The following is a 54954-nucleotide window of genomic DNA, read 5'->3' as shown; positions in this document are numbered from 1 at the left end:
AGGGTCGTTGTAGACTACGACGTTGATAGGATGCAGGTGTACAGGCAGCGATGTCATAGCCGAGCATTACTAATTGCCCGTCCACTTTTTGCCTTCCGTGTATGGAGGTATATACGTTCAGCAATATATGGACACTTTACTTTTTTCTCATCATGTCTGCCTTATTCAGGTGACTACAGCACCGGGGTTCCACCTCTTCCCATTCCGAACAGAGAAGTTAAGCCCGGTCACGCCGATGGTACTGCGTAACAGTGGGAGAGTAGGTAGTCGCCGTTTTCAGAAGAAGCCTCCGTGTCTGATAAGGATACGGAGGCTTTGTTCGTTTATATACCTCCGGAACTGCTCCCCTTAATCCCTGTCATGCGTTGTTGCATACGTATTTTTCTGCTTCTTTTGTCATTCTTTTGTTATCATTACAGAACAAAGTTGGTGTAAAATGAGTTTTTTTGGAAGAGCAAGAACTTTTCTTCCTTTCTTTCTATTCAATATCAAATGGATTTTTGTAAATTTGGCGTGAATCTAATAGGAAGGGAAAAAATCACGCAATTAATATTGTAATATAAATCATATAATAACTCCTGCAAATATGGAAAACAAGATTCAAGAGCTGACCGATAAGATCTACCGCGAAGGCGTAGAGAAAGGAAACGAAGAGGCACAGAAACTTATCGCAAAAGCTCAGGAAGAAGCCAAGAGAATTATAGAGGATGCTCACAAGGAAGCGGATTCTATCGTGGCTACCGCTCATAAGTCTGCCGATGAACTGGCAGAGAATACAAAATCTGAATTAAAGTTGTTTGCCGGTCAGGCTGTGAATGCTCTGAAGTCCGAAATCGCTACGTTGGTGACGGACAACATTGTGAATGCCGATGTAAAGGCATTTGCTGCAAACAAGGATTATCTTAATGCCTTCATCGTTGCATTGGCGTCCAAATGGAGTGTGAACGAACCAATCGTTATCTCTACTGCCGATGCGGAAGGCTTGACAAAATATTTCGCAGCGAAGGCGAAAGACCTGCTGGACAAGGGTGTGAAGATTGAGCAAGTGAATGGCATCAAAACCTTGTTCTCCGTATCGCCTGCCGATGGTTCGTACAAGGTGAACTTTGGCGAAGAAGAATTTATGAATTACTTCAAGGAATTCCTGCGTCCGCAATTAGTGGAAATGCTGTTCTAAAAACTCCCACAGGATTATGAGTAAATACTATTACTTGGTAGCCGGTTTGCCTGAACTTACTCTGGAAGACAGTAAACTGAGCTATACAGTAGCCGATTTCAAGACGGAACTATATCCTGCCTTGTCGGAAGATGATAAAAAGTTGATAGATTTGTTTTATCTGAAATTCGATAATGCGAATGTCTTGAAACTATTGAAGGATAAGGATGCTGCCATCGACCCGCGCGGAAACTATTCGTCGGAGGAACTGGTGGAATATATCTCACAACTGAAGGATGGCGACGAAGTCTCTGACAGTGTATTCCCATCTTATCTCTCTACGTTCATTTCCGAATACTTCAGCCTGCCTGCCGAGGACGGTTTCTTGTATGAAGACCGCCTGGCAGCGCTCTATTACGCCTATGCTATGGAATCCAGGAATCAGTTTGTGTCTTCCTGGTTTGGCTTCAACCTCACTCTCAATAATATATTGGTGGCGCTCACAGCACGTAAGTTCAAGCTGGACATTGCTCCGCTGATTGTGGGTGATACGGAAGTGTGCGAGGCTCTGCGTACTTCCAATGCCCGTGACTTCGGTCTGGGTACTGAGGTGGATTATCTGGAGCAGCTGGTGAAAATCAGTGAGACGGAGGAACTGGTGGACCGGGAAAAGAAACTGGACCAGCTTCGCTGGGACTGGATGGAGGAGGCCACATTCTTCGATTACTTTACCGTGGAACGTCTGTTTGTCTTCCTGCTACAGCTGGAGATGATAGAACGGTGGATTTCGTTGGATAAAGAGAAGGGTAACCAACTGTTCCGCAGCATTATCGCTGCCTTGAAAGACGAGGTGCAGATACCCGCAGAATTCAGATAAAATAAACAACTAAAAATATATGGCAACAAAAGGAACTGTTAGTGGTGTAATAGCCAACATGGTGACCCTCGTCGTCGACGGACCGGTAGCGCAGAATGAGATTTGTTATATCTCGACCGGAGGAGACAAGTTGATGGCGGAGGTGATTAAGGTAGTAGGTACCCAGGTCTACGTGCAGGTATTTGAGAGTACCCGCGGACTGAAAGTGGGGGCCGAAGCTGAGTTTACCGGACATATGCTCGAAGTAACACTGGGGCCCGGTATGCTTTCGAAGAACTACGACGGTCTGCAAAACGACCTCGATAAGATGGACGGTGTTTTCTTGAAACGCGGGCAATATACCTATCCGCTGGATAAAGGAAGCAAATGGCATTTTGTGCCTTTGGCAAAGGTGGGCGACCAAGTGGAAGCCGCTGCCTGGCTGGGACAAGTGGACGAAAACTTCCAACCTCTGAAAATCATGGTGCCTTTTGAACAGAAAGGTGTGTGCACCGTGAAATCCATTGCAAAGGAAGGTGATTACAGTATTGAGGATACCATTGCAGTGCTGACGGATAGCGAAGGTAATGACATCCGGGTGAACATGATACAGAAATGGCCCGTGAAGCGCGCCATGACCAACTATAAGGAAAAACCGCGTCCTTTCAAATTGCTGGAAACCGGTGTGCGTGTAATCGACACCGTAAACCCGATTGTGGAAGGTGGTACGGGTTTTATCCCCGGTCCGTTCGGTACTGGAAAAACGGTGCTTCAGCATGCCATTTCAAAACAAGCGGAAGCGGACATCGTAATCATCGCTGCCTGCGGTGAGCGTGCCAACGAGGTTGTGGAAATCTTTACAGAATTCCCCGAATTGGTTGACCCGCATACGGGACGGAAGCTGATGGAACGTACGATTATCATTGCCAATACTTCGAACATGCCGGTGGCTGCCCGTGAGGCATCTGTCTACACGGCTATGACGATTGCAGAATACTACCGAAGCATGGGATTGAAGGTACTGCTGATGGCGGACTCCACTTCACGTTGGGCGCAGGCATTGCGCGAGATGTCCAACCGTATGGAGGAGTTGCCCGGTCCCGATGCCTTCCCGATGGACTTGTCCTCCATCATCTCCAACTTCTACGGCCGTGCGGGTTATGTGAAGCTGAACAATGGCGAGTCCGGTTCCATTACTTTCATCGGTACGGTATCGCCTGCCGGTGGTAACTTGAAGGAGCCGGTAACCGAGAATACGAAGAAGGTGGCACGCTGCTTCTATGCCCTTGAGCAAGACCGTGCCGACAAGAAGCGTTATCCTGCCGTAAACCCGATTGACTCGTATTCCAAATATATAGAATACCCTGAATTTGAAGAGTATATCACCAAGCACATCAACGGTGAGTGGATTGGCAAGGTGAATGAAATCAAGACCCGTTTGCAGCGTGGTAAGGAGATTGCCGAGCAAATCAACATCTTGGGTGACGACGGTGTGCCCGTAGAATATCACGTGACTTTCTGGAAATCGGAATTGATTGACTTCGTTATTCTGCAGCAGGATGCCTTTGATGAAATTGATGCCGTGACCCCGATGGAGCGTCAGGAGGAGATTCTGAATATGGTAATAGAAATCTGTCATACTGAATTTGAGTTCGACAACTTCAACGAAGTAATGGATTACTTCAAGAAAATGATTAACATCTGTAAGCAGATGAACTACTCGAAGTTTAAGTCGGAAGAATACGACAAGTTCCATAAGCAGTTGCAGGAACTGGTTGAGGAACGTAAAGCCTAAGGATGTACTATGTGACTATTTACAATTTACTATTTGCCTTGCGGATGCAGGTGTACGGAGGTTGTAGATAGGAAAATAGTAGAATAGGATGGCAGAGATTTAAATAGTAAATAGTAAATTGCTAAATTGTAAATAAATAGATGGCAACAAAAGCATTTCAAAAAATATATACCAAGATTACTCAGATTACGAAAGCTACGTGTTCGCTGAAGGCAACCGGAGTGGGGTATGACGAGTTGGCGACCGTAAACGGCAAGCTGGCCCAGGTGGTGAAGATTGCCGGCGACGAAGTGACTTTGCAGGTGTTTGAGGGTACGGAAGGTATTCCCACCAATGCAGAGGTAGTATTCTTGGGCAAGGCTCCTACAATCAAAGTGAGCGAGCAGCTTGCCGGACGCTTCTTCAACGCCTTTGGCGACCCCATCGACGGTGGTCCGGCCATTGAAGGCGAGGAGGTGGAAATTGGCGGTCCATCCGTGAATCCGGTGCGCCGTAAGCAGCCCTCGGAACTGATTGCAACCGGTATTGCAGGTATCGACTTGAACAATACGCTGGTGTCCGGACAGAAGATTCCGTTCTTTGCCGACCCCGACCAGCCCTTCAACCAGGTGATGGCGAATGTGGCTCTGCGTGCGGAGACCGACAAGATTATCCTTGGCGGTATGGGTATGACGAACGATGACTACCTCTACTTCAAGAACGTATTCTCCAATGCCGGTGCGCTCGACCGTATCGTCAGCTTTATGAATACCACCGAGAATCCTCCGGTAGAGCGTCTGCTGATTCCGGATATGGCACTGACGGCGGCCGAGTATTTTGCTGTAAACAATAATGAAAAGGTGCTGGTGCTGCTGACGGATATGACTTCCTACGCCGATGCGCTCGCCATCGTGTCCAACCGTATGGACCAGATTCCTTCGAAGGACTCCATGCCGGGTTCCCTTTATTCGGACTTGGCGAAGATATACGAAAAGGCGGTGCAGTTCCCAAGCGGCGGTTCCATCACGATTATTGCGGTGACGACTCTGTCCGGTGGCGACATTACGCATGCCGTGCCCGACAATACGGGTTATATCACGGAAGGCCAGTTGTTCCTCCGTCGTGACAGCGACATCGGTAAGGTTATCGTTGACCCGTTCCGTTCCTTGTCCCGTCTGAAACAGCTTGTTACGGGCAAAAAGACACGTAAGGACCATCCGCAGGTGATGAATGCCGCTGTACGTCTGTACGCCGATGCCGCCAACGCCAAAACCAAGCTTGAAAACGGTTTCGACCTGACGAACTACGACGAACGTACCCTTGCCTTTGCCAAGGACTACTCCAACCAGCTACTGGCCATCGATGTCAACCTCGATACCACAGAGATGCTCGATGTGGCATGGAGTCTGTTCGGCAAGTATTTCCGTCCGGAAGAGGTGAATATCAAGAAAGAGCTTGTGGACCAGTTCTGGCCGAAAGCAAACTAAATAAATGTACGATTAGACGATTTACGGTTTACGATTGATATTACTGAAATTGTAAATCTGTAAATTGAGAAATTGAGTAGCTTCAGTCGTCTAATCGTAAATCGTTAAATCGTAAATAAAATGGCTATTAAGTTTCAATATAACAAAACCTCGCTTCAGCAACTCGAAAAGCAACTGAAGGTGCGCGTGCGTACACTCCCCATTATTAAGAATAAGGAGAGTGCCCTGCGTATGGAAGTGAAGCGCTGCAAGGGAGACGCTGCCGCGTTGGACGCGAGGTTGGAAAAGGAAATCCAAGCTTACGAAGCCATGTTCGCCCTTTGGAATGAGTTCGACGCTTCATTGATAAAGGTCAGCGATGTTCATCTCGGTGTAAAGAAGATTGCCGGTGTACGGGTGCCGTTGCTCGAGAATGTAGATTTCGAGATACGCCCTTACAGCTTGTTCAATGCGCCCAAATGGTATGCAGACGGGCTGCATTTGCTTAAGTCACTGGCACATACTGCCATCGAGCGTGAATTTACTGTTGCCAAGTTGAACTTGTTGGAACATGCGCGTAAAAAGACCACCCAGAAGGTGAATCTTTTTGAGAAAGTACAGATTCCGGGTTATCAGGATGCTCTGCGCAAAATCAAGCGGTTTATGGAAGACGAGGAGAACCTTTCCAAGTCATCGCAGAAAATCATGAAATCCCATCAGGAGAAAAGGAAGGAGGCAGAGGCATGATTACGAAAATGAAGAAGCTCACGTTCCTTGTGTATCATAAGGAGTACGAAGCATTTCTGGCACAAATCCGGGAACTGGGCGTGGTGCACGTTGTGGAAAGGCAGTGCGGCGAGATGGACGACACCTTGCAGCAATTCATGCAGAAGCGTACGCTCTACAAGAATATGCTTCAGAGCATGCACACCCTGGCAGACAAACAGCCGGAAGAAAAGGTGCATAAAGAGTTGTCGGCCGATGCTCTGGTGAAATTCTACGAGGACTTGCAGGCGCGGATACAAGACTTGAACCAGCAGATTCCCGCCATCGACAAGGATGTGGCGCAGATGGAAGTCTGGGGCGATTTCGATTGGAGAGCCATCCGCAAGCTGGAAGATGCTGGTTGGTTCGTGCAGTTCTATACCTGCCCGGAGAAAGACTATAACGAAGCGTGGGCAGAGGACTACAATGCCATCGTGGTGAAAGAGAACGGCGGACATCTTTATTTCGTGACCGTCACTCCCCAACCGGTAGAACTGGATGTGGAACCGCTCCGTCTGCCTTCACTCAGCCTCTCCGAACTGAGCCGGAAGAAAGCCGATACGGAAGAGGCCCTTGTGCAGGCACATGCCGGATTGAAAGAATTCTGCAAAGCGAATTACTGCACGTTGGAGAAGTACAACCTACAGCTCCAGGAAGAGATAGACCTGCTGAAAGTCAAGCTGAACAGCGAACATATGGCAGAAGGTGCCGTAGTGTTGATGGAAGGCTGGATTCCCGAAGACTGCGAGGCGGATGTGAGGAAACTTCTCGATGAAAGCGGCACTTATTATGAGATAAGGGCTGCCAAGCGCGAGGACAATGCTCCCATCAAGCTGAAAAACAACGCCTATACACGCATGTACGAAGTGCTTACCAAAATGTACGGTATGCCCGAATATGCCGAGTTCGACCCGACACCGATACTTGCGCCATTCTTCTCGCTCTTCTTTGCTTTCTGTATGGGAGATGCGGGCTACGGTCTGGTACTAATTGCACTCGGGTTCATTTTGAAAAGGAAGATGTCCAAGTCCATGAAAGGCATGATGAACCTGGTGATTACGTTGGGTATATTTACGTCCGTCATCGGTGCCATATTGGGAACCTTCTTCGGTGTAAGCCTCTTTGACCTGGAGATACCCGCCAAACTGAAGGAATTCATGATTGTGGGTAAGATAGGTGAGACTACCTATGACAAGCAAATGCTGCTGGCGTTGATTATCGGTGCGGTGCACATCTGCATTGCCATGACGGTGAAGGCCGTGGGACAGACCGTTCGTTTCGGCTTCAAGGAGTCGCTCAGTGCTTGGGGATGGCTGTTGCTGGTGGTGGGATTTATCTGCACCGGCGGACTTTCCTTCTTCAAAATAATTTCGGAAGACGTGTCTACGTGGGCATTTATCGTGATTGGCGGTGTTTCTGCCATCGGTATCTACCTGCTGAACAATATCCACCGGAATGTATTTGTCAACATCGGTGCCGGAGTATGGGATACCTATAACATGGCAACCGGATTGATGGGCGATATACTTTCCTACATCCGTCTCTATGCCCTCGGCTTGGCAGGCGGTATGCTTGGAGGCGTGTTCAACCAGCTTGCCTTCATGGTGAACGATGCTGCAGGTCCGGCCCTGGGATGGCTGTTCTGCGGTCTGATACTGATATTCGGGCATACGCTGAACATTGCCATGTCTTGTCTGAGTGCCTTTGTACACCCGCTCCGTCTGACATTTGTGGAATACTTCAAGAATTCCGGTTACGAAGGTAAGGGCGAAGCCTATAAACCTTTTACAGTAGTAAAGAAATAAACAAATTAAAAAACAAATAAAAATAGAAACATTATGAATGAAATTTTAGGTTATCTCGGTCTGGGCCTGATGTTGGCCCTTGCAGGAATTGGCAGTTGCTTCGGTACAACTATCGCCGGTAGTGCGGCAGAAGGTGCGTTGAAGAAAGACCCTTCCAAGTCAGCAAGTTATATGATTTTGTCGGCCCTTCCGGCTACGCAGGGACTTTACGGCTTCGTGGCTTTCCTGATGTCCATGGGCAGGGATTTTGCTACGGACGGCCCTTTGATGCTGGGCATCGGACTGGGTGTGGGGCTGGTATGCCTGTTCTCCGCTATCCGTCAGGGACAGATTTGTGCTAGCGGTATTGTGGGTATTTCCCAGGGACACGACGTACAGACCAATACAATGATTTACGCCGCGCTTCCTGAATTCTACGCTATTTTGGCGCTGGTAGCTGCATTGATGGTATAATCCGGATTATAAGAAAATAAACCCCAGGGATTTACAATTGAAATCCCTGGGGTTTTTTGTTTAAATTCCTGGGGCTTCAACTGAAAACTCCAGGAATTCTTTTTTGAAACTTCGGGAATTTTAGACGAAAAATGCATGGATGGGCGAGCCAATGGGGCTTTTGTGGCTAAACTATGACATTCCGCAAACGATTGTTTATGCATATTTAATCAGTTTTTTCGATTAAAAGGCTATTTTTCAAAGAATAATCCGTACTTTTGCAGCCGTAATTAAGATAAAGAGATTATAACATAATATGACTAAAGAACTACTTACCCCCGATTACATCTTCGAAGCGAGTTGGGAAGTGTGTAATAAAGTAGGCGGTATCTATACAGTTTTGTCTACAAGGGCAAATACTTTACAGACTAAATTTCGCGATAGATTATTCTTTATAGGGCCGGATTTCTGGCAGGGAAAAGAGAACCCTTTGTTCATTGAGTCTGATAACCTTTGTGCAGCGTGGAAAAAACATGCAGCGTTGAAAGACAATCTTTCCGTCCGCGTAGGTCGCTGGAACATTCCGGGAGAACCTATTGTTATATTGGTTGATTTCCAACCGTTCTTTGCAGAAAAAAATGAGATTTATACAGAAATGTGGAACCGCTATCAGGTGGATTCACTGCATGGATATGGTGATTATGACGAAGCATCCATGTTTGCTTTCGCTACCGGCAAGGTGATAGAGAGCTTCTATCGCTATAATTTGACGGAAACGGACAAAGTGGTGTTCCAGGCACACGAGTGGATGACCGGCATGGCCGCCCTCTATCTTCAGTCTGCCGTTCCCGAGATAGGGACTATCTTCACCACCCATGCCACGTCCATCGGCCGCTCCATAGCTGGCAACAACAAGCCGCTTTACGATTATCTTTTCGCCTACAACGGCGACCAGATGGCGGAGGAGCTGAACATGCAGTCCAAACATTCCATTGAAAAGCAGACGGCCCACTATGTGGACTGTTTCACCACTGTGAGCGAAATCACAAACAACGAATGCAGGGAATTGCTTGACAAGCCTGCGGATGTTGTGCTGATGAACGGTTTTGAAGATGATTTTGTACCGAAAGGCGCCACCTTTACCGGCAAGCGCAAACGTGCCCGTTCCACCATGCTGCGTGTGGCAAACTGCCTGCTGGGTGAGGACTTGGGCGACGATACGCTGATTATCGGTACCAGCGGACGCTATGAGTTCAAAAATAAGGGTATCGATGTGTTCCTGGAATCATTGAACCGGCTGAACCGCGATAAAGATTTAAAGAAGAAAGTATTGGCGTTTGTCAACGTGCCCAGCTGGGTGGGAGACCCCCGCGAGGACTTGCAGAAGCGCTTGAAGAGCAAAGATAAGTTCACCGAACCGTTGCAGTGTCCTTTCATCACCCACTGGCTGCACAATATGACGCACGACCAGGTGCTGGATATGCTGAAATACCTCGGTATGGGCAATCGTCCCGAAGATAAGGTGAAAGTAATTTTTGTACCTTGCTATCAGGATGGTCACGATGGCATCCTCAACAAGCATTATTATGACTTGATTTTAGGCGAGGACCTCAGTGTCTATCCGTCCTATTATGAACCGTGGGGATATACCCCGCTGGAGAGCGTGGCTTTCCGGGTGCCTACCATCACCACCGACCTTGCCGGTTTCGGACTTTGGGTGAACAGTCTGAAAAACCAGCATGGCATAAACGACGGAGTGGAAGTGCTGCACCGTTCGGACTATAACTATTCCGAAGTGGCAGACGGCATCAAGGACACCGTAGCCTTGTTCTCTACCAAGACGGAAGCCGAAATCAAGGAAATACGCAAGCGTGCAGGCCAGGTGGCAGAGCAGGCTTTGTGGAAGCACTTTATACAATATTATTACGAGGCTTACGACATTGCACTGCGCAATGCCATGAAGCGTCAACTAAAATAAAAGAATTATTAATCAATTAGTTATCATACAATGAAGATTAAAGTTAGTAATGTAAACACTCCTAACTGGAAAGATGTGAATGTGAAATCGCACATTCCCGCCGAACTGGAGAAACTGTCTGAACTGGCACATAACATCTGGTGGGCATGGAATTATGAAGCCACCGAACTGTTCAGAGACCTTGACCCTGCTCTCTGGAAAGAAGTAGGACAGAACCCCGTACTTCTGCTGGAACGTATGAGTTATGCTAAACTCGAGGCACTCGCAAATGACAAAGTTATTCTGCGCAGAATGGATGACGTATACTCCAAGTTCCGCACATACATGGATGTGAAGCCTGACAGCAAGCGCCCGTCCGTGGCTTATTTCAGTATGGAGTATGGTTTGAGCCATGTACTTAAGATATATTCCGGCGGTCTGGGTGTACTTGCCGGTGACTACCTGAAAGAAGCTTCCGATAGCAACGCCGACTTGTGTGCAATCGGTTTCCTGTACCGCTACGGTTACTTTACACAAACATTGTCTATGGACGGCCAGCAGATTGCCAATTACGAGGCACAGAACTTTGGCCAGTTGCCCATCGACCGTGTATTGGATGAGAAGGGCGAGCAGATGGTAGTGGATGTTCCTTATCTGGACTACTACGTGCATGCTTATGTGTGGAGAGTGAACGTTGGACGTATCTCTCTCTATCTACTTGATACTGACAATGAAATGAACAGCGAGTTCGACCGTTCCATCACTCACCAGCTGTATGGCGGTGACTGGGAAAACCGCTTGAAGCAGGAAATCCTGCTCGGTATCGGTGGTATTCTGACGCTGAAGAAGCTGGGCATCAAGAAAGATATCTATCACTGCAACGAAGGACATGCTGCTTTAATCAACGTACAGCGCATCTGTGACTACGTGGCCGAAGGTCTGACTTACGACCAGGCTATCGAGCTGGTACGTGCTTCTTCTCTCTATACTGTACATACTCCGGTTCCTGCCGGTCACGACTACTTCGACGAAGGCCTTTTCGGCAAGTACATGGGCGGCTATCCTTCAAGAATGGGTATCAGCTGGGACGACCTGATGGACCTCGGACGTAACAATCCGGGCGACAAGGGTGAACGTTTCTGTATGTCTGTATTCGCTTGCAACACTTCTCAGGAGGTGAACGGTGTGAGCTGGCTGCACGGAAAGGTTTCCCAGGAGATGTTCGCTTCCATCTGGAAGGGTTACTTCCCCGAAGAAAGCCATGTGGGCTACGTTACCAACGGTGTACACTTCCCCACTTGGAGCGCTACGGAGTGGAAACATCTCTATGCTGCGCATTTTGATGAGAACTTCCTCTACGACCAGTCCAACCCCAAGATTTGGGAGGCTATCTATAACGTGTCCGACGAAGAAATCTGGAAGACGCGCATGGTGATGAAGAACAAACTGATTGACTATGTTCGCAAGCAATACCGTGAAACTTGGTTGAAGAACCAGGGTGACCCTTCACGCATCGTTTCCCTGCTGGACAAAATCAATCCGAACGCTCTGCTGATAGGTTTCGGACGCCGTTTCGCTACCTACAAGCGTGCACACTTGCTGTTCACCGACCTCGACCGTCTGGCCAAGATTGTGAACAACCCCGACTATCCGGTACAGTTCCTCTTTACCGGTAAGGCTCACCCGCACGATGGTGCCGGCCAGGGCTTGATTAAGAGAATCATTGAGATTTCCCGTCGTCCGGAGTTCCTGGGCAAGATTATCTTCCTGGAAAATTATGACATGCAGTTGGCACGTCGCCTCGTTTCAGGTGTGGATATCTGGCTGAACACTCCGACACGTCCGCTCGAAGCATCCGGTACTTCCGGCGAAAAGGCGTTGATGAACGGTGTTGTAAACTTCTCCGTACTCGACGGCTGGTGGTTGGAAGGCTATCGTGAAGGTGCCGGTTGGGCATTGACCGAAAAGCGTACTTACCAGAACCAGGAACATCAGGACCAGCTCGATGCCGCTACTATCTACAGCATTCTTGAGCAAGAAATTCTGCCGTTGTTCTATGCACGCAACAAGAAGGGATATTCTGAAGGTTGGGTGAAGACTATCAAGAACTCCATCGCACAGATTGCTCCCCACTATACAATGAAGCGTCAGCTGGACGACTATTACGACAAGTTCTACATCAAGGAGGCCAAACGTTTCAAGATGCTGGCTGCCGACGGTTGTGCCAAGGCTAAGGAAATAGCTGCTTGGAAGGAAGAAGTTGCCGAGAAGTGGGACAGCATTGAAGTGGTGTCTTGCGAAAAGACCGAAGACCTGGTGAAAGGCTCCATCGAGAGCGGTAAGGAATACACCATTACTTACGTTATCGACGAGAAGGGCTTGAACGATGCTATCGGTCTGGAACTGGTGACTACTTATACGGCTCAGGATGGCAAACAGCATGTTTACTCCGTAGAACCGTTCAATGTAGTGAAGAAAGAAGGTAACCTTTATACTTTCCAAGCTAAGCACAAGATGGAAAATGCGGGTAGCTTCAAGGTTTCTTACCGTATGTTCCCGAAGAATGCAGACCTGCCTCACCGTCAGGACTTCTGCTACGTTCGCTGGTTCGTATAAGAGCATAAAAAAGATAATGTGCCTGCGGATATGGCGGAACACATTATCTGTTCAGATAAAAGATATCATCTGCATGATGCAGGCAGACCATCCGTTTAAAGTAAACGGATGGTCTGTTTCTTTTCTAGAGCTTGCTTTTTATTTCGGCTGTCCAGGCGTCAATGCGTTCGGCGGTTTTGTTACTTTCGTTCACTTCGTCGAGGGGAAGTCCTACGAATGCACCGTCTACCACGGCGATGGAAGAGGAGAAGGAATACCCGTCCGTGCTGACTTTGTTGCCCAAGAAGGTACATCCGCTATCCTTCAGGTCCTCGTAGAGTACTCCGATGCCGTCGCAGAATGTGTCGCAGTAGGATTCGGAGTCACCGCAACCGAATAGGGCTACGAACTTCATGGAAAGGTCGGCGCTCTTCAGTACTTTTACACCGTCATACCAGTCGTCCTGCAGTTCGCCGTCTCCCCAAGTGGAGGTACCTAGAACCAGCACTTCATATTCCTTGATTTTATCGGCGGTCATCTTGTCAACACTATGTACGTCGGTGGAGGAAACTCTCAACTTTTCGGCTATCTGGTTAGCCAACTCTTCGCAGGTTCCGGTACTGGAACCATAAAAAACACCAGTCTTTTTCATTGTAAATAAAGTGATTAAATTGTTTGCTGCAAAGTAAAGGCTTTGCCGGAGAACGTGAAATACCTACATGTAGGGCTTTTAGTGTTGTGCCGCTCCCCATTTCGGGTTAGCTTGTGGCGTGGTTTATAGAGGTCGCGGCTACCTACTAATTGGGATGGCAGACTCTCTTTTTGATGAAAAGTAGGTATTGCCGGATTGTTAAAAATGAAGGACATTTGTACCGGTAATAATAGACAAGTGTTTATGGTTAGATTCGTACATTCCACTCATTCGCAATTCCATCCTTCCGTGGCTGGTAAGTGGCTGGTGTGGGGGACTTTGATGATGCTTCTTGCGGGGGTGGCTATCATTGTTTTTTCGGTATTCTCGCATGATGCACTCGATGCGTGCTGTAATTGCATAATCTGTACTTTCAACCGTGTCCCGAAGGAAGGGGAATATTTGTATAACTGCTACCTGCCGGTCATCAGCATGGTGTGGGTGGCGTTTCTGGTACTTTTGGTATATGTGGTCCGCTATTGCATGAACAAGAGGAGGTAGCCGGGTGTTCTATAGGTAAAACTGAAAGGAGACTATATGAAAAAGATTGTTTTGCTTCGCCACGGCGAGAGTGCATGGAATAAGGAAAACCGCTTCACGGGGTGGACGGATGTTGATTTGACAGAGAAAGGCGTTGCTGAAGCTGTAAGGGCGGGTGAGCTGCTGGCAGAAAAGGGATTCCGTTTCAAGAAGGCGTATACTTCCTATCTGAAGCGTGCCGTGAAGACACTGGATTGTGTGCTGGACCGCCTCGACCAGGACTGGATTCCGGTGGAGAAATCGTGGAGGTTGAATGAGAAACACTACGGCCAGTTGCAAGGGCTGAACAAGGCAGAGACGGCTGCCAAGTACGGTGACGAGCAGGTGTTGGTATGGCGCCGGAGCTTTGATGTGGCTCCGCATGCATTGGCCGAGGATGACCCGCGTAATCCGCGTTTTGAGGACCGTTATCAAGAAGTGCCCGATGCCGAACTGCCCCGTACGGAGTCGTTGAAAGATACGATTGAGCGTATCATGCCTTACTGGAAATGTGTCATCTTCCCGAATCTGAAGACGGCCGACGAATTGCTGGTAGTGGCTCATGGCAATAGCCTGCGGGGTATTATCAAGCATCTGAAGCATATTTCGGACGATGAAATTGTGCATCTGAACCTGCCTACGGCGGTGCCCTACGTCTTTGAGTTTGACGATGAGCTGAACTTGACGAAAGACTATTTCTTGGGTGATCCCGAGGAGATAAAGAAATTGATGGAGGCTGTGGCCAATCAGGGAAAGAAGAAATGATTTTGGCGCGCGGAAGCGCGCTATTTCTTTATCCTCTCATTCCATGGAGCAGCGTCATGCTGAGCAGTACCCCGACCACTATACAGATGAGGATAAGGAACCAGTTCATGAGCCGTGCACCCAGCTTGGTTTCCTTGTGCAAGTTCTGTTCAAAGTAGTTCTTGAAGAACAGATAGATGGCAGGCACGGTGGCGCTTGCCAGTAGCAGGTCTTCGGGAATCTTGTAGATGTAGACTTTGGAAAAGGCGATGAGCGCCCAGTGGCAAAGGAACAGAATGACGAGCAGGTTGACCCTGCGCGAGAAAGCCAGCAGCAGCCCGATGGTGAAAACTGCTACCGAGCAGGGCATCACGGTGGTGGTCATCATGGGAAATTCCATTCCGCGTGCCCACGAAAGGAGCGGGTAGAGGAAAGGCATTGCATAGAGTACCCCCACCAGTACCTTGTATTTCGGGTTGCGCTCGAACGGAGTGTAGCCGGTAAACAAATCCCATAGCCACAACACTGCAATCACTCCCCAGAAGATGGCGAGTATATGGTGGTGTCCGCGCGCTCCGCAATACATCATGTAGTACACGATGGATATCCACCCGTTCAGAAATACCATGTAGATTTTCATGGAGCGTTTTGCCCATAAGGTCGGTTTCCGGTAGAGTTGCGTGGTGAGCAGGATACCTGCTGCGGTGATGAGGAGCTGTGTCCACCAGGTGGCCTCGTTGTATTGTGCGATAGTATTCCAGAATATTTCCATTTGTGTCCATTAAAAAAACGGCTGCAAAGGTAGAGTTTTCTGCCGAAAGAATGAAATCGTTTTCTACATTTTGCCTATCTTTGTGCCTCCAAAAAATAGGTAAAAAGATTCATGGATAAGACTTTGACTGAACAAGAGATTGCCCTGCTGCGCAGGAAACTCGATTTATTGCTTCGTACCGGACAGCTGCTGGTGGAGAGTGCGGCTGATACGAACCGTGTTGTTCGTAACCTGAACCGTGTTGCCGCCTATCTGGGGCTGCCGGAAGAAAAGCTCCACATCGACGTAAGTTATACCATGCTGGTGGTGAATGTGAGCGACGGCCTGCATTCGTTCTCCAAATTCCAGAAATGTGAAAAGCATGGCATCAACATGACTGCCATTTCCGAAATCAGCAAACTGTCCTGGCGGGCTATTGAGAATGACTATTCCCTCGACCAGTATGAGGAGGAACTGGAAAGAATCAAAAACAAGAAGCGGAACTATGTGCCATACGTTGTTGCCATCGGTGCCGGCTTTGCCTGCGGAGGTTTCTGTAAACTGTTCGGTGGTGACTGGATGGCGTTTCTGTTTACCTCTATCTGCGCTTTTGCCGGCTTCCGCGTCCGTGCCCGTTGCATGGAGTTCGGCATCAATCACTATATGAGTATTGCCATTGCCGCATTGATTTCTACCTGTCTGGCCTATGTGTCTTCGTTTGCCGGGCTCTCGGAAACTCCCTATCATCCGTTGTTGGCGTGTGCACTGTTCATCGTTCCGGGGGTGCCGCTGATAAACTTTGTGGATGATATGATTGACAATTATATCCAGGTGGGCATTGTGCGGGCTGTGAATACGGTGCTGATGGTCTGTGCAATGGCCTTCGGCATTGTAATAGCCATGCGCCTGCTGACGGTGGAGGATGTCGTGATTGACAAGAAGTTCAGCGAATTGAGTATGGTGCCTCATGACAGTTATCTGGTGTATGCCATTGCGGCGGCGATAGCTGCCATGGGATTTTCCATGATATTCAACATACAGCGGCGCTTGTTGTGGGTTGTTGCGGTGGGCGGTATCATTGCCGTTTGTACGCGTAACTTTGTCAATTTCGAATTGGGTTACGGACCGGTGATAGGTTCGTTCATGGGCAGCATGGTTGTCAGCCTGATAGCCGTGAAGGCAGTGCATTGGTTCCATGTTCCCAATCATGTGCTGACGATTCCTTCTGTCATCCCTATGATTCCGGGAGTGCTGATGTATCGTGCACTTTTCGGGCTTATCAATATGCACGGTGTGGTAGGCGAGGTGACGGCGGTTGTTTCCAACGGCATCACGGCTTCACTGATTATTCTCTGCATAGCGCTGGGAGTGGCGGTGCCCAATATCTTTGCCCGCCGGTATATTGCCAAGGATAGGCAGCGCTTTCTTCAGGAGGAGCTGCAGAAGCGCAGGGAAAGAGGGAAATTTATAGAATGGTGATATAGGTGGAGGGTGTCAAAAAACTCTTAACACTTTCTTTTAGGCGCGGATTACGCGGATTTCACGGATTTTGTTTATTGAATCCGTGTTATTCCGTGTAATTTGCGCCTGATATTATAACATTATAAAAGTGCTCATATATTTTTGAAAACTTTTCTTCTTTTTTAAATGCCCTTTTTCGGATTATAGTGGTAAATGACGGTTTCGCCTTTTTGCAGGGATGTTTGTACGTCAATCAGACGCTGGTTGCGGCTTCCCCGGAAATAGAGTTCCTCATCCCTCAGTTCTTTCTTGAATTTGCCGTCCACCAGTACGTCGATGTACTTCAGCAGTTGGGCTTGGCGCGGGTTGCGCAGTAGCTTTTCGAAAGTATAGCCCGTATAGCACCAGATGTTTTTCCGGCTCCGCTCCTTGATGGCATGTGCCAGTTGGGTGAATCCTTCCGGCTGGAACATCGGGTCTCCACCACTGAAGGTGACGTCTGCAAAGTTGTCGGCAAGGACTTTTTCCAGAATCTCTTCCGTACTCATCCAGTGCCCGCGGTTGATGTCCCACGACTCCGGATTGTGGCAACCGGGACAACCGTTGGGGCATCCGGCAGCATAAATGGCGGTCCGGAAGCCCGGACCGTCTACTGTGGTATCTTCTAAAATGTCGAGAATAGAAAGCATGAGTAGGGAATTTTTAATTATGAACGACCCTGTCGTTCAACTCTGCCAGCTTGGCATTGTTCCAGCGGTCGGTTGTCCCCACCAGGTAGCCGGTGATGCGTTGCAGCTTGTCGATATGCTTGCTGCCGCACTTCGGGCATTCTTCCAGGTTTGGGGTGGAGTTTTCGTGGCCGCACTCCAGACAGCGGTTACGGTTGTGGTTTACCGAACCGTAGCCGATGTTGTATTGGTCCATCATGTCCACTACACGCATAATGACTTCCGGATTGTGGGTGGCGTCACCGTCTATCTCCACATAGAAGATGTGTCCGCCGCGGGTCAGTTCATGATAAGGAGCCTCCACTTCCGCTTTGTGGCGGGCGCTGCATTTGTAGTATACGGGCACGTGGTTGGAGTTGGTGTAGTAGTCACGGTCTGTGATGCCCGGCAGCGTGCCGAACTTTTTACGGTCGATGCGGGTGAACTTGCCCGACAGCCCTTCGGCAGGAGTGGCAAGCACGCTGTAGTTGTGCTGGTATTGCTCCGAGAACTGGTTGGCACGGTCGCGCATGTAGGTCACGATTTTCAGTCCCAGCTCCTGGGCTTCGCCAGATTCGCCGTGATGTTTTCCGAGCAATGCCACGAGACATTCTGCCAACCCGATGAAACCGATTCCCAGTGTTCCCTGGTTGATGACGGAAGCAATCGTATCGTTCGGTTTCAGCTTCTCGCTGCCTATCCACAAGGCAGACATCAGTAGCGGGAACTGCTTGGCGAAGGCGGTCTTTTGAAACTCCATGCGCTCGTGCAGCTGGCGTGCGGTCACTTCGAGCATACTATCCAGCTTGGCAAAGAACCGGGCGATGCGCTGTTCCTTGTCTTCGATGTTCATGCACTCAATGCCCAGACGGACGATGTTGATGGTAGAGAAAGAGATGTTGCCGCGTCCGATGGAGGTCTTCGGTCCGAAACGGTTTTCGAATACACGGGTGCGGCATCCCATGGTGGCAACTTCATGCTGGTAGCGTTTCGGGTCATCGGCTTTCCAGTCCTCGCTTTGGTTGAAGGTGGCGTCCAGGTTCAGGAAGTTCGGGAAGAAACGCCGTGCCGTCACCTTGCAGGCCAGTTGGTAGAGGTCGTAGTTGCGGTCTTCAGGCAGGTAGCTCACACCCCGTTTCTTTTTCCATATCTGGATGGGGAAGATGGCGGTTTCTCCGTTTCCTACCCCTTGATAGGTGCTTTTCAGCAGCTCGCGGATGATGCAGCGCCCCTCGGCAGAGGTGTCTGTGCCGTAGTTGATGGAGCTGAACACCACTTGGTTGCCGCCGCGTGAGTGGATGGTGTTCATGTTATGGATAAACGCCTCCATGGACTGGTGCACGCGCGATACGGTCTTGTTGACAGCATGCTGCACGATGCGGTCCTCGTCCGTCAGTCCGTCCAACGGCTGCAGCAGATAGTCGGCCAGTTCCTTCTGATAGAGATGGGAATAGTCTTTTCCATTCAGTTCTTCCAGGTTCTTGACTTCCTCGATGAAGCTGTTGCGCACGTAGGGGGCAAGGTAGAAATCGAATGCAGGGATGGCTTGTCCGCCGTGCATCTCGTTCTGGGCTGTTTCCAGCGAGATGCATCCCAGGATACTGGCAGTCTCGATGCGTTTGGCCGGGCGCGATTCGCCGTGTCCGGCAGAGAAGCCGTATTTCAGAATATGGTCCAGCGGATGTTGCACGCATGTCAGGCTCTTGGTGGGATAATAATCCTTGTCATGGATGTGCAGATAGTTCTGGGTGACGGCATCCAGAACTTCTTCACTCAGCAGATAGTCGTCCACAAAAGGCTTGGTGGTTTCGCTGGCAAACTTCATCATCATGCCCGCCGGGGTATCGGCATTCATGTTGGCATTTTCGCGTGTGATGTCGTTGGACTTGATGTTAATGATTTCCAGGAACATGTCGCGCGTCTTTGCTTTGCGGGCAATGCTTCGCTGGTTGCGGTAAGCGATGTATTTCTGGGCAACGTCCTTGCGGCTGCTCTTCATCAGCTCCACTTCCACCAAATCCTGGATGGCTTCCACCGTCATCTGCGAATCTCCCTTGAAAGAGATGCGGTCCGTAATCTGGTGTATCAGTTGCAGGTCTTCCCCCTTGTCTGTATGCAACATGGCTTTGCGGATGGCCGTTGCTATTTTTTCTTCGTTGAATCCGACGACGCGCCCGTCGCGCTTGAGTACTGTCTGTATCATAACCTTTTATGCTTAAATGTGACTGTCTTTTTTAGTTTAATTGCGGAAACAAAGATATTATAGTTATTGATAGGTTTTGCTTTTTGGAAAACTTTTTGTGGTTTAAAAAGTGTTAATCTATTGATTATTAATGATGTAATTGTTTAAAGTGGAAAACTTCTAATGAAAAATAACTTTTAAAGTTATTCATTACTGATTATTATTGCATGCATAAGCATCATCTGATTTCGAAGTGTCAAATGAAGATAAATCTTTTGGGCAGATTGTGAATCTTCGATTTTTTTAGTTATATTTGCAACGAATTGGTTTATTTAAGGTTTTTAGTCCTTGATAATACTTCTTGTTGCCATTCGATTGTATTGCTTTGCTGCTCATGGTATTGGGGCAAAAGTATCATTATTATAATAATCAAAGAAAGGATGAACATGGCAAATGTATTTCCTCCGTTTAAAATTGATATAGCTGGGGCTTTTTGTGTACCTCGTGCATTGAAGGATGTCCGCGAGCAATATCAGAACGGGCAGGTGAGCCGGCAGATATTGCAGGCTGTTGAAGATGCGGAAGTGCGCAGTCTGGTGGAACGGCTGGAGCTGGGAGGCATGAAGGTTGTTTCCGATGGTGGTTTCCGAAGTCGCGATTTTTTGGAAAGCTGGGAGGGTATTTGTTCCAAAGACGGCCGGCCTTTCTCCGAAGGCTCTCCTTTGGAGATTACAGGACGGCTCAGTTTGCTACGGCATCCTATTCTGGAAGAATTCGCATTTCTTGATTCCATTGTGGACGGAGGGGTGATGAAAAAACAGCATATCCCTTCGCCGGCAGAGGTTATGACCCAGATTATTCAACGTGTGGAGCGGACTCAGATAGAAACCGTTTACTCCGACATCCGGCTTTTGACGGATGATATTGCTTCCTGCTACAAATTTTTGCTTACCAAACTTTATGATGCAGGCTGCCGCTACGTCCAGTTCGACGGGGTACATTCGGTGATAATGGAAGATACCATCCGGCTCAACAACCGGGTTTTGCGTGAGCGTCCTGCAGGGATGTATGTTGCATTCCATGCACCGACGGACATGCTGGTGCAACTGCATGGGGCCGATGCTTATTTCCTGAATTACGACTGTGGCGCGTGCGACCGTAACCGTCTGCTCTGGTTCATACACGAGAAGGAAGCGGTGTTCGGTTTCGTGCTGTCCCATTATCCTCAGGAGGACGAGTTGGATGAATTGCAGGCAAAAACCGAAAGTGTATTGAACTATATTCCTTTGAAACGTTTCACTTTATGTCTGCCGGATGCCAATGCGCTTCTTTCGCCTTCGGAGGCCGATGAGGAGAAACAGTGGGAAACCGTAAGGTTGGGGATGGAAATGGCTGCGCGTATCTTCTCTTGAAAAACGCCGCATTCCATCATTCCGAATGCCACACTTCAGCAAGGGAAATGCCACACTTCAGCAAGGGAAATGCCACATTTCACAGAGGTAAATGCCATTGATTGGGCCTCGTGAAGTGTGGCATTTCGATTGACGAAGTGTGGCACTCCTTTTTTAGTTTCCGGTGTGTCCGGTTTTATTATTTGACAGCTTCGGCTATCTTTTCCTGAAGCTCGTCACCGTGCAGTCCGCGTGCAAGGATAGTTCCTTCACCGTCAATCAACACAGTGTGGGGGATGCTGCTTACGGCATAAAGCTGTGCGCCTTCGCAGTTCCAGTATTTCAGGTCGGACATTTGCGGCCACGTGATGTTCAGCTTCTTGATGGCTTCTTTCCATGCGTCAGCACTCTGGTCCAGAGATACGCCTACAATCTCGAAGTTCTTGTTCTTATATTTGGCGTAAGCTTCCACCAGGTTGGGCATCTCGCGACGGCAGGGGCCGCACCAGCTTGCCCAGAAGTCAACAAGGACAACTTTGCCCTTGCCTACGTAGTCGGACAGTTTTACCGTTTTTCCTTCCGGCGTCTGCATCTCGAAGTCTGTAAACTTCTGGCCTACGGCAGTGGCTTTCATCTTTTCAACGTTGTTCTTTATCTTGACGATGGCTTCGTCGTTGTCGTAAGCTGCAGGGATTTGGGGCATCAGCGGGTCGAGGTCTGCCACATCCATGTAGTAGTAGTTCTGCTTCAGCAGGAGTACACCCACCGGGTTGGTGATGTTCTTGTTGATGCCGGCTTTGATGGCGGATATCATGCTGTTTTCCAGATTTTCCATCTCTTTGCCTTTAGCCTCGCGTTGTTCGTCGGTCAGTGTGGTGTCCGACATGGATTCGTAGATGCTCATCATTTGTTTGTTCAGACCGTTGATTTGGGCTCTGATTTCCTGGTAGGCATCATTGTTGGCAGTACCGGTGGCAGAGTTGTTTTCCTGCGACAAGTTGATTTTAATCTTGCCGTTTTCCAGGAAGAAGTCGATGGCTGCGCCGTCTTTTCCTTCGGCTTTGTAGGAGATGTAGCGGTTGACAGCAGTATCTTGTGTACCCTTGAAGGTAAATGTTCCATCTTTGATGACAGCAGAGTCCAATTTTACGAATTGGCGTCCTTCCACGGTTTCCAGATATACGGTGTCGCCGTCGGCTGCACCCTCTACAGTTCCGGTTACGGTGTAACCGTTGTTTCCACTGTTACAAGCTGTAAATACAGCGGCTACAGCGAGCAGATAAGTAAACTTTTTCATTGTTTGTTTTTTTAATGAATGATTATAGCTGCAAATATAGTAATAAAAAATCCCCTCCGATATGAACCGGAGAGGATTTTTATAGTTTTAATCCCATTTTTAGCGATAACGCTGTGCTTACTATTATTCGGCAGCAGCTTCTTCAGCAGCAGGGGCTTCTTCGGCAGGAGCCTCTTCGGCCGGTGCTTCGGCAGCGGCTTTTGCAGCAGCTTCAGCAGCTTTCTTTTCAGCCAGTGCTTTTGCTTTTTCTTCGTTTATCTTCTTTTCAGCTTCCAGACGTGCTTTTGCTTCAGCTTTCTTAGCTTCGTCTTCCTTAGCCTTCAGAGCAGCCAAACCGCTTTGTTTGTTGTTCTTCCAGGCTTCGAACTTAGCATCAGCTTCAGCTTCGCCGAATGCGCCTTTCGCTACACCGCCCAGCAAGTGCTTCTTCATGTAAACACCTTCGCGAGAGAGGATGTTACGAACTGTGTCAGTAGGTTGTGCACCCTTCAACACCCAGTCAAGTGCGCGGTCGAACTTCAAATCTACTGTGGCAGGATTGGTGTTAGGATTGTAAGTACCAATCTTCTCAATAAATTTACCATCACGTGGTGCTCTTACGTCTGCAATAACGATAGAGTAGAAAGCGTAGCTTTTACGTCCATGTCTTTGCAATCTGATTTTTGTTGCCATTTAATTAAAATGTTTTTAGTTAATGATTTGAATTATGCTACTATCTCGTAATAGCGAGTGCAAAGGTAAGAAAAGATTTTGAGTTTTGAGTTATGAGTTATGAGTTATTTGTTGGCACGAGGGGTGTTTTTTTTAAAATGTTCACACAACGTCACCCATAACTCATCACTTGTCACTCATCCTTCTCCCGAGTATTTCCTGGGGTATCTCAGCAGAATGGCGAGTATGGCGCATGTTCCCATGCAGAAGGGGTAATACAGGTTTCCGATGATGCTGATGGGTGAAATGCCGGCAAGTCCGGAGGCTATCAGCATTTGCGCTCCGTAGGGGATGATTCCTTGCACGAGGCATGAGAAGGTGTCCAGTATGCTGGCTGTTTTCCGGCGGTCCAGGTGGAAGCGGAGGGCGATGTCCTTGGCTATGGGGCCGGTGGTGATGATGGCAATGGTGTTGTTGGCGGTGCAGAGATTGGCGATGCCGACCAGGACGGCGATGCTGAATTCGGCTCCCCGCTTGCCGCTGACGTGGCGGGTCAGCCGGGAGATGATGAAGTCGATGCCGCCGTTGTAGCGGATGGTCTCGAGCATGCCTCCGGCCAGCAGGGTGATGATGATGAGCTCGCCCATGCCGGTGATGCCCGTTCCCATGGCTCCGAACCAGTCGAAGAAGGCGGTGCCGGTATAGATACCGATAATTCCAGTAGAGAGGATGCCCAGCAGCAGTACAAGCATGACGTTGACACCTGCTACGGCCGTGCCCAGCACGATGAGGTAGGGGATTACCTTTATCCACTCGATGGTCTGCACTTGGGGTGGGGCGGAGACGGACAGTCCTTGAAAGATGTAGAGACCCAGCACGACAAGAGCTGCGGGGACTACAATCATGAAGTTGACGCGGAACTTGTCCCTCATCACGCAGTCCTGCGTCTTGGTCGATGCAATGGTGGTGTCGGATATGAAGGAAAGATTGTCTCCGAAGAACGAGCCTCCCACCACGATGGCGACCATGTAGGGCAGGTCGATGCCCGTCTTTTCCGCCAGTCCCACGGCTACGGGAGTCAGTGCGACGATAGTTCCTACGCTTGTTCCTATCGAGAGGGAGATGAAGCAGGCGGCAATGAAGATGCCCGCCAGCAGCAGGTTGTCCGGCAGTATATGTAAGGTCAGATTTACGGTCGCATCAATGGCGCCCATCTGCTTGGCGCTTTGGGCGAATGCTCCTGCAAGGATGAATATCCATACCATCAGCATGATGTTCTTGTTACTGGCGCCCACGGAAAACTGATAGATGCGCTGTTCCAGATTCAGGCCGCGCGTGATGGCGATGGCATAGCAGGACGAGGTGAGGAAGGCTACCGTGATGGGGACTTTATAGAAGTCGTTCACCAGGAGCGAGGTCACCAGGTAGAGGCAAAGGAACACCGCCAATGGGCTGAGTGCCCACCAGCCGCCTTTGGTTTTAGGGGTTGTATCGGTTGTTGCTGACATAGTTGTATTGTTTGGTTGAGATTAATGTTTCACCACAGATTTCTATCTTTCAATCAATTCCATGTTAATCGGTGTAATCTGTGGTGAAATCAATTTCGCCGCAAAGGTAACAAAAACAAAGGGCGGCACAAAATGGTTTTGTCCCGCCCTCCATCTATCAGCCCTTAATTTTCAATTTACAAAGTTACTCCGGTCTTGAAGATGGCTATTTCCTTGTAGCCTTTCTTTTCGTTGTTCACGAATTCACCGCTTGCTACTTTGATGATATACTCGATGAAGCGTTCGCAGGTTTTCTCCATCGGTTCGTTCTCGACGATAACTCCGGCGTTGAAGTCTATCCAGCCCGGCTTGTTCTTTGCCAAAGTGGAGTTGGTGGAAATCTTCATGGTCGGCACATAGGTTCCGAAGGGCGTTCCGCGTCCTGTGGTGAACAGCACCATGTGGCATCCGCAAGAGGCAAGGGCAGTGGCGGCTACAAGGTCGTTTCCTGGAGCAGACAGTAGGTTCAGTCCCTTTACTTTCAGGCGTTCGCCATACGGAAGTACCCCTTCCACGTAGCTCGTGCCACATTTCTGTGTGCATCCCAAGGCTTTGTCCTCCAATGTCGAGATGCCTCCCGCCTTATTTCCCGGAGACGGGTTTTCACCTACCGGTTCACCGTGTGAGAGGAAATATTCCTTGAAGTCATTAATCAGCTTCACCGTGTCCTCAAACAGCTCTTTGGTGCGGCAGCGGTTCATCAGTATGGTTTCTGCGCCGAACATTTCCGGCACTTCCGTCAGTACGCTGGTGCCGCCTTGCGCTACGAGGAAGTCGGAGAACATACCCAGTAGCGGATTGGCGGTGATACCGGAGAAACCGTCCGAACCGCCACACTTCAGGCCTACGCGCAGTTCGCTTAAGGGAATATCCTCGCGCTGGTCCTGGATGGCTTTGGCATAAAGTTCGCGTAGCAGTTCCATTCCTTCTTCGTATTCATCACCCACTTTCTGGGTCACCATAAACTTTACGCGCTCCTGGTCATAGTCTCCCAGGAATTCGCGGAACACATCCGGCTGATTATTCTCGCACCCCAAGCCTACCACGAGTACGGCTCCCGCATTGGGATGCAGTACCATGTCGCGGAGGATTTTCTTTGTATTCTCGTGGTCGTCGCCCAACTGGGAGCAGCCGTAGTTATGGGGATAAGCCATGATGGCATCCACGCCCTTTCCGCCCGTTTCGCGGCGCAGGCCTTCGGCAAGCTGGTTGATGATTCCGTTCACGCAGCCCACTGTCGGAATAATCCATATCTCGTTGCGCACACCTACGTCGCCGTTCTTACGTTTGTACCCTCTAAAGGTCAGGTTTGGCGCGCCGGTATTGAGGTTTAGAGTTGTAGTATTGAGGTCTACGTTGACGGGGTTGTATGTGTATTCCAGCAACCCGGACAAGTTGGTCTTGATATTGTTTTCATTCATCCAGTCCCCCTGCTTCTGCGCTTTCCGGGCGTGGCCGATGGGGTATCCGTATTTAATGACGTTTTCGCCTTCCGCAAAATCTTTCAGTGCAAATTTGTGTCCGGCAGGAACATCCTCGTTCAGAGTGATTTCCTTTCCGTCCACCGTGAGTTTTTCACCGGCCGGGAGTGCTGTGATAGCCACTGCAACATTGTCGGCAGGGTTGATTTTCAGGTACTTTGCCTCCATCTTTTAAAATTTTCCATTTACCATCTACAATGTACAATTTGGCTGCGCTGCATTAGTATTAGTCCCCTTCCGCATGGCCGAATTGTACATTGTAGATGGTACATTGTACATGCAACTATTTGTTGTAATAAAACTCTATATTCTCCTTCGTCAGCAAGTCAATCGGCATGAAGTTCTCCCTTGTGATTTCCTTCTTCAGAATCAGGTATTCGCACAAGGCCTTGATGCCGTCGAATCCTTGCAGGGTGGGCTGCTGTGCTATGAGGAAGAAGATGCTTCCCTGCTTCAGGCAGTCTACGTTGCGTTGCAGCAGGTCGTAGCCCATCAGGTTGAAGTCTTTTTTCTGCTTCTTCAGCAGGTATTCCCCGATGATGTATGCTTTGGAGTTGAAGGTGATTCCGTTCTTTACGGTAGGATGCTCTTGGAAGAACTCGTCCAGCATCAGTGTGTCCTCGCTGTCGCGCTTGGCATGCAGGTCCAGTTCCCAGATGCGGCAGGCGGGATGATGCTCCTGCATGTATTCGCGGAAGCCTATTTCGCGGCGTTCCTGCTGGTTCGACCCCACGATGCCTTCATTTATCTTGCGGAAGATGACGATTTCCTGCGCGTCTTCTCCGGCAAGCAGCATCAGCATGCGGGCGGCAAAATATCCGCTCTGGTGCGAGTTCTGCCCGTAGAAGGAGAGGGCGGGCTCTTCCTTTATGTTGGAGTCTATATATATATAAGGTATATTATGTTGCGTCAGCTCATCCGTGAAGGGCTTGGTGTATTGCGGAACGGTGGGGGCAAACATCACTCCGTCCGGCTCCAGTGCCAGAATCTGTCCGGAGGCTTCCGCGAATGAATGATAGTCATACGGGTCATAGTAGGAGAGGTGCACGGCCACGTTGAAGTCAGAGTAAGTCTCTACGGCGTTGTGTATGCCCGTCTCCACGTCTGTCCAGTATTCGCCTTTCTCGTGCAGTGGCAGCAGGCAGGCAAATGCGTACTTCTTGTTCGAAGCCAGTGCACTGGCATACATATTGGGCTGGTAATCCAGTTGTTTCAGGATTTCTTCCACCCGCTTCCGGCTGGACTCGGACACACCGCTACGCCCGTGAATCACACGGTCGACGGTTCCCACGGATACATCGGCCATCTTGGCGATATCCTTTATTCTGACTCTTTCCATCTGTATATTTACGATTTAACGATTTACGATGTACGATTGATGTTGCTTTGGCTACGATTCTACAATGTAATCTCAATCGTCTAATCGTAAATCGTCCCATCGTACATCTTCTTGTGCTCGCACACAATTATAATCTTAATATTTTCGATACAAATATATGATAATTTTTTGTATTTCAAAAATTGTTGTATCTTTGTGCCCGTACACGAAGACTGTGAAGAACGAATATTATTTTGATTTACTCTCCATAGTTTCAGGTGTTTAAGTTCTGTTTATACCTCGAAATGATAAATTGAAAGGAAACAAATTAATTTCATATTAAAATAAAACATAGAAAGATTATGGGAAAGAAAGTAGTTACATTAGGTGAAATCATGCTGAGGCTGTCTACTCCGGGAAACACCCGTTTTGTGCAGTCCGACTCTTTTGATGTGGTATATGGCGGCGGCGAGGCCAACGTGGCTGTCAGCTGTGCCAACTACGGGCATGATGCTTATTTTGTAACCAAGTTGCCGAAACATGAAATAGGCCAGTCGGCTGTCAACGCATTGCGCAAGTATGGCGTAAAGACGGATTTCATTGCGCGTGGTGGTGACCGTGTAGGTATCTACTATCTTGAGACCGGTGCTTCCATGCGTCCCAGTAAGGTAATCTATGACCGTGCACACTCCGCCATTGCCGAGGCAGATGCGGCAGACTTTGATTTCGATGCCATCATGGAAGGTGCAGACTGGTTCCACTGGTCAGGTATCACTCCCGCCATCTCCGACAAGGCCGCCGAGTTGACCCGCCTGGCTTGCGAGGCTGCCAAACGTCACGGCGTTACGGTGTCGGTAGACCTCAATTTCCGTAAAAAACTCTGGACCAAAGAAAAAGCCCAGTCCATCATGAAGCCTTTGATGCAGTATGTGGATGTCTGCATCGGCAATGAAGAGGATGCTGAACTCTGTCTGGGCTTCAAGCCCGATGCAGACGTGGAAGGCGGCAAGACGGACGCTGAAGGCTACAAGGGAATCTTCAAGGCGATGGCGAAGGAATTCGGCTTCAAATACGTAATCTCTACGTTGCGCGAGTCTTTCTCCGCTACCCACAACGGCTGGAAAGCAATGATTTACAACGGCGAGGAATTCTACGAGTCAAAGCGTTACGACATCAATCCTATCGTCGACCGCGTAGGTGGCGGCGACTCTTTCTCAGGTGGTATCATCCACGGCCTGCTGACAAAACCCAACCAGGGTGCCGCCCTCGAATTTGCAGTAGCCGCTTCCGCCTTGAAGCACACTATCAACGGTGACTTCAACCTTGTTTCCACAGAAGAGGTAGAAGCGCTGGCAGGAGGGGATGCAAGCGGACGAGTACAACGCTAAGCTCATTTACGATTTGACGATTTACGATGTACGATTGAAATTACTTCTACAGTGAACTCGGAGGAATTGAAAATACGATTGAAGGTGTTCTCTTTGAGAATAATCAAGATGGTAGATTGTATGCCTAATCGGATTTCGTCAATGGCTATAGCTAAACAAATAGTACGTTCAGGGACTTCACCTGCTGCCAATTATAGGGCAGCTTGTTTGGGAAAGTCTGATAAGGATTTTCTGAATAAACTGAAAATGGTAGAGGAAGAACTGGATGAAACTATACACTGGTTGGAAATTATTGCTGAAAGTGAGATGATTCCTGCTAATAAACTGCTTGGGTTGCAACAAGAGGCGCATGAATTGTATAAAATAATAGTGAGTTCTATTGTCACTACAAGAAATCGGTTAGCAAAGGAAGTTTGAATCGTCAAATCGTAAATAAAAAGAATAGATATAAAGTAAAGTAATATTAATCGTAAATCGTAAATCGTCAAATCGTAAATAAAAAGATGAGTAAATTTGATAAAATCTCAGTATTGAATAAGATTGGTTCTACTGGAATGGTGCCTGTCTTTTATCATAAGGATGCAGAAGTTGCAAAGAAAGTTGTAAAGGCTTGTTACGATGGAGGTGTTCGTGCGTTCGAATTCACGAACCGTGGTGACTTTGCCCACGAGGTGTTTGCGGAGGTTGTGAAGTTTGCGGCAAAAGAGTGCCCGGAGATGGCTATGGGTGTAGGTTCCATCGTTGACCCTGCTACTGCGGCGCTGTATTTGCAGTTGGGTGCATGTTTCGTTGTAGGCCCGTTGTTCAACCCGGAGATTGCTAAGATTTGTAACCGTCGTCTGGTAGCTTATACTCCGGGGTGCGGCAGCGTTTCAGAGGTAGGTTTCGCGCAAGAAGCAGGTTGCGACCTCTGCAAGATATTCCCGGGCGACGTGCTTGGTGTCAAACTCGTGAAAGGTTTGCTGGCTCCGATGCCCTGGTCCAAGCTGATGGTGACCGGTGGAGTGGAGCCGACTCAGGAAAACCTGACCTCCTGGATTAAGGCGGGTGTGTTCTGCGTAGGTATGGGTTCCAAACTCTTCCCGAAGGATAAGGTCGCTGCTGAAGACTGGACTTATGTTACGGAAAAATGTAAAGAAGCGTTAGGTTATATTGCCGAAGCAAGAAAATAAAGAAGAAATTCATTTTGTTTAAAGGTGTTTAAAGGGGACAGCCATCGAAGCGTTTCGGCGCTTCGGTGGTTTGTTTTTTACTGGAAAGTATACTCCCGATGAACAATAAAATGTTTATAAGTGTAAACTGTACTCTTAAACTCTAAAACAATGTTATAAAACGCGCGAAAAATGTGCCGGCGTTTTGCGCGTGCGGATAAAACACTTACCTTTGCAGTGCAGTTGGGAAACTGCATTTGGATTTGATAAATAATAAAAACAGTTTTCAATAAAGGATATTAGTTGTTAGGTAAAAGGATTGAAAATAGATTTTTTTCATAAGCTAAATGTTTTGAATAAATAGGTAAATTAGGTAAAGGTAAAAATTGGATTTTGAAGTTTTCAGAATAGGTAATTGAAGTTTTATTTTTCAGGTAAAGAGAAAGATTGATTTTTAGGTAACATTGACGCAGTTTAAAAGAAAAGCCTTTAAGGCTTTTCTTACAGGGGCGAGGGGTTCGTGAGAGCTTGCTCGTTTTTTTATTCCTATATTCTTCGCATTTTTTGTATATTTTGTCCGGACTCTACTTCTTTTTTGTATCTTTGTGTCGGATACCCATTAAAAACAAGCAGCAACTCTAAAGCTTAAATAGCTCTGAATTTGGAACATATATTGAATATATTCGATTGGCTTTTATACATATGGTTTGCAATAAACATACTGTATCTATTGGTTTACAGTCTGGCGTCACGCCGGCGTGACCTGCCTCTGCCCCCTCCAGTCAAGGAACACAAGCGTTTTGCCATACTGATTCCTGCCTACCGCGAAGATGCCGTGATACACGAGTGCGTCCATTCATGTCTGGAGCAGGATTATCCCGCCGACTGTTTTGATACGGTTGTCATTTCGGACCGTATGCAGCCCGAAACCAACGCTTCCCTCGCTGTGCTTCCTGTCCGCCTGGTTGAAGTGCATTTTGAGAAAAGCACCAAGTCCAAATCTCTGAATGCCGCCATGGCTGCCATCGGCAATGACTATGACATCGCTTTGGTGCTCGATGCGGACAATGTCATCCCTTACGATTATCTGAGTGATATTAACGACCTCTTCGCCAATCCGGAAGTCGAGATTGTGCAGACCCACCGGAGTGCCAAGAACCTGAACAATGACATGGCCCTGCTCGATGCCATCAGTGAGGAAATCAACAATACCATTTTCCGTCTGGGGCATGCCAAGCTGGGCTTGTCGGCTGCCCTTATCGGTTCCGGTATGGCGTTCCGTTATGACTTGTTTCGTGATACGATGGCGGATATCAAGGCTGTGGGCGGTTTCGACCGTGAATTGGAGCTGACCCTGCTCTATCGCGGCAAACGTTTTTATTATCTGCCCGAAACCTTTGTGTTCGATGAGAAGATACAGAACACCGGTGATTTCTCCCGTCAGCGCCGCCGTTGGCTTTCGGCACAATGGCATTACTGCCAGACCTTCGCCAAGTTTCTGTGGAAGGCGCTTGCTGCGCGTAACTGGGACTTCTGCGACAAGCTTTTCCAGCAGCTTTCCATTCCCCGCCTGCTGTTGATGGGGTTCACGTTCCTCTTCTCCGTGTTGTTTACGGTTTATCGCTGGACATGGGGGCTGAAGTGGTGGCTGCTCTTGGTGTTGCTCGCTGTCGCACTGCTCGTTGCCGTTCCCAAAAGGTTCTGCACCAGCCGCCTGGCAATGGCCCTGCAAAAGATACCCTATACATTCCTGCTGATGGCAGGAAACATCTTCAAGCTGAGGGGGGCGAACAAGACCTTTATACATACCAGGCATGGGGTGGCGGAAAAATAGAAAGGGATACACAATAAACAAGTCTATAAGCAAACAAATGATATACGGAAAAATCACTTTAGAAGATTGGCGTACAGTCTGTGTAGAGGGAGAAGAGCCGGAATCTTCTTTTGAAAGTTATAATCTGAGACTTTTCTTTTTCGGAACTTTGTATAATCGGGACACCTTGCAGGCAACTCCGGATGATACCAATGCCAAGCTTGCTGCTGATGCGTTTCTATCCGATCCGGCATATGGCTTTTCACGCCTGGACGGTTCGTTCACCATAGTATATTATTCAGAAAATGAATGCGGAGTGGTGCGCGACCATCATGGCACGCATTATCCCGTCTATTGTCACATTGATGGTAATTTTGCCACTTCCTGGCAATTTTTAGAGGACCAACTGGAAGAAAATTTCGAGCCTAATCTGGTTTCATTGAGTACATTCCTTCAGCGTGGCATTTTGAAGAAGAATAATTTCGCCCTATTCGATGTTCATTCTTTAGGTGCCGGCGAAAAGTTCTACATGTTGACAGAGCTTGGTTATCTGATGCCGGTTTGGGCTTCTGTAAAGTTAGAGACACAAGCGAACGTACATTCCATGTTTGATTCGCTGAAGGAAAGAAATCCCGGCTTATATGAAAAGGTGGCAGATGACATTTATTGTCTGAAGCGCGACAGCGTTTTTGAGCATGAACCCAAGGTGGCTACTGAACGGAATCCGGATGTCGAGGCCTATTCCCGCCGTTATGGAGAATTGCATGCGCAAGCCATCCGCCGGCGTATCGGCCATAGCCGCAGGGTAGGTATCCTGCTGAGTGGCGGCTATGATTCCGGTTCAAACCTTGCTGCGCTGCGCAGCATTTACGACGGCCAGATTGACTCCTATTCCGTGGGCTTTAAAGGAGATGCCTGGACGGAGCTGCCCATGGCCCGTCTGATGTCTGAAACCTTCGGCACGCGCCATCATGAGTACGAGATTGACGGTACGGAAACCAGTGCCTTGCCCGACATTGTCCGTTTTCTGGGTGAGCCTTTTATGGAAGGCGGGCTGATGGTAAACTATTGTGCCATGCGCATGATAGGCGATGACAAGCCCGACGTGATTCTGGGAGGTGACGGCAGTGACCAGTATTTCGGTACTTCCGGCCGCGAAGTGGCGTTGCATTATCTATCCGCCCGCATAGGATTGCGTCCCTTGCTGCGTGGCATCAGCCGTCTGCTGGAGCATGAAACCTTTGATACCGGCGGAAAGCTTTCCCGCATCAATTTCCATTTGGATAAGATACTTCATATTCTGGAAGGGGAGCGTTTCGGCTTCTCCGATTCTGCCTTGTGTGCCCTTCTGCAAAATCCGAAAGAAGATTTTGAGCCGGTAAAATCACTACGGCCCGATATCCACAGTTTCGAGCATCTTTATGCGCAGCATGCCATTCTTTCCGATTTGGAGACTGTAATCAACCGTATCATTCTTTTCAAGGCTTCCAGCATGGCACGCATGTTCGGTAACAATCTGACGTATCCTTTTATGGACCTGGAGCTTTTCCATTTCCTGCAGGAGCTACCGGTAGGGTTGAAGTGCAGGGGCAACAGTGTACTGGACATTGCGCGGGGTCGTTCCGTTTCTAAATATCTGTTAAAGTACCATTATAAACCTTTACTTCCCGAGGCCATTACCTTGAAGAAGAAGCAGGGCGGTTTTGCACCTATGCCACTGTTCTTCCGTGATAGGGCCCGACGTGCTTTCTTTAAGGAATTCATTCTTGCTTCCGGCATTATGGACAACTATCTGCGTCGTGATGCAGTGAAGAAGTTTCTTACAGATTATGAACAAGTTGCAGAGAAGGAGGGCGGTTGGTTCTGGCATAGGCAGAACAAGGCTTTGCAATATTTCAATCTGTTGACGCTTGTTGTGTGGTGGGAAGAGTTTATGGAAGGCCATGAGGTGAAATTCTGAAAATATGATTGAAAGCATGAAAGTTTCCATTATTGTTCCGGTTTATAATGTTGCCAAGTACATAGAACGGTGTTTGTTGTCCGTGTTGAACCAGACTTGGCAGGATTTGGAAGTCATTCTTGTGAATGACTGCACTCCGGACGACTCTATGGAGATAGCCAGACGGGTGGTGGCTTCGCATCCGCGCGGAACGGTGGTGAGATGTCTGGAACATGAAGAGAACAGAGGGCTTTCTGCTGCAAGAAACACCGGTATTTCAGCGTCTGTTGGCGATTATCTGTACTTCTTGGATAGCGACGATTATATTCCAGCGAATGCAATAGAGCTTTTGGCGGATGCAGCGGGGCAGAAGCGACCTGATTTTGTGATAGGCAATTATGAGGTGACCGGCGCCAGACGTTGGGCCCCTCCTTTATCATTAGGCACCGGGTTTTATGAAGGGAATGCTCTTGTACTCTCCAATTATGTACAGGGGAAATGGTATGTCATGGCATGGAACAAACTGGTGAGTCGTCCCCTCATTTTGCAGCATAAACTCTACTTCCAGGAGGGCATTGTACACGAGGATGATTTATGGTCATTTAAGTTGGCATGTATGTCTCAAAGTATGTATGTCGTCAATGAGACCACTTACTATTATTCCATGCAGCCAGATTCCATCATGCGAGCGCCGTCTATGCGTAATTTGGAATGTCGTGTGCTGGTGCTTGGTTATATCTACGACTTTATCCGGTCTTCCCGGTGTTTGCAGGATAACCGGCTGATATATATATACTTTGAGAGTCTGAAGGCGAAATATTTTGACCGTATTCTGTATTTCACGAAAGACACATCCTTTCATTATCAGAGTTATTTGGTATTCAGGAACAAAAAGTATGCGTCTTTGTTGGAGATGACGGGCCTGCGTCCCGAATGGAAGCTGATGTTGCAGAACATCCATTATGTGCTTCCTACGTATGCCGGCTATCTGTATTTTAAGGCTTTTGTAAAGTCAGCCTACTATTTGTTGGTGTTGTCTATAAAAATGAAGGCAGTGTTTCATGCAAAATGAGCGAATATGAATAATCTTCCGGAAATATCCGTTATAGTACCCGTTTATAAGGTAGAAGAGTACTTGCCCCAGTGCATTGACAGTATTCTTGCACAGACCTTTACGGATTTTGAGCTGTTGCTGGTAGATGACGGGAGCCCTGACTGTTGCGGGGAGATTTGTGAAGAGTATGCCGGGAAGGATATGAGGATACGGGTGTTCCATCAGGCTAATGCAGGATTGAGCTGTGCCCGGAATACTGGTTTGATGAATGCTCGTGGAAGATATGTAACCTTTATTGATTCAGATGATTATGTAAAGCCTTATTATCTTGAAAGGCTGTACGGTGCATTGCCTGCCGATAAAACGAAGGAGGGAGTAATAGTCGGTTCTCTTGATGCGTATCTGCCAAATGGGGACTGTCAAACGTTTCACGTTCCCGAACAAGATATAGCTTCGGAACAGATGTATCTTATATTGACAGACTTGATAGACAAGCGTGTTGCGTACGCAGGCAGCAAGCTATACGACCATCGGATTATCAAGCAATACCGGGTGGGCTTTGTTCCTTTTGTTTCCGGACTGGAAGATATGCTGTTTATGTTGGACTACCTGATGTATGCGGATTTTATGGTTATTCGTGATTACAATAATTACGTTTATAGAGTAGGGTATTCTGTAGATGTGTTGTCTGTGCGTATAAACAGCTTTCCGGCAGAATATGCAGCATTCTCCAATTTTTTGGAAAGGGTCTATGTGTATCAAAAGAAATTTAATTTGGAGGATAGCTCACTGGATAGAACATGGAATTCATTGACTGTCTTTTTCCATAAAGTGATTTTGGCCATCTATAAACCAGAGCATAAGTATACCCGGCAGGAACGGTTGTCTTTTTTACATCAAGTCCTTTTATCAGATAAAGAATGGATAAGACGATTTTTTCTTCCACAGTATAAAGCGGATGTGTTGGGCAAATTCCTGTTTTGTAGGGTGGGGGCATCGGCTTTTGATGGGTGGATGCGTTTCTTGTCAGGTATAAAATTCAAGAAGATGTTTGGAGCAAAATAACGGGGGGCATTATGAATATCTTGTTTATACATCCTGTCATGTTCCATCCCCAACGGGGAGGGATTGAAAGAGTGAGTGACCTTTTGTGCCGTGAATTCATAAGACGGGGACACCATGTTCTTTGTTTACATAGTGTGCGGGATGAAAGCCGCATGGATTATGCATATCCTGCACCATCTTATTTTTTCCCATATCAGGTTCGGGAAGTAGAAAAGAACGGGTTGTTTTTCCGTAGTTTCCTGCAAGAGCACCGTATTGATATGGTCATAGACCAGGACCCGCAGACTTATTATACATTATATTCCTTCTCTAAAACCTTGCGGGACGTGTATATTATTTCCGTGATACATTATAATCCTCTTGGCATATATCACCATTTGGGAGAGTTCGTAATGTGGATAAAAGGGAAAAACACGATTATGGGAAAAATCAGAAAGATGGCCCGTATCATAAAGATTCCTATGTTTAAGTATGATTACAAGCGTACATTAAAATCCGATTATGAAGGCATTTTACTGTATACAGATGCATTGTGTTTACTTTCTTTGAAATTTATCCCTGATTTGAGGCAGATATATTCAAAAGACTTGAGCCGGGTGATTGCCATTCCCAATCCGAATACATATCCCGCTCAAGAAAATACAGATTTCCTCAAGAAGAAGCAGATATTGTATGTAGGCCGGATAGAGTGGCGCCAGAAGCGTGTAGGACGGCTGATTGATATCTGGAAGCGTATATATAAAAAATTTCCCGATTGGGAGTTGGTCATTGTGGGAGACGGGCCGATAAGGCAGACATTGGAACAGAAAGCCTTAAAGATGGAACGGGTTGTTTTCACCGGTTGGCAAGACCCTGAACCATTTTACCGGGATGCAAGCATCCTATGTCTGACGAGTGACTTTGAAGGGTGGGGAATGGTATTGACCGAAGCCATGACATTCGGGGTGGTTCCGGTGGCGTTCAATTCGTATGCAGCTATCACAGATATTATTGATGATGGGAAGAACGGATTGTTGGTTCCTCCGTTCTCGCATAAGGAGTTTGCCCGGAAGTTGGGCTCATTGATGAAAGATGAAGAACTGCGCAGGGAGATGTCAAAAAATTGTGTGCAGTATGTGAGGCGCTTTGACATACAGAATGTGGCGGACGAGTGGGAAAATGCCTTTGACCGACTGAAATCAACAGCTCGTCAATGATGCCTTTTCAGTATCCGGTGAGCGAATGCACGTATGCCCGGAGTGAAAAGATAGAGCAACGAGCAGGTTAATATCCCATAAGTGGAAATCAGAATCATTCCATAGAGAATCCAATGTGTAAAAGAGCTTTCCGGTGTAAAGTCATTGCTTGGATAGAGATGGTAGCATACTATTCCCGGCAGCAGTATAATCAGCAGATGCTTGATGTAGCCCGTCCAATAGTGGAAAACGGATATTTTGAATCCTTGCGAATAAAGAAAGTAAGGTTTCCAAATGACTATGATAAGAAATAGACTGGTTATGTTACCCATCAAAATTCCCGGCAGTCCCCAAAAATGCCCGGCAATGATGGCGACAGTCAGGTTGATGATTATTTCCGCAATGGGAGCCCAAGTATCTTGAAATAAACCATACCCATAGGTAAATTGGTCTATGGCACCTCGGGTGTAGTTGATGAACGAGTTGATGATAATCAGATACAGAATATGTTGGGGCAATACGTATTCACTTCCCAGCCATAATGAAATAAAAGCGCCGGTCAGTCGAATCAGGGCAAATGAAATGGTTCCGGCTATCAAGAAGCGGATACCCATCAGCTCCCAGAATACTTGCTGGATACGTTTGGAATCGCCCTCGGCTATCAGATTGCCTACTCCTGCATTGGTACTCCCTAATAGGTTGCTGATAAATATACTTATCTTATCAATAATGAGCGTATAGTTCCCATAGTAAGCCACAGTTTTGAGTGAGACGAAGGCATATACCAGGAAGGGAGTGGTTTGGAATTGTACAAAACCGCCCAGTTTGTGTACAAACAACTGTTTGGTATACCGGGTTACTTCCGGATATTTCTTGAAAAGCAGCTTTCCCTGCTTCACTTCGCTTTTCAGCCAGGGGTATACCTGATTGACTTTCCAGTTCAGGATAATGGAATAGGTAATACCCAGCAGAAGTTCCAGACTAATCCATAGGTAATAATTGCCCGTATAATATACTAACCCCATTTGCAGGAGAGTCTTTATCAGTACGGCACTTTGAAAATAGGCTGTCACTACATAATTCTTCTGGTCCGCTCCCAAAAGGGTTTGCTTGTAATTGGCAAAATATCCTATCAGTGAAGTGGTCAGATACGAGAAAAATGCAAAATAGATGACACCTAAATCAAAGACATTATTGGGGAATATCAGGGGCAGGAAGCATGCCAATACACATCCTGCGCTTAGAATGACGAAACCGATACGTCGGTAGATAAATCCGAAAACGGAAATGATTTCATTGATTTTCCTTTCATCGTGTTCGAAGAGGGGCTTATACAGAACGTAGCCGATGGCTGTGCTGATACCCAATTCTGCAAGGTTCAGAAATCCCAAGAGATTGTTCAGTGTACCTATCAGCCCCATAAAATCCGCACCCAATGCGTCCAGAAAGATTTTTCTGGAGAAAAAGGATAGGGCCAAACTCAGGAAATAAAAAATGAGATTGACCCGGGCATTAAGCAATGATTTTTTAAGGCGTGACTCGTGAGGCATAAGTTCTGTTATTACTCTGCAAAAATACATAAAAATAATTTTAAGGGAATAAAAAGTGAAATGTATTTTATTCTTAGATTTTATTGCTAATTTTGTCAAAAGGGTATTTGATATAAATAATCGTAGATTGTGGTATTGATATAATTTGTAGGATGAAGATACTGACTGTTGTTTGTGGATTAGGTATTGGAGGAACCGAGCGTACTGCTGAAAATTTCTCAATAGGTTTGATGCGTTGTGGATATGATGTAAAGGTGTATGCTTCTTCTGAAGGGGGGGAGCGTGCTGAAAATCTGCGCCAATTGGGTATTGAAGTTATGTATTCATATAGTGAACTGCATGAGTTGAAAAATTCCGGTTGGACTCCGGATGTCATTCATTTACATTCATTGAGAGTGAGTATGGAGGCCTTTATGTTGATTCATAATCTTTTCCCGGGTGCTCGTATATATGAGCAGAATGTCTTTTGTACTCCTACAAAATTTACTCCCTATTTGAGCTCATCGTTACAGTTGTCCCAATGGTGTTTGTGGTATTATTCACAATTTCCTTCTACGAAGAGAGTTTCTAAGACTATTTTACCAAATGCTATAAATGTTTCCAATTTTTATCCGTGTAGTTTGGTTGAGCGTGAGGATACTCGTAGGAGCTATGGTATTGCCCCTGATGATTTTGTCTTGTTGCGTGTTGGGCAACCTTATAATGGGAAATGGAATCATAAGATTATTGATGTTTTTATAGATTTTCATAAGAAATATCCACGTGCTTTACTTTGGCTGGTTGGAGCTTCCCCTTCTGTGGTACATAAAATTAGCAGACTTCCAAATAAATCTGTAAAAAGCAGGATTCTTCTTACAGATAAACTCATAGGAGATGAGAAGTTGAGACTATGTTATGGTGCATCGGATGTATTTTTGCATATGGCACGAATAGGAGAGACATTTGGTATTGTATTAGCGGAAGCTATTTTGTGTGGTTTGCCGGTCGTTACTCATCAAACGCCCTATTCTGAAAATTCTCAAGCAGAAGTGGTGGGACATTTACGAGGAGGACTTGTGGCAAATCGCTATGGTGGAATCATTGCTGCTTTAGAACGCCTTTATTTAGAACCAGAGTTTGGTAAGAAACTTGCAATAACTGGTGCTGCTGTAATTAAAGAACGATATAGTATTCAATCTTCCATAAATTTATTTCAATCCATAATGCGCGGTGAAGTCCATTCTTGGAAGTATGTAACTAAAGATTTGAAGATATATTTAAGGGATGCCATTGATGCTCCAATACCTGGTATTTTATTTCTTTTATGTATGAAGAAAGTACTGCTGTATGTTGTGCCGGATAAATACTGTCGTTTCTTTTTCCGGTTTTGGTGCCGCCTTTTTGATAAAGCCGTTCAAATGTAAAAAATATGAAATATACAGTAACAATTGCAATGCCGATTTATAATGTGGCACCTTATGTGGAGAAATCTTTGTTATCTGCATTGAATCAGACCTTTGTTGATATTGAGTATTTGTTGGTTGATGACAAAGGTACAGATGAAAGTATGGATATTGTCCATCGGATAATATCCATGCATCCACGTGGAAAGAATGTGAGAATTATTGATCAGAAATATAATCAAGGTACTGCGGCGGCTCGTAATGTAATGGTGGCTAATGCTACTGGAGAATATTTGTTTATAATGGATAGTGATGATGTCATATCTCCTGATTGCATTGATATATTATATCAGAAGATGAAGCAGTATTCAGTTGATTTTATAGCCGGTTCTTTTCAACGCCAGACTTGGGATGGAGACATTTATCCGGGTGGGTATCGGTATAAAGATACATTGATAGAAGACGGGGATTATGCTGTGGCTGAATATCGCTATGGGCAAGGACATGAAATTTTTGTAGCTACATGGAATAAACTTTATAAGGTCCAATTTCTGCGAAATAACAATATACGTTGTATTGATGGATATATGATTGATGATGTTTGGTTTACGTATCAAGTGATTATGTGTGCGCGTTCTTGTTGCTTAGTTTCGGACTGCACTTTATTTTATACTTATAATCCAAATTCTGTAACGAGTGTGCGATATTCACAAAAACTGTCAGAACAATATGTCGGCACCTTGTCATTAAAATCAGAATGGATTCATGGGCTTCGTAATAAATCGTTCTACAATGGATTGATGTATGATATTCTAAAGATGAGTGTTTATCATAGTTATTGCATTGGTAATTCCGAATTTGTTTCTCCTGTGGATAAACAGAAACTTCTTTCAAATTTGTTGTCCCGGAAGTTTCCTTATCCATCGCGTTGGTATTTCAATAAATTTCTTTTTAAAGCCCTGCCTTTTCTTTTGTTTTATAGCTTTCCGATGTCGATTAAAATATGGGTTATTCGGTTCATTGTGAGTATTAATCTGAAGGATAAGGTGAAGCGCTGGTTTCACTTTTAGTAAGTGGCATTGTTGTTCATCTATTAATAGACGGATTCACTGTCCTTTATCGGCATGTAGTAGGGAACCAGGTATTTGATGAATCCTTCGGCCACTTCCTTGTTAGGGAATCCCAGCCGATAGATGTTGAATTCTTCGTCATATTCCTTTATCGTGAGGTAGCCGCTTTGGTAAATCACGGCAATGGGATTATCCTTGAACGACTCCACGTCTGTCAGTGTCTCTGCAGTCACTCCTTCACTCGTAAGGTCGGGCAGACAGAAGTTGTTGTCTTTCAGCAGTTTCACAAATATCCGTCATTGATAAGGCTCTCAAAACTCTGTATTCCAATAGGGTACTTCATACGGCTGAACTTTGTTTGATGCGCATTTTGCTTAATTAGAACAAATGTATGAATAAAAAATGAGGTGGCAAAGCTTTTGTCATGCTTTGTCACCTCTCTTTTCTTGGTTACCACTTCTCTTTTTTTACTTCAAAACACGGGCATTGTTTCGTCCATTCCATCGGTTCCACCTCTCCGTTGTTGTTCCGGTCGGGGCTGAGGTCGCGATGTCCCGCCACTTTGGCTTCCGGATAGTCCATCAGCAAAGCGCGGACCAGTACGCGAAGCGAGTGGCGCTGCCATTCCGTGCGTGTGTCTTTGGGATTCCCATAGTGGTCCAATCCGCCTTCGTAGGCGATTCCGATAGAGTGGGCATTGTAGCCGCGGGCGTGGGCGCCGACCCTCTCGACCGGGCGTGTGGTCAGGATTTGTCCGTCACGGCGGATGTAGAAATGATAGCCCGTGCCATCAAATCCACGTCGGCGGTGCGCGGCTTCCAGAGCTTGCCCGGTAAAGGGACGGTCCTCGCACGTGGCGCTGCAATGTATCACAATCAAGTTGATTTTTCTCATTTCTTTCTACTGTTTGCCTTTGGAGGCTGTGCGCTAAAGGGGACCACCGCTGTTCATGGCGTGTGCGCTGAATGCACCCAAAAGTGCCGAAGCTACAGCGATGATTACTTTCAGAATCTTGTCCCAGGTTGATGATTTTGTACTCATAATGGTTAATGGTTAGGGGTTAGTGATTAGGGGTAGGGGTTAGGGAACACAAGCTCATCGCTTATCGCTAACCCCTATTTTTTTATCCCAGCGGATTCTCCCCCTGGTCTCCGTCGGAACCTCCGCCATCGGGGTTATTGTCGCCGCTTCCGCTACCGGTGCTATCCTTGTCGGCAGTTACAAGCTCGAAGACGAGGTTGTTTGCTCCGCCTTTGGTGGTGGCGTTGCTGTCGTTCACTAAGCGCAGGGTGTTGGCTACCTTGAAGCGGATGTTGACGCGCTCGATGTTTTCTACGGTGCAGTCTTTGGCCAGTTCGGTGGCACGGCACTTGAAGGTGGTGTGGAAGATTCCGAAACCGTCCAGACGGACACTGTTGCCGTCCGTCAGCGTCTGGCGCATCTGGCGTACGATGGCTTTGCCTACGTGCTCCACGTCTTCGGACGACATGGCGCCCAGGGCTTCAATGTCTTTTGCGATGCGGGCAAGGTCGAAGATTTTGGCATCTTGGGGCTTGCGTTTCAGGGTGTAGACCATGGGGGAGCTGCTGTCCCCGATTTTCTTGTGGCGCTGTGTGCGCACTACTAATGCTGTTGACATGATGGTTGATGTTTAATGGTTAATGTTTCATTCCGAAGGGGAAAGGAGGTGTCTCCGCGGCGATGGCCTCTGCTCCGTTTCGTTGATACAAAGATAGGACATGGGGCAGGGAGGAAGGGAGGTTGGGGGAGGCAGGAGGAGGTTGGGAGAGGATAAGGGAGGTTATTGTTTCTTTTGTTTTGGATTTGTGACAAATAGGAGGCGAATTTGTATTCGCATAGATGTGCGTAAACTGAATAAAAAGACATGGAATATGTTGGAAAACAGTAATCAGGATATGTGCTGTTTTAGCTCGTTTTGATGAAGTGCGTGAAGTGGTGGTATATGCCAATCTTGAAAACGAGGCATTGCGTGAGCATATAGACAGAGTGGGGGTGAGGATTTATGTGAAAAGCGGGGAACCTTCTAAGAAGGCTCCCCGAAGACATTGATCATAAGCTGCACCTGCGCGGGCGTGTACCGTCGGCAATAGGGGTTCATGCCCGTGGCAAGCAGGCGCTGTTCCAGTCCGGGGGCGGTGCGTATCCATTCGTTCAGCCGGTTGACGGCAGTCTGCTGGGCAATGCCCGGAAGGTAGTACATGGCGAGTTCGCCTTTCCCGTAACTGCGGACGGGGAAGCGTGGCTCTGCAAAGGAATCATTCAGTTTCATCATATTCTTTAAAGTTCAGGTTGTATGTTTTCTTTAATAGGGATAACACGTGATTGCACGGATAACACGTGATTGCACAGTTTGCACATGCTTGCACCTATTCTCTTCTTTCCGTCTTGTAAAGATACGGATTTTTATTCGAATAACCTGCCTTGTTCTTCATTATTTTTCAACCAATTCTCATTGTCGAACTGCGTGTTCACCGGTCCCAGTTGCTCTCCTTGGGGGGTGTGGATGACGTCTTCCTCGCAGGGCCAGTAGCGTCCGTTCAGGTGGTTGTAGACGAACTTGGCTTCGGTGTGGGCACTGCCCAAGTGTTTGAAACGGACCTTCTCGATGTAGATGGTGGCTATCTGTTTCGTGTCGTTACGGTCTACCACGAGGCAGAAGTCGGACATGTTGGCGAAGTTGGCGGAGCCGTTGATGTCGTTCATCTCGACGCGGCGCAGGGTGCCGTCCTTTTCGTTGCGGTTCACCTTGCGGGGGTGGGCCACGAGGATGACGAGGCACTGGTTGCGGGTGGCGAAGCGTCCCAGCTTGTTCAGCGTGTCGGTGATGTAGTCCATTTCCGTCTGCCCCGGTTCCAGACGTTGTTCCAGGCGGTTCATGGGGTCGATGACGAGGATGCGCACCCCTTTGCGGCGCACCACCTGGCGGGCTTTCTCCAGGATGTGGTCGATGCCGTAGCTCCCGTCGTCGGGCAGGATGTGCGACACGTTGCGGTCCAGCCAGCCCACTGCCTGCCCGTAGAGGGCTTCCGTCATGCCCGGTCCGGGGGTGAAGCGGTGGCCGGTCAGCTTCTCCGCCAGCTTGTGCAGGTGGTAGGCGATGGGCATGTTTTCGGGGCTGAAGAAGGCGATTTTCCACTCGTGGCGCAGGCAGAGGCGCAGCACCAGCTCGTCGGTGAATTCGGACTTGCCGTCGCCGGGGCGTCCGGTCATCACCAGCAGGCGGCGGGGCTCGAAGGTGCAGTGTTCGTCGAAGTTGTCCCAGCCGGTGTCGGCACCCCGCTGCAGGCCGTTCTCGTAGAGGGAGCGCAGGTCGTCGCGGCAGTCTTCGGCGGTGAAGATGCCTTCCAGGGGCACTTCTTCGGCTTGCTCGATGCAGATGCGGAGGCTTTCGGCGCCGTATTTCACCAGATGCTCGTTGGCATCCTTGCAGCCCTCGCCGAAGTGCACGATGCGGCAGCGTTCCACCCCGAGGCGGCGCGTGAGTTCCTGCCGGAGCGACTGCCCTGCCGGGTCCTCGTCTACGGCGATGTAGATGGCCTGCTTGTCTTCGAAGTGCGACTCCACGAAGCGGTCCAGCCACGTGAGGTTGCTCTGGGCGCCGGCGGGCACGGAGACGACGTCCTTGCGTCCCGCGGCGATGACGGCTGCCGTGTCGAACTCGCCTTCGGTGATGATGCACTCCGGGGTGCCGAGGATGCTGTCCACGTTGTAGGGGATGAGCTCGGCGCCCTTCACCATCATGAAGTGCTTCAGGGCGCTGCGGTACTTGGTGTTGACGAGTGTCCCGTTCTCGAAGTAGTTGAAGCAGATGCAGTTCTCCTCCTGGTTGCTTTCCGGCAGGCGCACCGTCTCTTCGGTGATGCGCAGGGTACGCAGCAGTTCCTGCGGCAGGCAGCGCACGGTGGTCCAGTAGCGTTCCAAGCTCTCGGAGAGTTGCATCCGGGCAGGGTCGAAGGTGGGGCGGCGGAAGTGCTGGGGCGGTGTGGCGGGTTTCCGGTGCATGTCGCGGCGCTGCTGCTTGAGGCGTTCTTCGGCGTCGTCGGGCACGTAGAGCTTGTAGCCGCAGTGGTGGCAGTAGCACAGGCCTTTGTCCAGGTCTACGGAGAGTGACTTGTTGCCTTTGTGTCCGCGGGTGTCGTTGCATTGCGGGCAGATGGTCTTGATTTTGCCGCTGATGCGGCCGCGGGTGTCAATGCCGCGTTGATGAAAATTTCTCATATGGGATTTGTTTTGTTTGACAGAAGGACGTACTTGTCTTCTCGTTTTTGTCTCTTTGTCCTTTTGTCCGGTAAATGGTTATACATGAATGGTCTCACCCCTTCCGATGCCACACTTCGTGGGGTGGAATGCCACACTTCACGGGGGTAAATGCCACACTTGGGACGTGCTGAGGTGTGGCATCCGGGGCGCTGAGGTGTGGCATCCGGAACGCTGGGGTGTGGCATCCGGAACGCTGGGGTGTGGCATTCCGGATGCCGGAGTGTGGCGTTTCAGCCGGGTTTCTGTTTCGGCTTTTTCGATGAAGGCGGCGGGGTTTGCGACGTCCACGAACGGGCAGTTTCGTTCCAGAAGGCGGTATTGTCCGGTCGGGGTGGCGCTCCGTCGGGGATGGGGCAGCCCAGGTAGGTGCGCCGTCCGTCCACAAGCAGCTCGTAGCGGTAGGGGTCGGGAGGTGCGGCGGCGGACTGCTGCTTTTCGAGGCCCTGCAACAGCATATGCAGTTCCTGCGAGGTGCGCTGGCCGGCTTGGGTGTAGAACGTGAAGTAGCTTCGCACTTCTTCCTGGCTGTTCATCCTCTCCTCTTTTCCGAGGAGTACGATGTGTTTCTTGAATTCTTCCAGTGCCGTATCAAAATGCTTGTTCAGCAGGACACTGTAGCCGCTTCTCATGCAGACCATTTCACGGAACAGTTGGTTTTTCGACAAGCCATCCACTTGCTTCCTCCAGCTCTGGTAGGGAGTGACGCCGCCGCCGCCGTTCTTTGGGACGACATCGTCGTCTTTTCTTTTCATCTGTTCTTCTCTATTCTGTTCTTCTCTTACGCGCGCGAGGCCGGTTTTGCTTCTACTTCCGCTGTTGTTCAGTGGGTTATCACCGTTTTTCGCATCCTCCGTTTTCTCCGGAGTTTTCAAATTGTTTTGCGAATGATTTCCTCTTTCCATATTGTTGAAGTTGATGGCAGATTCAAATTCTTCTTCGTGGATAGTGAAAAGTTTGTATTCCCAGATAATTTTCTCCATGTATTTTCTGGAGAACCCTTTTCTTGAAATAATATTCAGTTGACTGAAACTGAGTTTCCTGTCGGGCTGTGCGCAGAGCATCTCGATGATGCGCAGATACATACCATAGCCCCTGCATCCTTCATTATCGATGAGTGAGGCGAGTCTTTTGTCATTAGGCAAATCGTTGGGGTGTTTGAACCAAATCATTTTTTTTCGTGTATTAGTTTTCTATTTCCTGATAGTTATCTTATATTCTGAAAGGATAGAAGGGCTTCATAGTGATGTGTAAGGGAGAGACTGTGCAGCGGTCATATCTTTTAAAATATGCTGCAAAGTTACGTATAACAGAACAAGCCTGCAAATGGACTTTTGTAGGCTTGGCAGTATTTCATCGGCCTTAGAAGATGTTCTGAGCGTGCTCCCGTCTTTTTTCGGGTGCTTAGGCATACAATGGAGAAATATGTGTTTTTTTTACGGAAAGTAGTCGGTGGAGCCCTCTCTTCAGGCGGTCTTCTACTTGTTACATTCGTAAACATTCGACTCACAGTAGCTATTGTTCTCCGGACTTTGTTTTGTGCATGCGTGTCATCTGCCGTATGTGGGCCAGACTGCGCAGTTCGCTTTGGGAGAAAGACGATTTCCCTTCCAGCAAGCCGCCAATTGCCTCTGCAATGATTTCCAACTTATCCAATAATGGATTTCTACTGTGTGCAGTATTCTTTTCGATGCTTACTGCGGTTTGGCCCTCGCTATGGAGGGTCAGGGTTACTTTTTTTACTCATTGTACGTTTTTAAGAAAAACACGGCAAAGATACGGATTTTACCCGGAAGGAGATGTATTTTTACAATTTTAAAAGTGTGTCAATGCAGGAATAAAGAAGAAAATAGTGAGACCGGTTACAGAAAAATTCCGTATATTTGCAATATGGCAAATGCGGAAAAAAACTTGTCTGTTGAAACTTTGCGTGGCATCGCTATCTTGTTGGTTGTGGTGGGGCATGTCGTCGGTTCCGGGCCCGGTGGGGGCATGAAGATTGATTTTCCACATCCGTTGCGCTATCTTTATGTGTGGATAGATTATATTCAGATGCCTCTGTTTACGGCTATTGCCGGCTGGGCTTATGCGTTGAAGCCTTTCTCCGCATCTTCCGGTTTTGGAAGTTTCGTCCGGAAGAAAGCTTTGCGTCTGCTGGTGCCGATGGCGGCGGTGGGCACGTTGTATTTTCTGGTACAGTATCTGATGCCGGGCACCAATAATAAAGGGGAGCTTAGCCAGATGTGGCGCATTTATGTATTCCCTTATACCATATATTGGTATCTGCCGTCGTTGTTCCTGATTTTTGTAGTGCAATGGTGGATGGACAGCCGGAAGTGGATGGACACTCCGGGCAAGTGGGCTGTTTGTTGCATGGCGGCGCTGATTCTCAGTAGGATAAATGATGTATGGATTCTGCATGAGGTGCCCGACCTGTTCAGTTTCAAGGGTGCCTTGGGGCAATTGCCCTATTTCTTTGTCGGTGTGGCTTCCTGCCGTTTTGCTGTGCCGCTCTACAGTCGTCCGGCTGTCAGGCACGTCATGCTTGCAGTGGCGCTATGCGGGATTGCCCTGATACAGACAGTGTGGTTCTATCCCGGCAAATGCGCCTCTTTGAGCATGCTGCTTTATCCCGTGACGTTGATTCCTGCCTTGTTCCTGCTGCTGGCATCGAAGTGGCACAACCGTTTTTTTGTCTGGATAGGCAGTTATGCGTACAGTATTTATCTTTTTCATGGTTTCGGTACTTCCGGCGGGCGGATTATACTGAAAATGATGGGGATTGATGCGATTGTCCCCATCTTGCTGTCTGCAACTTTTATTGCGACAATCGGGCCGGTATTAGTAGACAAGCTGCTTGACCGCTCCGGGATGTTGCGGATGCTATTTTTGGGAAGGAAATGACGTTCTCAGTCTGTTGCGCACCCTTATCAGGAAACGCCGCAGCCATGGGAATGTTTCTCCCGACTTCAGGTTGTAGTACAGCGATTTGGATTCATAAATCATCTGGAACGTTTCCGTACAGAGTACCGGTTTCTTGGTCAGGCGGTTGATTTCTATGGCCTGCGGCATGGAACTTTCCACAAACAGCATGTAGTCGGTGGATGAACCGTATTCCTGGGCTTTGAAGGAGGCGTGGCAATTCGCCCGTTGGCGTGCAGCCATATCCGGCAGGTCCAGCATGACGAGCTTATTGCATTTTACATGGTTCTTCTGGAGCCAGGCTTCCGTTTCCGGGCGGTATTTCTCCAAGCGTGAAGTGACCAGCGTGCCGATGGTGACTTTGGGAATGAATAGCGGAGGAGCGTTCAGCAGGAAATGACGGTATTTCTCGCCGTCGTCGTTCTCTTCCGGAGTGGGGTCTGCACAAAGCACGCCGTCAATGTCCATACACGTTTTTTGCAGGATGGAGTGGTTCATGATGTTCCACTGGAAGAAACGGGGATAATCGACTATTTCGAAAAAATAGTCTACGGAATTTATTTGTAGTGGAACTGCATAAATGACACAATATTTGACGTTGTATAAATGTTCTATGTCCTTCAGAAATTCGCGGCATTTCTTCATGGCATCTCCCGTGGCTATGCTATCATCCACAACCAATACATTATGTATATTGTTCATGTTGAAAGTTTTCCCCCGTTCTCCGGTCTGATAGATATGCCCGTTGCGGAAAGAGTCTATGTCCGTGACCGGCAGGTTCAGGTAGAGCGCCAGCAGGTTGGCGGGAAACATGCCACTGCGGGGCACGCCGACAATGAGGTCGAAATCCCGTGGCAGAATGCTGAGATGTTGCAGGATGCAATGGTTTAGGTCGTCTATGTTACGATAGTTCATGTAGCTTTCTCCTTCAAAAAATTATCGATTATGTCGTATATTTTCTTTACACTGTGTCCCCAGCTGTGGGTCTCGGCAAAGGCTATGCGCTGTTTGGCAAGTTCTTCGTCATCGGCTTCGGTCACAGCACGGTCTATGGCCGAAAGCCATTCTTCCGGGGTGGTGGCCAGGTGCGTGTGATTTGCGAATATGTGGCGCATGGTGTGGGTACTGGTTGCGACAGTGGGTTTACCCATAGCCAGGTATTCGTCTATTTTCAATGGATAGTTACCGTCGGTAATGTCGTTCACCATTTGCGGGTTGATACAGACATCGTAGGCTGTGATGTAAGCGGGCAACTCGTCCACCTTTTTCTGCCCGGTGAAATACACATTTTTCAGGCTGTGGATGTGGTGTTGGCGAAAACCGTCGTCCTCCGGTCCGGTGAACACAAAATTGTAATCGGGACGCTGGCTTATTATTTGATAGAGCAGGTCTCCGTCAAGGCGGGTACTGTTTATCGTACCCATATATCCGATGATAGGGCGTGGAATGTCTTGCATGTCACCGGGTGTTTCGTATTTCTTGGCCGGATTGTACAGCTTTAGGTTTACGCCGGTTTCGATGGGGTAGGTATGGGGATTGTAGGCTTGCAACTCTGCGGCAAAACGGGTGGAGTTTGCCAGAACAAGGTCGGCCGAAGCAGCCAGTTCCGGTTCAAGACGGGTGCCGTGCCTGCGCCAGTAGGCTTCGCCTATGACGTAGTCGCGCCGGTAATAGATGCTAACAGACGGATGGATATACTCCTTCAGATAGCGGCTGCGGTAAATGTCTGTATCGATGAGGTGGATGTAATTTTTGAAGTCGAGCGCGGCAGCCTGCTCTACAATCCATCGGGCTATGCGGGCATTGTTTTTTCTGTTGACGATATTGAAAAGCGGTGCAGGCAGGAAGTTGGCCGAGAACAACATGAAAGGACAGTCCAGCACCCACATGTTGGCGTTGATTTGCCGGAGCGGTGAAGTCTCTCCCTTGATGACAGCCATGCGCCGGATGTAGGACGGAGATTGTCTGTTCCCTCTCAGCCGGATGGAAATGTCCATCGGAGTGTTGATGTAGAGCACTCGGTTCTGCTTTGAAATTTCCAATGCAGTATTCTTGATGGTACTACCTATTTCGATGTCCCATGTTTGCAGGCTGGTGATGATGAAGTCTCTCATGATGTTTGCCGGTTACTGGTGAATACAGTGATATATCTTTACATATTCTTCTGCAGTGTGTTTCCAGGAGAACAGTTTTACACGTTCCAGACTGTAATTTACTTGTTGCTGATAGAGTGTCGCATCATTCTCCAGGCGTAGCAAGGCATCTGCTATTTTTTGCGGTTCTTGAGGGCTGACTAAAATGGCACCTTTACCGGCTACTTCGGGCATTGCCGAAACGTTGCCCGTCACTACGGGAGTGCCGCAAGCCATAGCCTCCAGTATCGGAATCCCGAAACTTTCACGCAGGGAAGGATAGAGAAATGCAAATGCCGCATTATAAAGGGTTGCTAAATCTTTGTTGCCGATATATCCCGGATAATACAGATGTTCTTTTATCCCGGTGATTCCTTCTTGCTGAAGAAGCTGGTCGATATATTCTTCTTTCAAATCGGCAATGAGAAGGGGGCGTTTCGTTTGGGATGCTTTCAGATACAACGCGTATGCTTTCAGGGTACGTGCCGCATTCTTCTTGGGGTCTGTATTTCCAAGAAAGAAAAGAAAGTCCGGGTGCGGTATGTATTTCTGCACAATACTCTCATCGGGTGTTTCCTGCATTGAAAAGTAAGCGCTGTAGCCGTTGTAAACGGCTTTAATGACTTCTTCGGGAAGTTGCAGCGCTTCGCGTATGCGGGTACACTCGAACTGAGAAACTGTAATAATCTTTCTTGCTTTCTTCAGGATGCGGGGAACAATCAGGCGACGGTAATGCCATCCCATTTCCTGATAGAAGGAAGGACTGCGATGCTGACGCGGCTCCAGATAGATAATGTCATGAAGCGTCAGCACCAAAGGGACGGGACACCATAGCGGAGCTGTGTTCGATGTACAATGCAGCAAGTCCGCTTTCAGCTTCCTGACGGCCTGGGGCAATGCTATCTGCTCCCACAAAGGATAAGTAGGGCAGCGAAGCTCAATGATATGGAGGTTTTCCGATTCTTCCAGGCACCGGTCCTCCCCCGGGGCAACGAATACGTAATATTCATTGCCGTCTTTCCGCTTTTGCAGTTCTTTCAGTGTCTCCAGGATGACAAAGTCCATGCCATGCTTGTCTTTGCGGAAAATGCGTTGGGCTTCGATGGCGATTTTCATTTTGCTGCCTTTCTTTTCTTTTTCCGTTTAAAGATTCTCGTGATGTGGCTCATGGAAGAGGTGACTACCAATATGGGCAGAGACCAGAAAGCGCTCCGGAATTTGCGGCTGATTTCCCCTTCGGGCATGGCCATCAGAAAAGTGATGAATAAAATGGCTAAAAGTGCATACCATTTTGTAGCAAGCGGCCACTCCAGAAACGTCATTGCCACGGCACATATCGTGATATATAAGATGAGCAGGAAACGGGATGGAAGTAGCCATTGGAATAATTTTTCGCATAAATCCCACTTTCCTTGTAAGAATGCTATCGGAAATTGTTGCAATGCCAGTATGGAGCTGCGGTACTGTGAGCCCAACCAGCGCTGGCGTTCTTTGCTGTACCCCGATGTATCGTCCGTCTTTTTGCAATAGCAGACTATTTCCTCCATGTATTCGGTATATATGTTTTCCTTCAGGAGTTCCATTTCTGCAGCTTTGGCCAAATCGCTTCCTGATAACCTGGGAGCGATTTCCTGGAACATCTCAAAATCAAACATCATGCCCGAACCGATGAGGGCAGAGGAGAATCCCAGTGCCGTATGTGCCTTGCGGAAGAGGTGGTTGTTGATTTCTTCGCTGGTGGCGTTTAATACGGCGATGTTGGTATTCAGGTTTTCCGTCATGCGGTGGGCTTGGATGGCATCGCAGCCGGAGTAGTAGGCATTGTTGAAAAGTTCTAATGCGTTGGGGACGATTTTGTTGTCAGAATTGAATATGGTGATGGCATCGTACTCATGAGGAGAATAGCGCTCCATGACCTGCTGTATGGCATATATCTTTGTGCAATGCTCTTTATCGGGCACGACAATGTTGACCGGCATCTGGAGCAGCGTAACCAAGTCTTCTTCGGACAGTTGTGTGGCAGCCACTGCGATGTCGTATTTTTCTCTCGGATACGTCTGCGTGTCAAGGAAATGATTGATGGACTCTATCACTTCCTTGCCGTTTTTCAGCACAACAAAGAGGACCAGGAACCGATGTCGCTTGGGGGACGGTGGATAGGGATTCTTGTATTTCCGCAAGGAGGCCAATGCATAGATAAACAAGTAGGCTACGGGGATGGCCAGCAATAAGAAAAGAACCGCGTCCGTCATTTGCAAGGCATTGTTGTTCTCGTCCATCCACCAGTCGGGATTGAATATGGAAAAAATGTCGTTCATATATGTTTTCTATTTAATATTTTCTATTTTTCTGTTCTCAGTTTTTCTGTCAGCAGTTGGTCGATATGCTCCCCGTTAATCAGGACTGACAAAAATAAAATGATTATAAATCCTGTAGGGAATTGCCCGAAGAAAGCATTTCCATAGGCACTTATCATCATTCCGAAGATACCGCATGCAATGGCTGTGAGTATTCCGCGTAATTCGTTATTCTTGATTCGAAACATGATAAGATAGCAACCTCTTAACAATGCACTGACATATATGATAAGAAAAAGCACTAATCCTACAATACCGGTTTCCATCCATGTCTTGACATAAAAAGAATCATGGGGAATGAGTGTTGTGAGACGGGAACCATATTTTCTGGCTTCTACCCCTCCCAAGCCGAGTCCTTCTCCGAAAGGTTTGTATTTTAGATATTCGGCCAATTTTTTTTGATTTTCTTTACGGACAATGTATGAGGCATCTTCTGTCGGTCTGAAAGCTGTACGCATACGCCTGATGGAAGTGTTGCTTTCACCGATATAGGTATGGGCGAAAAAGACATAAAAAAACAATCCGAAGAAGACTGTAGCTCCCATAAGTTTGATGTTTTTGCTGAGAAAAGTTAACAATATGATTCCTCCGATGGGGACAAACAGCGCACCGCGGGTGCCGGAAATGAACAAGGCATATATGGCACACATGGCAATAATCGCATAATAGATTCTGATGGAGCGTTTTTTCATGAAGATGGCGGAAATACCGAACAGAATGGTGGCAAACCCCATGTTGGAGCCGAAATTTCCGGCATCTGTGAAAAAGGAAAAATAGCGGGTGACATCGGATAGAAGGTGTGTCTTGTACATTTCCGTTTCAATCAGCATGGTTGTTTCTGTCTCATCAAAACCTGCATATTTCTGGTAAATGGCTTTTGCCACGGCTGTCAGTGTGAATATGGACAAAAGAAGCATAATGACTCGCAACCGCTTGTAGGAGGTCATTGTTAAAACACTAATCAATGATACGACAAGAGTATTGTATATGGTTCCACGGGAGTAAACCCAAGCTTCAGTGAGTGCTGTTGGATTCAATATTTCTGCCGCAGTATATATGGCCCATATACAACCTCCGAACGTCAGAATGTTTTTGGCGTATTTCCATGCAATCTTACCTTGTTGGTGATAGGAATATATCAGGAGCGTCACAAGCAGGGTGACGGTTGCGACATCATACCAGACACTCAACCCACTGCCCTGCGTGTATCTGTACCAGGGAATGAAAAAGTAATTGAATGTGAATAGGAGACATACACCGACAAAAGGATTTTTTAATGCTTGTATTGCCATTATCAGTAAGAAAGGGAAAAAGCAAATGGAGGCAAAGATATACCATGCACCGGAGAGTAGGCTGTAGGTGATTACAGCCAACCCTATGATGAGCACTGACAGTGTTGCTACGAAGGGAGATATACTATGTCCTTTAATACCCATTTGCATTTACTTTACAGCAGCAGATTTGGATGTTAACCCTAATTGTGCCAACCGGCTGAAGAAACTGTGGACCGGAGTATGAGGAGGCAATTCTCCGGTGAAGCTTTCAACCACTTCGCGGTCTGCATTGTTGAGATACATAAATAGAGGAGTTCCTTCCAATTCTTCCTTTAACGGTTTCAATCGGGTGTCGTCATCTCTGCCCCACAATCGGGCGGCGTTGGCTATCAGCAAATTGAAATCTGCCTTTTTCAATACCGGCATAGGTAGAGTTGCGGTACTGACAGCAGGATATTCCACTAAAATGATGTCCGGTATTTCTTCTGCTTCATTCAGAACCCAGAAGTCAGACAATTCTTGAGCTTGTACATATCCCTTGTTTTGGGTATCGAAATCGTGGTCGTATTTTACAAGGCGCACTTTCATACCCTCAGTTTCCCAATAATCAATGAAATATTTGGCAAGGAATGATTTTCCTTCACGTTTCTCCATGCTGAGCAGGTTTATGACAGTAGGACGGTCCGGATGCAGGTAGTTGTTCAATTGCCGGCAACTGTAGGCAGCGGCAAGCCGGTTGCAAGCCTTGAGGAATCCACGATACTTCAAGTTGCTTATACCATTGAATGCTGCAATGACAGAGAGTCCGGACAGACGTTTGCTGCGGTCCGGGTCGCGGAGAGTGCGGTCTAACAATTC

At 47.8% G+C, this 54954-nt stretch carries 48 protein-coding genes and 2 rRNA genes (1 of these 50 running past the window's edge); 26 read left to right on the top strand and 24 right to left on the bottom strand.

Annotated elements, in window-relative coordinates:
- The 11 genes from CSD97_RS08275 to CSD97_RS08220 all read left to right on the top strand — a co-directional run.
- Positions 1 to 94 (top strand): 23S ribosomal RNA (locus CSD97_RS08275); the annotation flags it as partial.
- 71 nt (positions 95 to 165) lie between these two features.
- Positions 166 to 276, top strand: a 5S ribosomal RNA gene (gene rrf, locus CSD97_RS08270).
- A 310-nt stretch (positions 277 to 586) separates the two neighbouring features.
- A complete protein-coding gene (locus tag CSD97_RS08265) occupies positions 587 to 1177 on the top strand; it encodes a hypothetical protein (protein ID WP_005827382.1) in 591 nt (196 codons plus the stop codon).
- A gap of 16 nt (positions 1178 to 1193) precedes the next feature.
- Positions 1194 to 2033, top strand: coding sequence for a DUF2764 domain-containing protein (locus tag CSD97_RS08260; protein ID WP_005837370.1), 840 nt, complete (start codon positions 1194 to 1196; stop codon positions 2031 to 2033).
- A 19-nt stretch (positions 2034 to 2052) separates the two neighbouring features.
- The gene (locus CSD97_RS08255; RefSeq protein ID WP_005827385.1) at positions 2053 to 3807 is read left to right on the top strand and encodes a V-type ATP synthase subunit A; all 1755 of its coding nucleotides are present in this window, start codon (positions 2053 to 2055) and stop codon (positions 3805 to 3807) included.
- Between the two features lie 140 nt (positions 3808 to 3947).
- Complete coding sequence (locus tag CSD97_RS08250) at positions 3948 to 5273, top strand: V-type ATP synthase subunit B (RefSeq protein WP_005827389.1); 1326 nt, start codon at positions 3948 to 3950, stop codon at positions 5271 to 5273.
- Positions 5274 to 5393: 120 nt separating this feature from the next.
- On the top strand, positions 5394 to 5999 hold the full coding sequence (locus tag CSD97_RS08245) for a V-type ATP synthase subunit D (RefSeq protein WP_005827391.1): 606 nt from the start codon (positions 5394 to 5396) through the stop codon (positions 5997 to 5999).
- Complete coding sequence (locus tag CSD97_RS08240; protein WP_008664313.1) at positions 5996 to 7822, top strand: V-type ATPase 116kDa subunit family protein; 1827 nt, start codon at positions 5996 to 5998, stop codon at positions 7820 to 7822. Before CSD97_RS08245 ends, CSD97_RS08240 begins: the two co-directional genes overlap by 4 nt.
- Before the next feature lie 33 nt (positions 7823 to 7855).
- Positions 7856 to 8275: an ATPase gene (locus tag CSD97_RS08235; protein ID WP_005827396.1), complete on the top strand. Its 420-nt coding sequence runs from the start codon at positions 7856 to 7858 to the stop codon at positions 8273 to 8275.
- A 295-nt stretch (positions 8276 to 8570) separates the two neighbouring features.
- Positions 8571 to 10232, top strand: a complete 1662-nt coding sequence (locus tag CSD97_RS08225) for a glycogen/starch synthase (protein ID WP_005827398.1) — start codon at positions 8571 to 8573, stop codon at positions 10230 to 10232.
- A 30-nt stretch (positions 10233 to 10262) separates the two neighbouring features.
- Positions 10263 to 12827 (top strand): glycosyltransferase family 1 protein, encoded by a 2565-nt coding sequence (locus tag CSD97_RS08220; protein WP_005827401.1) that lies wholly within the window; start codon positions 10263 to 10265, stop codon positions 12825 to 12827.
- A 124-nt stretch (positions 12828 to 12951) separates the two neighbouring features.
- On the opposite strand, the gene fldA is transcribed toward CSD97_RS08220, so the two are convergent.
- Complete coding sequence (fldA, locus tag CSD97_RS08215; RefSeq protein ID WP_005837365.1) at positions 12952 to 13458, bottom strand: flavodoxin FldA; 507 nt, start codon at positions 13456 to 13458, stop codon at positions 12952 to 12954.
- A 243-nt stretch (positions 13459 to 13701) separates the two neighbouring features.
- Here fldA and CSD97_RS08210 point away from each other — a divergent pair, with 243 nt between their 5' ends.
- Both CSD97_RS08210 and gpmA read left to right on the top strand, forming a co-directional pair.
- The gene (locus CSD97_RS08210; RefSeq protein ID WP_098032259.1) at positions 13702 to 13998 is read left to right on the top strand and encodes a molecular chaperone DnaJ; all 297 of its coding nucleotides are present in this window, start codon (positions 13702 to 13704) and stop codon (positions 13996 to 13998) included.
- A 36-nt stretch (positions 13999 to 14034) separates the two neighbouring features.
- The gene (gpmA, locus tag CSD97_RS08205; RefSeq protein WP_005827407.1) at positions 14035 to 14781 is read left to right on the top strand and encodes a 2,3-diphosphoglycerate-dependent phosphoglycerate mutase; all 747 of its coding nucleotides are present in this window, start codon (positions 14035 to 14037) and stop codon (positions 14779 to 14781) included.
- 28 nt (positions 14782 to 14809) lie between these two features.
- Here the strand turns inward: gpmA and CSD97_RS08200 are convergent, their stop codons facing one another.
- A complete protein-coding gene (locus tag CSD97_RS08200) occupies positions 14810 to 15532 on the bottom strand; it encodes a DUF6064 family protein (RefSeq protein WP_005837362.1) in 723 nt (240 codons plus the stop codon).
- Positions 15533 to 15643: 111 nt separating this feature from the next.
- Here CSD97_RS08200 and CSD97_RS08195 point away from each other — a divergent pair, with 111 nt between their 5' ends.
- Positions 15644 to 16990 (top strand): threonine/serine exporter family protein, encoded by a 1347-nt coding sequence (locus CSD97_RS08195; protein WP_005827410.1) that lies wholly within the window; start codon positions 15644 to 15646, stop codon positions 16988 to 16990.
- A 164-nt stretch (positions 16991 to 17154) separates the two neighbouring features.
- Here CSD97_RS08195 and nrdG read toward each other — a convergent pair whose 3' ends face one another.
- Positions 17155 to 17661 (bottom strand): anaerobic ribonucleoside-triphosphate reductase activating protein, encoded by a 507-nt coding sequence (gene nrdG / locus CSD97_RS08190; RefSeq protein ID WP_005827412.1) that lies wholly within the window; start codon positions 17659 to 17661, stop codon positions 17155 to 17157.
- A gap of 13 nt (positions 17662 to 17674) precedes the next feature.
- Positions 17675 to 19882: an anaerobic ribonucleoside triphosphate reductase gene (locus CSD97_RS08185; RefSeq protein ID WP_098032254.1), complete on the bottom strand. Its 2208-nt coding sequence runs from the start codon at positions 19880 to 19882 to the stop codon at positions 17675 to 17677.
- A 419-nt stretch (positions 19883 to 20301) separates the two neighbouring features.
- Here CSD97_RS08185 and CSD97_RS08180 point away from each other — a divergent pair, with 419 nt between their 5' ends.
- Positions 20302 to 21273 (top strand): hypothetical protein, encoded by a 972-nt coding sequence (locus CSD97_RS08180; protein ID WP_005827419.1) that lies wholly within the window; start codon positions 20302 to 20304, stop codon positions 21271 to 21273.
- A 178-nt stretch (positions 21274 to 21451) separates the two neighbouring features.
- Here the strand turns inward: CSD97_RS08180 and CSD97_RS08175 are convergent, their stop codons facing one another.
- From CSD97_RS08175 to CSD97_RS08155, 5 genes are all read right to left on the bottom strand, one after another.
- Positions 21452 to 22549 (bottom strand): TlpA disulfide reductase family protein, encoded by a 1098-nt coding sequence (locus CSD97_RS08175; RefSeq protein WP_005827423.1) that lies wholly within the window; start codon positions 22547 to 22549, stop codon positions 21452 to 21454.
- A 123-nt stretch (positions 22550 to 22672) separates the two neighbouring features.
- Complete coding sequence (locus tag CSD97_RS08170) at positions 22673 to 23221, bottom strand: 30S ribosomal protein S16 (RefSeq protein WP_005837359.1); 549 nt, start codon at positions 23219 to 23221, stop codon at positions 22673 to 22675.
- A 176-nt stretch (positions 23222 to 23397) separates the two neighbouring features.
- A complete protein-coding gene (locus CSD97_RS08165; RefSeq protein ID WP_098032253.1) occupies positions 23398 to 24708 on the bottom strand; it encodes a Na+/H+ antiporter NhaC family protein in 1311 nt (436 codons plus the stop codon).
- A gap of 176 nt (positions 24709 to 24884) precedes the next feature.
- Positions 24885 to 26396 (bottom strand): altronate dehydratase family protein, encoded by a 1512-nt coding sequence (locus CSD97_RS08160; RefSeq protein ID WP_005827433.1) that lies wholly within the window; start codon positions 26394 to 26396, stop codon positions 24885 to 24887.
- Between the two features lie 115 nt (positions 26397 to 26511).
- The gene (locus CSD97_RS08155) at positions 26512 to 27567 is read right to left on the bottom strand and encodes a LacI family DNA-binding transcriptional regulator (protein ID WP_005837354.1); all 1056 of its coding nucleotides are present in this window, start codon (positions 27565 to 27567) and stop codon (positions 26512 to 26514) included.
- 341 nt (positions 27568 to 27908) lie between these two features.
- Here CSD97_RS08155 and CSD97_RS08150 point away from each other — a divergent pair, with 341 nt between their 5' ends.
- The 8 genes from CSD97_RS08150 to CSD97_RS08115 all read left to right on the top strand — a co-directional run bounded on the left by CSD97_RS08150 (position 27909) and on the right by CSD97_RS08115 (position 37152).
- Complete coding sequence (locus CSD97_RS08150) at positions 27909 to 28934, top strand: sugar kinase (protein ID WP_005837352.1); 1026 nt, start codon at positions 27909 to 27911, stop codon at positions 28932 to 28934.
- Positions 28935 to 28985: 51 nt separating this feature from the next.
- Complete coding sequence (locus tag CSD97_RS08145) at positions 28986 to 29351, top strand: four helix bundle protein (RefSeq protein ID WP_080650799.1); 366 nt, start codon at positions 28986 to 28988, stop codon at positions 29349 to 29351.
- Positions 29352 to 29437: 86 nt separating this feature from the next.
- The gene (locus CSD97_RS08140) at positions 29438 to 30106 is read left to right on the top strand and encodes a bifunctional 4-hydroxy-2-oxoglutarate aldolase/2-dehydro-3-deoxy-phosphogluconate aldolase (RefSeq protein WP_057089614.1); all 669 of its coding nucleotides are present in this window, start codon (positions 29438 to 29440) and stop codon (positions 30104 to 30106) included.
- Positions 30107 to 30746: 640 nt separating this feature from the next.
- Positions 30747 to 31919, top strand: coding sequence for a glycosyltransferase family 2 protein (locus CSD97_RS08135; RefSeq protein ID WP_098032252.1), 1173 nt, complete (start codon positions 30747 to 30749; stop codon positions 31917 to 31919).
- A 37-nt stretch (positions 31920 to 31956) separates the two neighbouring features.
- Positions 31957 to 33858 (top strand): asparagine synthase C-terminal domain-containing protein, encoded by a 1902-nt coding sequence (locus CSD97_RS08130; RefSeq protein WP_098032251.1) that lies wholly within the window; start codon positions 31957 to 31959, stop codon positions 33856 to 33858.
- 16 nt (positions 33859 to 33874) lie between these two features.
- Positions 33875 to 34909, top strand: coding sequence for a glycosyltransferase family 2 protein (locus tag CSD97_RS08125; protein WP_244284020.1), 1035 nt, complete (start codon positions 33875 to 33877; stop codon positions 34907 to 34909).
- A gap of 6 nt (positions 34910 to 34915) precedes the next feature.
- On the top strand, positions 34916 to 35956 hold the full coding sequence (locus CSD97_RS08120) for a glycosyltransferase (protein WP_098032249.1): 1041 nt from the start codon (positions 34916 to 34918) through the stop codon (positions 35954 to 35956).
- Between the two features lie 11 nt (positions 35957 to 35967).
- Positions 35968 to 37152 carry a glycosyltransferase gene (locus CSD97_RS08115; protein ID WP_098032248.1) on the top strand — a complete coding sequence of 395 codons (1185 nt, stop codon included), beginning with the start codon at positions 35968 to 35970 and terminating at the stop codon, positions 37150 to 37152.
- On the opposite strand, the gene CSD97_RS08110 is transcribed toward CSD97_RS08115, so the two are convergent.
- Positions 37146 to 38681 (bottom strand): hypothetical protein, encoded by a 1536-nt coding sequence (locus CSD97_RS08110; RefSeq protein WP_055288651.1) that lies wholly within the window; start codon positions 38679 to 38681, stop codon positions 37146 to 37148. The genes CSD97_RS08115 and CSD97_RS08110 overlap by 7 nt on opposite strands.
- 152 nt (positions 38682 to 38833) lie before the next feature.
- Here CSD97_RS08110 and CSD97_RS08105 point away from each other — a divergent pair, with 152 nt between their 5' ends.
- Positions 38834 to 40084, top strand: coding sequence for a glycosyltransferase family 4 protein (locus tag CSD97_RS08105; protein WP_055288650.1), 1251 nt, complete (start codon positions 38834 to 38836; stop codon positions 40082 to 40084).
- Positions 40085 to 40089: 5 nt separating this feature from the next.
- Complete coding sequence (locus tag CSD97_RS08100) at positions 40090 to 41133, top strand: glycosyltransferase family 2 protein (protein WP_229079623.1); 1044 nt, start codon at positions 40090 to 40092, stop codon at positions 41131 to 41133.
- 23 nt (positions 41134 to 41156) lie between these two features.
- Here the strand turns inward: CSD97_RS08100 and CSD97_RS19060 are convergent, their stop codons facing one another.
- From CSD97_RS19060 to CSD97_RS08060, 8 genes are all read right to left on the bottom strand, one after another.
- Positions 41157 to 41420: a hypothetical protein gene (locus tag CSD97_RS19060; protein ID WP_055288649.1), complete on the bottom strand. Its 264-nt coding sequence runs from the start codon at positions 41418 to 41420 to the stop codon at positions 41157 to 41159.
- Between the two features lie 163 nt (positions 41421 to 41583).
- Entirely contained in the window at positions 41584 to 42027 is a 444-nt protein-coding gene (locus CSD97_RS08090; protein WP_055288648.1) for an N-acetylmuramoyl-L-alanine amidase, read from the bottom strand.
- A gap of 33 nt (positions 42028 to 42060) precedes the next feature.
- Entirely contained in the window at positions 42061 to 42174 is a 114-nt protein-coding gene (locus tag CSD97_RS18835) for a smalltalk protein (RefSeq protein WP_005837338.1), read from the bottom strand.
- 82 nt (positions 42175 to 42256) lie between these two features.
- Complete coding sequence (locus CSD97_RS08085) at positions 42257 to 42772, bottom strand: HU family DNA-binding protein (protein WP_098032247.1); 516 nt, start codon at positions 42770 to 42772, stop codon at positions 42257 to 42259.
- A 405-nt stretch (positions 42773 to 43177) separates the two neighbouring features.
- A complete protein-coding gene (locus CSD97_RS08075; protein ID WP_044467801.1) occupies positions 43178 to 43426 on the bottom strand; it encodes a DUF4248 domain-containing protein in 249 nt (82 codons plus the stop codon).
- A gap of 131 nt (positions 43427 to 43557) precedes the next feature.
- Positions 43558 to 45372, bottom strand: coding sequence for a bifunctional DNA primase/helicase (locus CSD97_RS08070; RefSeq protein ID WP_055288646.1), 1815 nt, complete (start codon positions 45370 to 45372; stop codon positions 43558 to 43560).
- A 272-nt stretch (positions 45373 to 45644) separates the two neighbouring features.
- Complete coding sequence (locus CSD97_RS08065; RefSeq protein WP_005837334.1) at positions 45645 to 46583, bottom strand: DUF4373 domain-containing protein; 939 nt, start codon at positions 46581 to 46583, stop codon at positions 45645 to 45647.
- 343 nt (positions 46584 to 46926) lie between these two features.
- A complete protein-coding gene (locus CSD97_RS08060) occupies positions 46927 to 47067 on the bottom strand; it encodes a hypothetical protein (RefSeq protein WP_227741051.1) in 141 nt (46 codons plus the stop codon).
- A 234-nt stretch (positions 47068 to 47301) separates the two neighbouring features.
- On the opposite strand from CSD97_RS08060, the gene CSD97_RS08055 reads away from it, so the two are divergent.
- A complete protein-coding gene (locus CSD97_RS08055) occupies positions 47302 to 48315 on the top strand; it encodes an acyltransferase (RefSeq protein WP_034523192.1) in 1014 nt (337 codons plus the stop codon).
- Here CSD97_RS08055 and CSD97_RS08050 read toward each other — a convergent pair.
- The 6 genes in view from CSD97_RS08050 to CSD97_RS08025 are tightly spaced (at most 23 nt apart) and all read right to left on the bottom strand, a layout consistent with a single transcriptional unit that may run on beyond the window.
- A complete protein-coding gene (locus CSD97_RS08050; protein ID WP_005837331.1) occupies positions 48295 to 49248 on the bottom strand; it encodes a phosphoribosyltransferase family protein in 954 nt (317 codons plus the stop codon). The two genes, CSD97_RS08055 and CSD97_RS08050, sit on opposite strands and share 21 nt — an antisense overlap.
- Positions 49245 to 50447 (bottom strand): glycosyltransferase, encoded by a 1203-nt coding sequence (locus CSD97_RS08045; protein ID WP_057256463.1) that lies wholly within the window; start codon positions 50445 to 50447, stop codon positions 49245 to 49247. The genes CSD97_RS08050 and CSD97_RS08045 overlap by 4 nt, the downstream gene beginning before the upstream one ends.
- A gap of 12 nt (positions 50448 to 50459) precedes the next feature.
- Entirely contained in the window at positions 50460 to 51581 is a 1122-nt protein-coding gene (locus CSD97_RS08040; RefSeq protein WP_098032246.1) for a glycosyltransferase family 1 protein, read from the bottom strand.
- On the bottom strand, positions 51578 to 52783 hold the full coding sequence (locus CSD97_RS08035) for a glycosyltransferase family 2 protein (protein WP_005837328.1): 1206 nt from the start codon (positions 52781 to 52783) through the stop codon (positions 51578 to 51580). The genes CSD97_RS08040 and CSD97_RS08035 overlap by 4 nt, the downstream gene beginning before the upstream one ends.
- Positions 52784 to 52806: 23 nt before the next feature.
- Positions 52807 to 54258, bottom strand: a complete 1452-nt coding sequence (locus tag CSD97_RS08030) for an O-antigen ligase family protein (RefSeq protein WP_005837327.1) — start codon at positions 54256 to 54258, stop codon at positions 52807 to 52809.
- A 6-nt stretch (positions 54259 to 54264) separates the two neighbouring features.
- Positions 54265 to 54954, bottom strand: the 3' portion of a protein-coding gene (locus tag CSD97_RS08025; protein ID WP_098032245.1) for a hypothetical protein. It continues 1470 nt past the right edge of the window; the window shows 690 of its 2160 coding nt (coding positions 1471-2160); the start codon falls outside the window, past its right edge; it ends in the stop codon at positions 54265 to 54267.

The sequence above is a fragment of the Bacteroides sp. AR29 genome (assembly GCF_900217715.1).
GTDB classification, from domain to species: domain Bacteria; phylum Bacteroidota; class Bacteroidia; order Bacteroidales; family Bacteroidaceae; genus Bacteroides; species Bacteroides uniformis.
The sequence above is the reverse complement of the archived record's forward strand: the minus strand, read 5'-3'. Positions and strand labels throughout refer to the sequence as shown.

Coding starts and splice junctions, on each gene's coding strand:
- CSD97_RS08030 (WP_005837327.1), bottom strand. CDS start 54,258: ATGGGTATTAAAGGACATAGTATATCTCCCTTCGTAGCAACACTGTCA.
- CSD97_RS08045 (WP_057256463.1), bottom strand. CDS start 50,447: ATGAGAGACTTCATCATCACCAGCCTGCAAACATGGGACATCGAAATA.
- CSD97_RS08180 (WP_005827419.1), top strand. CDS start 20,302: ATGAACATGGCAAATGTATTTCCTCCGTTTAAAATTGATATAGCTGGG.
- CSD97_RS08225 (WP_005827398.1), top strand. CDS start 8,571: ATGACTAAAGAACTACTTACCCCCGATTACATCTTCGAAGCGAGTTGG.
- CSD97_RS08050 (WP_005837331.1), bottom strand. CDS start 49,248: ATGAACTATCGTAACATAGACGACCTAAACCATTGCATCCTGCAACAT.
- CSD97_RS08040 (WP_098032246.1), bottom strand. CDS start 51,581: ATGAAAATCGCCATCGAAGCCCAACGCATTTTCCGCAAAGACAAGCAT.
- CSD97_RS08160 (WP_005827433.1), bottom strand. CDS start 26,396: ATGGAGGCAAAGTACCTGAAAATCAACCCTGCCGACAATGTTGCAGTG.
- CSD97_RS08185 (WP_098032254.1), bottom strand. CDS start 19,882: ATGATACAGACAGTACTCAAGCGCGACGGGCGCGTCGTCGGATTCAAC.
- CSD97_RS08140 (WP_057089614.1), top strand. CDS start 29,438: ATGAGTAAATTTGATAAAATCTCAGTATTGAATAAGATTGGTTCTACT.
- CSD97_RS08245 (WP_005827391.1), top strand. CDS start 5,394: ATGGCTATTAAGTTTCAATATAACAAAACCTCGCTTCAGCAACTCGAA.
- CSD97_RS08065 (WP_005837334.1), bottom strand. CDS start 46,583: ATGATTTGGTTCAAACACCCCAACGATTTGCCTAATGACAAAAGACTC.
- CSD97_RS08240 (WP_008664313.1), top strand. CDS start 5,996: ATGATTACGAAAATGAAGAAGCTCACGTTCCTTGTGTATCATAAGGAG.
- CSD97_RS08115 (WP_098032248.1), top strand. CDS start 35,968: ATGAATATCTTGTTTATACATCCTGTCATGTTCCATCCCCAACGGGGA.
- nrdG (WP_005827412.1), bottom strand. CDS start 17,661: ATGCTTTCTATTCTCGACATTTTAGAAGATACCACAGTAGACGGTCCG.
- CSD97_RS08210 (WP_098032259.1), top strand. CDS start 13,702: ATGGTTAGATTCGTACATTCCACTCATTCGCAATTCCATCCTTCCGTG.
- CSD97_RS08110 (WP_055288651.1), bottom strand. CDS start 38,681: ATGCCTCACGAGTCACGCCTTAAAAAATCATTGCTTAATGCCCGGGTC.
- CSD97_RS08085 (WP_098032247.1), bottom strand. CDS start 42,772: ATGTCAACAGCATTAGTAGTGCGCACACAGCGCCACAAGAAAATCGGG.
- CSD97_RS08175 (WP_005827423.1), bottom strand. CDS start 22,549: ATGAAAAAGTTTACTTATCTGCTCGCTGTAGCCGCTGTATTTACAGCT.
- CSD97_RS08250 (WP_005827389.1), top strand. CDS start 3,948: ATGGCAACAAAAGCATTTCAAAAAATATATACCAAGATTACTCAGATT.
- CSD97_RS08170 (WP_005837359.1), bottom strand. CDS start 23,221: ATGGCAACAAAAATCAGATTGCAAAGACATGGACGTAAAAGCTACGCT.
- gpmA (WP_005827407.1), top strand. CDS start 14,035: ATGAAAAAGATTGTTTTGCTTCGCCACGGCGAGAGTGCATGGAATAAG.
- CSD97_RS18835 (WP_005837338.1), bottom strand. CDS start 42,174: ATGAGTACAAAATCATCAACCTGGGACAAGATTCTGAAAGTAATCATC.
- CSD97_RS08150 (WP_005837352.1), top strand. CDS start 27,909: ATGGGAAAGAAAGTAGTTACATTAGGTGAAATCATGCTGAGGCTGTCT.
- CSD97_RS08200 (WP_005837362.1), bottom strand. CDS start 15,532: ATGGAAATATTCTGGAATACTATCGCACAATACAACGAGGCCACCTGG.
- CSD97_RS08195 (WP_005827410.1), top strand. CDS start 15,644: ATGGATAAGACTTTGACTGAACAAGAGATTGCCCTGCTGCGCAGGAAA.
- CSD97_RS08120 (WP_098032249.1), top strand. CDS start 34,916: ATGAATAATCTTCCGGAAATATCCGTTATAGTACCCGTTTATAAGGTA.
- CSD97_RS08090 (WP_055288648.1), bottom strand. CDS start 42,027: ATGAGAAAAATCAACTTGATTGTGATACATTGCAGCGCCACGTGCGAG.
- CSD97_RS08235 (WP_005827396.1), top strand. CDS start 7,856: ATGAATGAAATTTTAGGTTATCTCGGTCTGGGCCTGATGTTGGCCCTT.
- CSD97_RS08130 (WP_098032251.1), top strand. CDS start 31,957: ATGATATACGGAAAAATCACTTTAGAAGATTGGCGTACAGTCTGTGTA.
- CSD97_RS08155 (WP_005837354.1), bottom strand. CDS start 27,567: ATGGAAAGAGTCAGAATAAAGGATATCGCCAAGATGGCCGATGTATCC.
- fldA (WP_005837365.1), bottom strand. CDS start 13,458: ATGAAAAAGACTGGTGTTTTTTATGGTTCCAGTACCGGAACCTGCGAA.
- CSD97_RS08055 (WP_034523192.1), top strand. CDS start 47,302: ATGGCAAATGCGGAAAAAAACTTGTCTGTTGAAACTTTGCGTGGCATC.
- CSD97_RS08125 (WP_244284020.1), top strand. CDS start 33,875: ATGAAAGTTTCCATTATTGTTCCGGTTTATAATGTTGCCAAGTACATA.
- CSD97_RS08255 (WP_005827385.1), top strand. CDS start 2,053: ATGGCAACAAAAGGAACTGTTAGTGGTGTAATAGCCAACATGGTGACC.
- CSD97_RS08070 (WP_055288646.1), bottom strand. CDS start 45,372: ATGAGAAATTTTCATCAACGCGGCATTGACACCCGCGGCCGCATCAGC.
- CSD97_RS08105 (WP_055288650.1), top strand. CDS start 38,834: ATGAAGATACTGACTGTTGTTTGTGGATTAGGTATTGGAGGAACCGAG.
- CSD97_RS08260 (WP_005837370.1), top strand. CDS start 1,194: ATGAGTAAATACTATTACTTGGTAGCCGGTTTGCCTGAACTTACTCTG.
- CSD97_RS08035 (WP_005837328.1), bottom strand. CDS start 52,783: ATGAACGACATTTTTTCCATATTCAATCCCGACTGGTGGATGGACGAG.
- CSD97_RS08100 (WP_229079623.1), top strand. CDS start 40,090: ATGAAATATACAGTAACAATTGCAATGCCGATTTATAATGTGGCACCT.
- CSD97_RS08220 (WP_005827401.1), top strand. CDS start 10,263: ATGAAGATTAAAGTTAGTAATGTAAACACTCCTAACTGGAAAGATGTG.
- CSD97_RS08265 (WP_005827382.1), top strand. CDS start 587: ATGGAAAACAAGATTCAAGAGCTGACCGATAAGATCTACCGCGAAGGC.
- CSD97_RS08075 (WP_044467801.1), bottom strand. CDS start 43,426: ATGATGAAACTGAATGATTCCTTTGCAGAGCCACGCTTCCCCGTCCGC.
- CSD97_RS08165 (WP_098032253.1), bottom strand. CDS start 24,708: ATGTCAGCAACAACCGATACAACCCCTAAAACCAAAGGCGGCTGGTGG.